We start from the raw sequence: 57,292 nt of genomic DNA, 5'->3' as shown, positions 1-57,292 counted from the left end.
CGGGCGTATCTGCTCCAGATGTGCGGCCTCGCGGTGACCCCGGTGGACGAACTGGGTGGCGACTACGAGCAGTTGCTGGAGATGTTCGAGACGAACGCCCAGCAGTCGCACCTCGTGTGGCACTACGACCACGCGGGCGCGTACGTCCCGGTCGACTTCCCGCACCCGCTCGCCAATGATGAACTCCTCGCCGGGGGCGGCCCTCTGGGCTCCTCCCAGACGCTGCTGCGCGAGCTGGAGTTCGTGGCCCCGTCGATCGGTATCGACCCGGCGAACCCGCCGGCCGCCCCGCAGCCGCCCATGGCTCCCACGGAGCTGGAGGAGCCGGCCGCGCCCGCCCCGTACGACGCGAGTCCGTTCGCGCGCGAGCGGCATGTGTGGCTCGGCCTGCACGCGGCGGCGACGCGCAGCCTCGCCCAGGGATCGATGATCATCTTCAGCTGAGGCGCACCCCGGCCGGACAGGGCCTGGGGGTGGGAGTGGGGGCCGTCGGCCGGGTGATCCGGTCGGCGGCCCCGCCTCGGAAGAAGAGGGCGCTACGGCTCAGAACACCGGCGTCCCGTCCTGTGTCAGCTTCCAGTTGGTGACCGCGAAGTCGGCCGGGTCGAGGGTGCCCTTGGCCGTGACGTAGTCGATCATCAGCTGGCGGATCTCGTTGGTGGAGCTGTACGCGATGTCGGCGGCCGCGATGTGCGGGTAGCCGCTGCCCCCGTTGGCGCGGTAGTTGTTGACGGCGACGACGAAGACCTGGTCGTCGGCGACCGCCGCGCCCTTGTAGGTGAGGTTCTTGATGCGGGAGCCCTCGGCCTGCGCGATGTCGATGTCGTACTCGACCCCGGCGGCGGTGTCGTACATGTAGTCCCAGAAGCTGTTGGCGTTGGTGAGGGTGGCCGTGTCCACCTTCGTGCCGGACGGGACCTTGTAGTAGTACTTCGCCGCGTACTCCAGGTAGTCCTTGAGCTGGGCGCCCGTGAGCTTCTTGCCGTACAGGGTGTTGTCGTAGATGTAGAGCCCGGCCACGTCGCGGATGGTGACGTGGCCCGCCGGGATGTCGGCGGTGCGGCTGAAGGGCGCGGCGACGGAGATCAGAGGGAGGGCGGCGTCGGCGGTGGACAGGCCGGAGGCCACCGTCGCCATCTGGACCTGGTGGATGAAGTCCATCACCGGGACGTCCTTCCAGCAGGCCTCGGCCGCGGAGAGGTCCGCGGTGCAGGTGCCGACCGGGGTGTTGACGTACTTCACGACCAGGTCGTGGTCGGCCTTGAGGAGCCTGGTGATCTCCGGGTCCTCCTCGACCGTGTTGCTGTTGAGGGTCTGCGCCTTGGTGCTCGTCACCTTCCACTGGCCGTGGTGGAGTTCGAGCTCGAAGTCGAAGACGGTCAGGCGCATGCCCCAGCAGTACGGCTCGGAGAGGACGACGTCCTTGCCGGTCTCCTCGTTCTTCACCGTGTACGACGAGACCTCGACGTGCGTGTGACCGACGAGGATCGCGTCGATGCCGGGGACCTGCTGGGCGACGAGGTTCGAGGCGTTCTCGACGTACGGCAGCTCACTGCCGTACGACGAACTGCCGTCCAGGCCCGAGTGGTCGGTGAGGAACACGACGTCGCACCCGAGGGCACGCATCCGCGGGACGTACTTCTTCGCCTGCTCGACGAGCCCGGTGAACGCCATCTTCCCGGAGACGTTGTCCTTGTCCCACAGGGCGATGCCCGGGTTGGTGAGGCCGAGGATGCCGACCTTGATGTCCGGGGCGCCGGGGACACAGATGCGCTTCACGGTGTACGGCTGGAAGGCCGGACGCAGCGTCTTGGCGTCCAGCGCGTTGGCGCCGAGCAGCGGGAAGTGACACTGCTGCTCGAACTTGCGCAGGGTCTCGATGCCGTAGTTGAACTCGTGGTTGCCGAGCGCGGCGGCGTCGTAGCGCATGGCGTTCATGGCGACGGCCATCGGGTGCTTGGGCCCGTGCTTGCCGGTGGCGGGGACGATCGGGTCCACGCGCGCGTAGTAGTACGCCAGCGAGGTGCCCTGGATGATGTCGCCGGCGTCGACGAGCAGGACGTGGTTCTCGCCCTTGGCGGCGCGCTGCTGCTTGATGAGGGTGGCGACGCGGGCGACGCCGACCGAGTTACCCGCCTTGTCCTTGTACGTGGCGTTCGTGTAGTAGTCCCAGTCGAAGACGTGACTGTGCAGGTCGGTGGTGCCCAGGATGGAGAAGGACCAGGTACGGGGCGCCTTCTCGGGCTTGTGGTCCGCGGCCTGGGCCGGGGTCGCGGCGACGGCCCCCGCGACCGTGACGGCCGCCCCGGTGACGGCCGACTTCTTCACGAACTCCCGGCGGTTCATGGGATTGACGGGCATACATGTCTCCTGGGACTGGCTGGGACTTGGCTGACGGGAGCAACTGCGCGAGTCGTGCGGGGACTTCGGGCACTACACGCGTAGATGGTTGTCGGGTCCCAGCCGGTCGGGAACCAGGAACAGGCCATGTCCAGGTCAAGGATGGGCATGGTGTAGCAGCAAATGGTGCCGGTGTACCCCGCGAACAAGTGCGGGGCACACCGGCGGCGGACCGGGCTCACCCGGTCATGGGTCACCGCTGCCGCGGCAGCCTGATGGTGCGCACGAGGGGCATGTCCGCGTACAGATCGGGGTCGGTGGTCACGACGTGGCGTCCGTTCGGCCAGTCCGCCGTCGGGCGGGACAGGTGGACCGCGTGACCGAGCCGCCACTCAACTCCGTCGCGCAGCAGCGCGCCAACGGTGGACGCGCCCGCGAAGTCGAGCTCGACGATCTCGGCCGCGGGCAGGGCGCCCACGTGCTCGGCCAGCCCCTTGCGCCGGCCGTCGGCGGCGGCCAGACAGAGCGCGGGCACGTACACGTGGCGGGTGGGCCCGTGCTCGGTGTTGGAGATGAACTGCGAGGCCAGCGAATTCCCCGACCCCAGCGCCAGCAGAGCCGACTCGTCGAAGACGACGGCCGTCGATCCCACCCTCATCCCGCTCACAGGCTGTCCACGGGCCGACCGGCCTCCAGGTCCTGCCAGACCTTCTCGGCCCTGTCGTGGTCCTCGTCCGTGAGCGTCACGCCGAAGTGCGTCTCGCAGTACGCCTTCGTCTCCTCGTACCGCTTCCGCAGCTCCTCCCGCGTGGGCGTCGCCCCGGCCAGCTCGGCGATCAGGTCGCGCATGGTCATCCCGCGCTCGCGGGCGAGCACCATGAGGCGGTCACGGACAGCGGGGTCGACCTTGACGGTGGTGTCAGCCATGACGAAAGTATACCGGTGGTATACCATCTCGGACCGCTCAAGCAATGTGGTCATAGCACCTTTCTCGGTTGGGGTGGCCCGGCTTCACAGGCATGCGGCCGGGAGTCTGCTCGGGCCCTACGCGGGCTCCGGGTGCCCGCTGAGCAGCGCGCGGACCAGTGCGCCGCCGCGCCGGGCGGCCTCCCGGTAGGCGGTTGCGCCGGGCCTGCGGAAATCGACGGTGCGGATCTCGACGGTTGTGGCCGGAGCGGCTGCCGGCCCGGCTGGCTCAGCGGGCCCCGCTGGCCCTGCCAGCCATGCTGACCCTGCCGGCCCAGTCGGCTCTGGGGCCGCTGGGCGCTTGCGGCGCAGGCGGTCCTCGATGAGGGCGCGGGACGAGTACACCGGGGAGGGCAGCCCCTGTGTCAGCGCAGACCGCACCTGTGCGCTCGTCGCACCCCGCTCCCACCACTCCTCCACCAGCGGCGCGAGCCGCAGCGCCTCGGCGCCGCCGAGGGCGAGCCGGGGTTCTGCGCGGCCTAGCGAGCCGAGCAGCTTCGCGGCGAGCGCCGTGCGCGCGGTCGGCGCGACCTCGCGCTCGCCCTTGCCCTTGCCCTCGGGCTCGGGCTCGGGCTCGGGTGGCGGGGAGGGAGGTTCTTGTTCCCGGGTCTTTTCTCCCGAAGGGAGAGCGCCCGCCCCGGCGACGTCCGACTCACCGGAGGCCAGGTTCTGGATTTTTTCGGGTTCACCCGCAGGGGGCTCGTTGTCGTACGGGGTATCGAACACCTCGTACACCGTGAAGAGTTGACCCGACTCCCCGTCCTTGCGGACCACCCGCCGCAGATACCGGGATTCCTCCAGCTCCCGCAAGGCGGCCGCGATCCGCGCCCGCCCCTCCTTGCGCTGCTCGGCGAGCGTGCGGATGGTGGCACGGGCGCCGTTCGGGAGGCTCAGGAGGTACGTCAGTACGCCAACCGCGCACCAGGAGAGGCTCCGGTCGCGGAGGAGGGCGTTGCTGAAGACTGAAAAGGCGCGCGTGGGCGTCGTACGATGAATACGCATCCGGAGGGTTTGCTCCTGGTGTCGAGCCCCCGGGTGTTGGCGCACCGCGGGGGCGTTTCGTTGGCGTGACTCTATGGGCACTCAGAGCGACCAACGCAAGCCGAACTCCCTTTTCCCCGGCAGACCTTCGCGTTCTTCACCCCTGGGAGTGAAGCGCCGAGCGCAGGAGCAGGGCGTGGACCAGGCCGCCGTCGGCGCGGGGGCGGTAGCGCCAGCTCAGGGGCCATGTCTGGCCGCCCAGGGCCGGTACGGGGACGTACGAGATGCGCTGTGGGCCCGCGGTGAGCCTGGTGACTCCGTCGGGCCAGGTGCGGTGCGAGGTGCTGCCGGCCGGGACCAGGAAGTACACCGCGCGGCACCCGTTCGCCTCCTCGACGACCGGGCCGGGATCACCTCCCGTCATCTTCGCGAGGGCGTCGGCGACTTGGCGACCGGTGTCGCCGTCCACGCGTACGGCGTCGAACTGGACGCCTGCCTTGCGGAGTTGGATGCCGGTGACGGGGATCCAGTCAGGGATGAATGGGGGTTCGGCGAGGTTTGTTTCGTGACTTTGTGTATCCATGGGGACAGTTTCGGCAGGCGGGGCTAGCGTTTCCATGACTCTGCGTTATCCCTCGATCACAGTCGGGTGCGGGTGGCGTCGGGTTGAGACCGGTTGGGATCAGTTGAGTTCGGGGGTGACCGCAATGGCGCGGGCGGAGAACAAGACGGAGGCGGGCGGGACGGCGCAGCTCGTAGCCGCCCTGGCGAGAGCCCTGCGGGAGCAACAGCAGCTGTCTCAGGAGCAGTTGGGCAAGAAGATCGGTTACACCGGCTCGGCGATCAGTGCCATGGAGACGTGCTCCCAGCCCGCGAGCGACCAGATGCTGGTCAAGCTGGAGGAGACGATCGGCGGCGGGCTCGGCGTCTTCGAGAAGGCCCGCACGTTCGTCCTGCTGGACAAGTACCCGCCACAGTTCAAGGACTTTTCCCTGATGGAGGCGGCGGCGGTGACGTTGTCCTCGTACGAGACCTTCGTGGTCGACGGGCTCTTCCAAACGCCCGAGTACGCGCGCGACTTGATCAGCGGCAGCTTTCCGAAGCCGTCCGAGGAGAAGGCGGAGGAACTGGTCGAGGCCCGTATGGCGCGCAAGGCGCTCTTCGACCGCGACCCGACCGCGATGATCGAGCTGATCCTCGACGAGTCCGTACTGCGGCGGCCGTTCGGGACATGGGGCGTGCATCGCGGGCAGCTGCGCTCGCTCGCCGAGGACGCCCGGCGGGACAATGTCAGTGTCCAAGTGGTGCCGCTGGAACGCGGGCTGCGTGGCGGCCACGCGGGCGATCGCGGCAGCATGAAACTGGTGGAGACCGAGGAACACCACCACGTGGCGTACCTGGAGATCGAGGACGAGAGCGTTCTCGTCAGCAATCCCGCCAAGGTGGCGCGGCTCTCCCACCGCTATGCGAAGATCCGGACACAGGCCCTGAGCCCGGACGACTCACTGAGCCTCATCGAGCGGCTGGCAGGAGAAGAGGGGAAATGAGCAGCGCACTGCGGTGGTTCAAGTCGAGCTACAGCGACGGCGGCGGCGGCAACTGCGTCGAAGTCGCCTACGCCTGGCGCAAGTCGTCGTACAGCAACGACAGCGGCGGCAACTGCGTCGAAGTCGCCGTCTGCCCCCACACCATCCACATCCGCGACTCCAAGACCCCCGGCGGCCCCTCCCTCACCGTCTCCGGCGAAGCCTGGGCCGCGTTCCTCTCAACTGCCTCCTGAGCGACGTGGCGGCGGCCCTGAGGGCCGCGGGGCGGAGCGGTCAGCCCTTGACGATCACGCTCTCGGCACCGGGAAACCCCTTGTCCCACCAGTGTCCGTAGCGCCGGTAGACGGCTGGATCGCGGTCGGCGAGCAGCGCGGACAGCTTCTCCGCCTCCTCGGTCAGACCTTGCCACGCAGCCTTGTCGAGTTTGCGGAAGGCGGTCAGTTCCAGCCCGCCGTCGGCTGCGCGCCACACGCCTGCGACCTGCCCGTCGACGAGCAGGCAGGGCAGCATGTCGCCGTTGCGCCGGACCACCAGCGGCCGGTACTCCTGGGGCACGACCCGGCCGGGGACGGCGTGGGCCAGCAGCGTGCTGTCCCACATCGGCAGCAGCCTCGGCGGCGCCGGGGTGTCCTCGGCAGGCACGGTTGCCCCTGCCAGGTCGAACAGGGCGGCGCGGCCCGGACCTGTCACCCGCACCACCTGGTCTCCGAGCTCGTGCAGCGCCTGGGTGATCACTGGGCGCCCCAGCAAGGTGAACCGGGCGAAGTCCTGGGCCGACGCGGGCCCGAACGCCCGCAGATAGGCGAGCAACAGCCGCTGCGCCCCGGCTGCCGCGTCCTGTGGCGCGGACCCGGGGGCCATGGGGGAGGCGAGGTAGGCGTTCGGCTGTGTGAACGACCACGGGCCGCCGGTCGGCACATGATGTATCGGCGCGTACGTCCGCAGCGCCCACCACACGCGGTGCGCGTGCCCGCCGAACCGCCTCGTGACCTCCTCCTCCACCTCGGCGCCGGTGCGGGGTCGCACCAAGAACCCAACAAGCTTTGGGAGCAGCGCGTCGGCGTCGGTGTGGGTCAGCTCTGTCGAGGTGAAGCGGCGGTCATAGAGCCGCGACGCCCGCAGAGTGCTCAGCATGGCGGCGTGGTAGGGCGCGTAGTCCTCGGCGTGGACGGCGTGCAGCGTGATCCGCATGAGGGTCGCCTTCACGATCCGGCGGTCCGCGAACGCCGCATCGAGATCCTCGGGCGCGAAATCCCGCAAGCGGTTCCACAGCGCCAGGTACGGCGACGCCGGTGTCTGTGCCTGCACAGCGCAGACCCGGCGAACCGCCTCTGCCACATCAAGGCACCGGCGTTCGAGCAGGAGCTGACGGTCCAAGGTGGAGAGCGCGAGCTGTCGCACAGTGAGGCTCATGGCCGGATTATGCCGCCCCCCGCAGTCGCGGGCGTCGGCCGCCGAAGCGAGCGATACCTGGTCGTACAGGGGGTCTCCGGCGAGGGCGCCGGCCGCATCGGCGCCCCGTCCCGCACGGGTTCCTGCCGCCTGATGGAAAACGGGGAGGGGCGCCCGGCCGGACGCCCCTCCCCGCACTGAACACGTGCGCCGCACGCGCACCACACCCGTACTAGATGAACGAGTTGATCTCGATCGTCTCGTCGCGGCCCGGGCCGACTCCGATCGCGGAGATCTGGGCGCCGGACATGTCCTCCAGCGCCTTGACGTACGCCTGGGCGTTCTTCGGCAGGTCGGAGAAGGACTTCGCCTTGGTGATGTCCTCGGACCAGCCCGGGAGGTTCTCGTAGATCGGCTTCGCGTGGTGGAAGTCGGTCTGGGAGTACGGGAGTTCCTCGACGCGCTTGCCGTCGATCTCGTACGCCACGCAGACCGGGATCTCCTCCCAGCCGGTCAGGACGTCCAGCTTGGTGAGGAAGAAGTCGGTCAGGCCGTTCACACGGGTCGCGTAGCGGGCGATGACCGCGTCGAACCAGCCGCAGCGGCGGTCACGGCCGGTGGTGACACCGCGCTCGCCACCGATGCGGCGCAGCGCTTCGCCGTCCTCATCCAGGAGCTCGGTCGGGAACGGGCCCGAGCCGACACGGGTCGTGTACGCCTTGAGGATGCCGATGACCCGGCTGATCTTCGTCGGGCCGACGCCCGAACCGGTGCAGGCACCGCCGGCCGTCGGGTTCGAGGACGTCACGAAGGGGTACGTGCCGTGGTCGATGTCGAGGAGCGTGCCCTGGCCGCCCTCGAAGAGCACGACCTTGTCCTGCTCCAGCGCCTGGTTCAGGATCAGGACCGTGTCCGCGACGTACGGCTTGAGCCGGTCCGCGTAGCCCAGCAGCTCCTCGACGACCTGCCCGGCCTCGATGGCGCGGCGGTTGTAGAGCTTGGTCAGCAGCTGGTTCTTGACCTCGAGGGCCGCCTCGACCTTCTGGGTCAGGATCGACTCGTCGTAGAGGTCCTGGATACGGATGCCGACGCGGTTGATCTTGTCCGCGTAGGTGGGCCCGATGCCACGCCCGGTCGTGCCGATCTTCCGCTTCCCGAGGAAGCGCTCCGTCACCTTGTCGACAGTGACGTTGTACGGCGTGATGATGTGAGCGTTTCCACTGATCAGAAGCTTGGAGGTGTCGACACCGCGCTCGTTCAGTCCGTTCAGCTCGGAGAACAGGACCGACGGGTCGACGACGACTCCGTTTCCGATCACCGGAGTGCACTCCGGCGTGAGGATTCCGGAAGGGAGGAGGTGGAGGGCGTACTTCTGATCACCCACGACTACCGTATGGCCGGCGTTGTTGCCGCCCTGGTAGCGCACCACATAGTCCACGGATCCACCGAGCAGGTCGGTGGCCTTTCCCTTGCCTTCGTCACCCCACTGAGCACCGAGCAGCACAAGTGCGGGCACAGGCGTACACCCCTTCCGGGCGGGGCATGTCCAAGGTCGGGGACGTACGCGGCTGGTTTTCGATACGGCTGCGTACGCCGGCGACCTCCTTTGGCCGCGACCGTCGGACCGGATGCCCCGGAATAGACGAAGCCCCTGGCGCAATAGCGCAAGGGGCTCTTGCACAAAGATGCTACCCGAGGAAGCGAGGCATGACCGAGGTGGCGGCTTCCGACCAGCTCCTTGTGGTCATCGACCCGGTCGCCCGCTGGACGGACGGCGAGTCTGTACGGATCGCAAAAGACGTGCTCAGCGCGGGTGCGGCGACGAAAGTATGCCTGCCGGAAGGGCCCGAGGAATTTGCCCGGGCGCTGGCCCGGAGAGGTTCCCGGCGACCGGTCGTGGTGGGCGACGATCGTGCCCTCTTGCGTGCTGTGTCCCTTTTGCACCGACAGCGGGAGCTGGCCGGATGTGGGGTGTCGTTGGTGCCGGTGGGGGGTGTGCTGTCGCTGGCGCGGGCGCTTGGGGTGCCCGTCGGGGCCGTCGCGGCGGCCCGGGCCGTGCTCGACGGGGTCGAGCGGCGGCTCGATCTGCTGGTCGACGAGAGTGACGGGGTGGTGTTGGGGGCGTTGCGGATTCCGCCGGTGGGGGCGGGTGGAGGGATGCGGGGAGCGGAGGAGGTCGACGGGGCCGACGTGGGTGGAGTCGGTGGAGTCGGCGGTTTCGGTGGGTCTGGGGGCTCTGGGAGTTCTGGTGGTTTCGGGGGTTCCGGGGGTTTCGGCGGTGGGGCTTCCGGGCTTGGGGGGCATGCCTGGCTGCGGACCTGTCAGTCGCTGGTCCGTACGCTCGCGGCGCGGCCCGCGCGTGTGGCGTCCGTGCCGGGGCCCGGGCCTTCGCGGCTGCGGGTCGAGGTCGACGGGGTCACCTTGGTCGATCTGGACCAGCCGGTGGAGGCGGTGTCCGTGACGCCCGGCGTTGCCGGGGGTGCGGAGGTGGAGGTTCGGCCGGTGTCCGTGGGGGCGGAGGCGTCGCCGTTGCGGGTGGTGGGGCGGCGGGTGACTGTGTCCGGGGCGGACTTTCGGTATCGGGCGGATTCTGTGGTGTCCGGGCCTGTGCGGACGAGGACGTGGACGGTTCGGGAGGGCGGGTGGGGGCTTACGCTGCCGGGCTGAGCCCCCGGGGAGTTTCTCGCCCCCGCCGCCCCTACCCGTCCCATCCTCAACCTGAGGGCTCCGCCCCCAGACCCCCGATCGGCCTGAACGGCCTCGTCCTCAAACGCCGGACGGGCTGAAGGACGCGGGCCGGGGTGGGTGGGGCATCGGCCTGCGCCCTCGCCCACAAACGCCGGACAAGCCGCGGATTTTTTGGGGGCGCGGGGAACTGCGCGACCAGCCCCTACCGGCCCGCAGTCGAACGAGTCCGGGCGGGTGGGGGATGCGGGGCGAAGCCCCGCCTCAGGGGCGCGGGGAACGGCGCGACCAGCCCCTTCGACCCCGCAGCCGACAAAACACGCCCCGGGGTCGAAGGGGCGGAGCCCCTGGGGGATGGGACGGGTAGGGGCGGCGGGGGCGAGGACTCCCGGGGCGGCCCGCGCGTTGCCGCTACGGCTGGGGCAGGGTCGGCGTGGGCTCGTCCTTCAGGGATACGCCGGTGCGGCCGAGGTCGCGTGCTCTGCGCATCAGTGTCGCCAGCTTCATCGCCGCCGCGGTGTGGGACAGGCCGAGGGGTGGGCGGATGTTGGAGAGGCAGTTGCGGTCGGCGTCGGTGGTGCGTCCCGGGCGCGGGCCGTACGTGAGGTACGCGCCGAGCGAGTCCGCGGCGGACATCCCGGGCCGCTCCCCGATGAGGACGACGGCCATCCCGGCCCCCAGCGCGTGCGCGATGTCGTCACCGAGAGCCACCCGCGCCTGCTCGGCGAGCACGACGGGAGCGACGCGCCAGTCGGAGGGCAGCCGCTGTGTCGTCGCGCGTACGACGGCCGCGGCATGCTCGTGCACCGCCCGGCTGGACAGCCCGTCGGCGACGACGAACACCACGTCCCAGCCGTCGCGGGGCAGGTGCGCCCGGTCCACGTCGTGGAGCCTGCGTCCGAGGTCGGGGCGCTGGAGATAGGTGAGCCGGTCGGGGGCGGCGCTGCGCACCCGTATCGTCGGCACACCCGTCAGCGCGGACGCCACCACGTCCGGGTCGAACGGCGAGTGCACCGCGTCCCGCGCGGCGGCGTGCGCGGCCTGCAGTTCGAGCCGGTGCCGCGTGGGCAACGCCGATCCGGCCCGCCCGAGCCCGATCCGGGCCTGGGTGTGCCGACGCAGGGAGTTCCAGAGGGCGGTGTCCGACTCCCGGTCCGCGACCGGAGCGACCGGAGCGGCCGAAGCGATCGCTGCGGTCGAAGCAGTCACTGCGGTCGAAGCAGTCGCTGAGGTCGAAGCAGTCGGGACGGTCACCGTGTCGCCCAAGTCGGCGTCCACAGAGCTCAGTCGACGTTCCGTCATGCCGCCAGCCCCCGCCCGATCGCCGTCAGCGGATGGCCCGTACCCGCCACGTCCCGTATCCCGCCGCCGTCGTCCAGCAGACCGATCCGCTCCAGCCACGTCTCGAACTCCGGTGCCGGGCGCAGCCCGAGCACCTCGCGCAGGTACAACGCGTCGTGGTACGAGGCCGACTGGTAGTTGAGCATGATGTCGTCGCCTCCGGGGGTGCAGATCACGAAGGAGGCGCCGGCGACACCGAGCATGGTGAGCATCGTGGCGATGTCGTCGTCATCGGCGTCGGCGTGGTTGGTGTAACAGATGTCGAGACCCATGGGCAGGCCGAGCAGTTTGCCGCAGAAGTGGTCCTCCAGGGCCGCGCGGAGGATCTGGCGGCCGTCGTAGAGGTACTCCGGGCCGATGAAGCCGACCACCGTGTTCACGAGCAGCGGGTCGTAGCGGCGGGCGACCGCGTACGCCCGCGCCTCCACCGTCTGCTGGTCCACCCCGTGGTGCGCGTCGGCGGAGAGCGCGCTGCCCTGCCCCGTCTCGAAGTACAGGGCGTTGGAGCCGACCGTGCCCCTGTCCAGTGAGCGCGCCGCCTCGTACGCCTCGTCCAGGAGCCCCAGCGTGACCCCGAACGAGGCGTTCGCGGCCTGCGTACCGGCGATGGACTGGAAGACGAGGTCCACCGGGGCGCCGCGTTCCATCAGGTCGATGCTGGTGGTCACGTGGCACAGGACGCAGGACTGGGTGGGGATGGAGTAGCGGTCGATCACTCCGTCCAGGAGGTCCAGCAGGTCCCGTACCGCCTTGGGGCTGTCCGTGGCCGGGTTGATGCCGATCACCGCGTCGCCGGAGCCGAGGAGCAGGCCGTCCAGCAGGGCCGCCGCCACGCCCGCGGGGTCGTCGGTGGGGTGGTTGGGCTGGAGGCGGGTGGCCAGGCGGCCCGGGAGGCCGATCGTGGAGCGGAAGGCGGTGACCACCCGGACCTTGCGGGCGACCGCCACCAGATCCGCGTTGCCCATCAGTTTCGACACCGCGGCGACCATCTCCGGGGTCAGGCCGGGGGCGAGTGCGGCGAGTGTCGGCGCGTCCGCCGCCTCCGACAGCAGCCATTCGCGCAGCTCCCCCACTGTGAGGCCACAGACGGGGGCGAAGGCCGCCGCGTCGTGGCTGTCCATGATGAGGCGGGTCACGTCGTCGGTCTCGTACGGGATCACCGGCTCGGCGAGGAACCGTGCGAGCGGGACCTCGGCCAGCGCCCACCGCGCGGCGACGCGCGCCTGCGCGGAGTCGGCGGCGAGCCCGGCGAGGCGGTCGCCTGACCGTTCGGGGCTCGCGGCGGCGAGCAGCCGCGCGAGGCCGGCGAAGGAGTGCGTCCGGCCGCCGAGGGTGGCGGAGTAGGTGCTCATGCCAGGGACCGTACGGAGGGGCGTCGGGCGCGGTCCACGGTCCGGCGGAGAGTTAACAAGGACGTTCGCTCCACCCGGACTTCTAAAGGTCTGGTTGACATATATTTAACGCCCCGACCCGTGACAGGACTCATTTCTCGTGCAGCATTCCGGTTCGTAATCCACTCCGCCGCACCGAGGGTGCGGACGGCGAGCGACACGGGAAGGGGCCACTCGATGGCAGTGCAAGAGGGCGTGGTCCCTGAGGCGGCGGGCACAGCGGAGGCCCCCGGAGGCACAGTTCACCGGCTCAAGCCGAACGCGATCGGGCTGCTGGGCGTGGTCTTCATGGCCGTCGCCACCGCCGCCCCGATCACCGCCATGACGGGCAACGTGCCCTTCATGGTCTCCGCCGGCAACGGCATCGGCGCCCCGGCGAGCTATCTCGTCGCAATGGTCGTCCTGGCGATCTTTGCGGTCGGCTTCACCTCGATGGCGAAGCACATCACCTCCACCGGTGCCTTCTACGGCTTCATCTCCTACGGTCTCGGCCGCACCGCGGGACTCGCCTCGGGACTTCTTGCGACCTTCGCGTACGTCGTCTTCGAGCCGGCCCTGATCGGTATCTTCTCGACCTTCGCCACCGGAACCCTCAAGGACCAGACGGGACTTGACGTGCCCTGGTGGGCGTTCGCGATCCTGATGCTCGCCGTCAACGCGACGGGCACGTGGTTCGGGGTGTCCGTCGCCGAGAAGCTGCTCGTCGTACTCCTGGCCACCGAGGTGACGGTCCTGGCGGCCATGGCCGTCTCCGTCGCCCTGCACGGCGGCGGCCCGCACGGCTTCACCTTCGGCCCGGTCAACCCGGTCAACGCCTTCAAGGGGACCTCGGCGGGCCTCGGCCTCTTCTTCGCCTTCTGGTCGTGGGTCGGCTTCGAGTCCACGGCGATGTACGGCGAGGAGTCCCGCGACCCGAAGAAGATCATCCCCAAGGCGACGATGATCTCCGTACTGGGCGTCGGCGTCTTCTACGTCTTCGTCTCCTGGATGGCCATCATCGGCAACGGCGAGAGCGAGGCCGTCACGGCCGCCTCCTCCTCGAACCCGCTCGCCCTGTTCTTCAACCCCACCGAGCACTACGTCGGTCACTGGGCCGTCGACGTCATGCAGTGGCTGATGATCACCGGCTCGCTGGCCTGCGGCATGGCCTTCCACAACTGCGCCGCCCGTTACATGTACGCGCTGGGCCGCGAGGGCGTCCTCCCCTCGCTCCAGCGCACGATCGGCCGCACCCATCCCCAGCACGGCTCCCCGCACATCGCGGGCCTCGTCCAGACGGTCGTCAGCGCCGTCCTCATCGCCGCGTTCTGGCTCGCCGGCAAGGACCCTTACACCGGTACGTACGTCCTGCTCGCCATCCTCGGCACGATGGCCATCCTGGTGGTGCAGGCGGTCTGCTCCTTCGCGGTGCTGGCGTACTTCCGCAAGAACCACCCCGAGAGCAGGCACTGGTTCAGGACCTTCACCGCCCCGCTCGTCGGCGGCCTCGCGATGCTCGGCGTGGTCGTCCTGCTGGTGTCCAACATGGGCGCCGCGGCCGGCACCGAGTCCGGCTCCCTCGTTCTGAAGGCGACCCCCTGGATCGTCGCCCTGATCGCGGCGGGCGGCGTGGCGTACGCGACGTACCTCAAGCGCCGCGCACCGCAGCGGTACGCCCTGCTCGGGCGGACGGTCCTGGAGGAGACCAAGGAGCGGTAGAGACCACCCGCGCGGCGGGAACGCCGCTTCACCCGTCTCTTCTCTCGGCGAGGGCTCTCAGCCCTCGCCGAAGTGCTGCTCCCGGTGGACCCGCCAGCGGTCCATCATCGACTCCAGCTCGCCCTCCATGAACTCGAAGAAGGCAAGGGTCTCCGCGAGCCGGCCGCCCGCCGGGGTGTCCGCGCCCAGGCTGGCGACGCCCTCGCGCAGCGCGTCCTCCCAGCGCTTGATGATCGCCTCACGATTGGTGAGCGCCTCGTACCACTGGTCGCTGTGCACGCGGTACCGCTCCCGGCGCGAACCGGGTTCCCGCTCGCGCGACACCATGTGCACCTGCGCCAGATAGCGCACCGCACCGGAGACCGCCGCGGGGCTGATCTGCAGTTGCTCGCCCAGTTCGACCGAGGTCAGAGCGCCGGTGTCCGAGGCGAGCAGCGCGCCGAAGACCCGGGACGGCATCCGGGGCATCCCGGCCTCCACGAGTTGCGCCGCGAAGTGCTCGACGAACCGCGAGACCGCCTCCGCGTCCCGACCCACCGCTCCCACCGCCTCCGGTCCCACCGTCTCCGGCTCTGCCATCCTTCGATTGTATCTGAGAGTTTATACAATTCGTTAACTTCACAAATTTCTGAAAGAAGCGTACGTTCTGGAGCATGACGAAGGGCACGGCCAAGGGCCTGGCGAAAGGCACGACGAAGGCGATCACCGTCTCCGGGCTGCACAAGTCGTTCGGCGCGACACACGCGCTGGACGGTCTCGACCTGGACGTGGAAGCCGGCGAGGTGCACGGCTTCCTCGGTCCGAACGGCTCCGGGAAGTCCACCACCATCCGGGTCCTGCTGGGCCTGCTGCGCGGCGACGCGGGCGCGGCGCGGGTGCTGGGCCAAGACCCCTGGGCGGACGCGGTGGAACTGCACCGCCGGGTCGCCTACGTACCCGGTGACGTCACCCTGTGGCGCAACCTCTCCGGCGGCGAGGTCATCGACCTGTACGGGCGGCTGCGCGGGGGGCTCGACCGGGCGCGGCGGGCGGAACTGATCGAACGCTTCGAACTCGACCCCACCAAGAAGGGACGCACCTACTCCAAGGGCAACCGGCAGAAGGTCGCCCTCGTCGCCGCCTTCGCCTCGGACGTCGACCTGCTGATCCTCGACGAGCCCACGTCGGGTCTCGACCCGCTGATGGAGGAGGTCTTCCAGCGGTGCGTCGAGGAGGAACGCGACCGCGGCCGGACCGTCCTGCTCTCCTCGCACATCCTCAGCGAGGTGGAGGAGCTGTGCGACCGCGTCAGCATCATCCGCAAGGGCCGCACCGTCGAGAGCGGCACCCTCGCCGACCTGCGCCATCTGACCCGTACCAGCGTCACCGCCGAACTCGCGGGACCGCCCAACGGGCTGGCACACCTGCCCGGTGTGCACGACCTGGACATCCAGGGCCACCGGGTCAGGCTCCAGGTCGAGACCGACAAGATCGACGCCGTACTGCGCTCGCTCACCGCCTCGGGCGTACGGTCGCTGACCTCGACGCCGCCGACCCTGGAGGAACTGTTCCTGCGGCACTACCAGGACGACGTCCGGGTGAACGGTGAAGGGGCGATGGCGCGATGACCGCCGCGACCACTGCCGTACGCGGCGGCACACGGGCCCGGGGTGCCCGCCACCTCGCCGGTACCGGCGCGCTGTTGAGGTTCTCCCTGCGCCGCGACCGGCTGATGATGCCGCTGTGGGTCGGCGTGATCGGCCTGCTGGTGCTGTCCATGCCGAACTCGCTGAAGTCCGTCTACGCCACCGCCGCCGAACGCGCCGACCTCGCCCGCCAGATGCTCACCAACACCTCCCTGCGCGCCACCTACGGGCCGGTGTTCGACGACTCGCTCGGCGGACTCACCGCCTGGCGCATCGGCGGCTACGCCGGTCTGTTCGCCGGGATCATGAGCCTGCTCGTCGTCGTACGGCACACCCGCGAGGAGGAGGAGAGCGGGCGCCAGGAACTCCTCTCGTCGGCGATGGTGGGGCGCCGGGCCCCGCTGACGGCGGCGCTGCTGGCCGCCCTCGTCGCCAACGGCGTACTCGCGCTGCTCATCGCGGGCGGGCTGGCAGGCCAGGGCGGTGCCGGGGCGCTGGCTCTCGGGCTCGGCGTCGGGGGCGTCGGCATGGTCTTCGCCACCATGGCGGCGATCGTCGCCCAGCTCACCGAGAGCGCGCGGCTCGCCAAGGGGCTGACGGGCGGGCTGCTCGGCGCGGCGTTCGTGCTGCGGGCGGCGGGCGACTCGTCGACGAACGACGGTTCGTCCGTGCTGACCTGGGTGTCGCCGCTGGGGTGGCTGGAGAACGAACGCCCCTTCGCGCAGGAACGGTGGTGGGTGCTGCCGCTGTTCGTCGCGGCCGTGGCGATCCAGGGCGCGGTCGCCTACGAACTCGCCGGGCGGCGCGATGTCGGGATGAGCTTCCTGCCGACCCGGCCGGGGCCCGCGCAGGGGCGGCTCGGATCGGCCGGGGCGCTGGCCTGGCGGCTGCAGCGGGGGGCCGTGCTGGGGTGGAGCCTCGGGTTCCTCGCCGCGGGGGCCGCGTTCGGCGCCATCACGAAGGGGGCCGCCGATCTGGTCGGGAGCAACGACAGGACCCGGCAGATCATCGAGCGGATGGGCGGGCAGTCCGGGATCACGGACGCGTTCCTCGCGGCCATGGTCGGCATGCTCGGGATGGTGGCCGCGCTCTACGTCGTCTCTTCGGTGCTGCGCCTGCACGGTGAGGAGACCTCGCAGCGGGCGGAACCGGTGCTGGCGAACGCCGTGGGGCGGCTGCGGTGGGCCGGCGGACACCTGGTCGTCGCCTTCGGTGGCGCGGCGCTCATCATGGCGCTGGGCGGGCTCGGCCTCGGACTCGGGTACGGCCATGAGCTCGGGCCGGTGCTCGGCGCCTGCCTCGTCCAGGTCGCGGCGGTCTGGACGCTGGGCGGGCTGGCGGTCCTTCTCTACGGGATCTCGCCCCAACTGGCCCCCGGCGCCTGGGGCGCGGCCGGGGTCGCCCTCCTGCTGGGCTGGATCGGCCCCGCCCTGAACGTCCCCCAGGCCGCCATGGACCTCTCCCCCTTCGGCCACCTCCCCAAGCTGCCGGGCGGGGAGATGGCATGGACGCCGGTACTGATCCTGACGGCGATCGCGGTGGCCCTGACCGCCGCGGGGCTGACCGCGTTGCGGCGGCGGGACATGAGCACCTGAGGGCGGGCGCACGCGGGCTCGGTGCGGTTGCGGGGCCGGGGCCGGAGGTCCGGGCGGGTCAGAGCACGACGCTGAGCCCCTCCAGCCCGCGGATCACGAAGTTGGGCTTGCGCTCCGGCTCCGCGGCGAGGGCGAGCGTCGGCGCCTTCTCCAGCAGAGCGCCCAAGGACGCCGCCAGTTCGAGACGGGCCAGCGGGGCGCCGATGCAGTAGTGGATGCCGGCGCTGAAGGAGATGTGGGGGTTGTCGGTGCGGGAGAGGTCCAGACTCTCCGGGGACGCGAACACCTTCGGGTCGTGGTTGGCGGAGCCGAAGAGCAGGGCGATCTCCGCACCCCGGGGAACGGTCGTGCCGTCGATCTCGATGTCGTCCAGAACCCACCGTTCGAAGAGCTGGAGCGGGGTGTCGTAGCGCATCAGCTCCTCCACCGCCGTGGGGATCAGCGAACGGTCGCCGCGCAGGGCCGCCAACTGGCCGGGGTTGCGGAACAGCGCCCACCACCCGTTCACCGTGGCGTTCACCGTCGCCTCGTGCCCCGCGTTCAGCAGCAGGACGCAGGTGGAGATCATCTCCTGCTCGGTCAGACGGTCGCCCTCGTCGTGCGCGGCGATGAGCCCCGAGATCAGGTCGTCGCCCGGCTCCTTGCGGCGCGCCGCGATCAGCTCCCGGAGGTACTCCGTGAACTCCACCGACGCCCGGACCGCCTTCGCCGCCGTCTCCTCGGAAGGGTTCAGCTCGTACATCCCGCAGATGTCCGCCGACCACGGCCTGAGCGGCGCCCGGTCCGACTCCGGGATGCCCAGCATCTCGGCGATCACGGCCACCGGGAGCGGCTCGGCGACATCGGTGAGCAGATCACCGCCGCCGGCCGCCACCAGACCGGCGACCAGCTCGTTCGCCAGCCGGTCCACATACGGCCTGAGCTGCTCGACCGTGCGTGGTGTGAACGCCTTGGAGACCAGCCGTCGGATCCGCGTGTGGTCCGGCGGCTCCAGGTCCAGCATTCCGTGGTCATTGAGGACGTGGAACGGCTCGTGCTCGGGCGGAGGTGCCGTCCGCCCGAAGTCCTCGTGCGTGTAACGGTGCTGGTAGGTCCGGCCCAGGCGCCGCTCCCGCAGCAGCGCCGACACGTCCGCGTGGTGCGGGACCAGCCACTGGTCGGTGGGCTCGTAGTAGTGCACCCGGCCGCGCTCGCGCAGCTCCGCGTACGCGGGGTACGGGTTCGCCACGAACTCCGGGTTCCAGGGATCGAAGGCCGACGGTGTCCGCGGAGACTGCGAGGGCTGCGGGGACTGCGGGGTGTGCGAGGCTGCCATGGGCGGACGCTAGCCCGACTCGGCCCCGCTGAACAGGGGTGTCTCGGCGGGGGGGGGGGGGGGGGGGGGGGGGGGGGGGGGGGGGGGGGGGGGGCCGCGCCCCCCCCCCCCCCCCCCCCCCCCCCGCCGCGCTCCCCCGGTCAGCAGGCACCCGGGTCGCCGGTCACCTCGGTCACCTCGGTGGCCTCGGTGGCCTCGGTGGCCTCGGTGGCCTCGGTCATGTGAGTCACCCGGTCACCTGGGTGTGATCAGCCGCGCCTCGTACGCGAACACCGCCGCCTGCGTGCGGTCCCGCAGGCCCAGCTTCACCAGGATCCGGCTCACATGGGTCTTGATCGTGGACTCGGCGACGAACAGCCGCGAGGCGATCTCCGCGTTCGACAGGCCCTGGGCGATCAGGACCAGCACCTCCGTCTCCCGCTCGGTCAGCTCGCCGTAGGCCGCCTGCGCCGTGGCCGAGAGCCGCGGGGCGTCCGAGAGCCTGGAGAACTCGGTGATCAGCCGCTTGGTCACGGACGGAGCGAGCAACGCCTCCCCGGCCGCCACCACCCGCACCCCGTCGGCGAGTTGACGCGCCGAGGCGTCCTTGAGCAGAAAGCCCGAGGCTCCCGCGCGCAGCGCCTGGTACACGTACTCGTCGAGGTCGAAGGTGGTCAGCACCAGCACCTTCGCGGCGCTGTCCGCGGCGACGATCTCCCGGGTCGCCTCGATGCCGTTCATCTCCGGCATGCGGATGTCCATCAGCACGACGTCCGGCCCGAGCTCACGGACCCGCTCGACCGCGTCCCGGCCGTTGACCGCCTCGCCGACCACCTCGATGTCCGGCATCGCGCCGAGCAGCACCGAGAAGCCCTCTCGGACCATCACCTGGTCGTCGGCTATCAGGACGCGGATGGTGCCGTTCGTCATCCGGATTCCTCCGCCGCCCGCTGCGGCACCGGCAGGAAGACCGTCACCTCGTATCCCCCGTCGTCCGTCTCGGCCGTCGTCATCTCGCCGTCCAGCATCGTGACCCGCTCGCGCATCCCGGTGATGCCGTGCCCCGCGCCGTGGGTGGACTTCACCAGGGTCGTCGTCCGCGCGGGGCCGTTGACTATGCGCAGGCCGAGCCCGCCGAGAACGTAGCCGATCTCGACGCGGGCCGTCGCGCCCGGCGCGTGCCGCAGGGTGTTGCTCAGCGCCTCCTGGACGATGCGGTACGCCGACAGCTCCACGCCCTGCGGGAGTTCGCGCACCGCGCCCGTGACCGTCTTCTCCACGCTCAGGCCCGCCTCCCGCACATTGGCGAGGAGCGCGCCGAGGTCGGCGAGGGTGGGCTGCGGGGCGTCCGGAGCCTCGTAGTCCGCGGCCCGTACGACACCGAGGACACGGCGCAGCTCGGTGAGCGCCGCCACCGCGTTCTCCCGGATCGTGACGAAGGCCTGCTCCAGCTCAGGCGGTGGATTCTCCACCCGGTAGGGCGCGGCCTCCGCCTGGATGGCGACCACCGACATGTGGTGGGCGACCACGTCGTGCAGCTCGCGGGCGATCGTGGTGCGCTCCTCCAGGAGGGTGCGCCTGGAGCGCTCCTGCGCCGTCTCCGACTGGTGGGCCGTCACCTCCTGCTCGGCCGTGCGGCGTACGTGCAGGACCGTGACGACCAGGAGGGCCAGGGCGGAGAGGAACAGCAGCGGCGCCGTGTTGGTCCCGATGTGCCCGGCGACGAGGGACTCGGACATGAATCCGTACCACGCGGTCAGCACCCACATCCAGGCGGCGGTGCGCGGCCGCGTCCGCAGCGCCACGACCGTCAGCACCACCAGGTGGGTGATGAAGGCGCCCTCCGGCCAGGGCCATTCGCCCCAGCTGCCGCTGAACACGGCCACGAACGGTGTCGCCGCCATGGAGAACCAGAAGGCTCCGACCGGCCGGACGAGCGTCAGCAGTACCGGGAGCAGCGCGAGGAGGCTGGGCACCAGACTCGCGATGCCGGGGCCGCCTTGGTTCGCGGTGCTCGCGACGGCCATCGCGAGCAGTCCGCACGCCGTGATCACGGCGTGCGGAGTCCAGGCCGCGTACTCCCTGACACGCTCGGGGAGGCGTCGGGTGAGCGGACCGTCCACCCGCATCCGCGGCAGCGGGCGGTAGGCGAAGGCGTCGTGGAACAGGTCCTGCCGCAGCCCGCGCAGGGCGTCCGCGGCCAGCCGGAACTCCGGGCTGCGGGGCTTGGCCCCGCCCGGCGGCTTCATCTGCGTCTGGGTCGTCTCGGTCACGTTCAAAACGGTAGGCCGCCTGCCGGGTCGCGGTCGTCACCAGTGAGAAGGGTCCTGCGGGGTCCGTCTCAGGTACTACGGGTATCCCCCGGGTGTCCCCCTGGAGGGATCCGGGGGGACACCCGGGGGATGGGGTGGGCGCGGAAGTCCGCGGGCTCAGTAGCCGGACGGGCGTACCAGGCCCGACTCGTAGGCGAAGACCGCGGCCTGGGTGCGGTCGCGCAGGCCCAGTTTCACCAGGATGCGGCCCACATGGGTCTTCACGGTCTGCTCGGCGACGACCAGGCGCTCGGCGATCTCCGCGTTCGACAGGCCCTGCGCGATGAGGGCCAGCACCTCCGTCTCCCGCTCGGTCAGCTCGCCCACGCGCTGCTTGAGCGGGGCGCGCGGTGTGGAGTCCAGGCGGGAGAACTCGGCGATGAGACGGCGGGTGATCCCGGGGGCGAGCAGCGCGTCGCCCGCCGCCACCACCCGTACCGCCTCGGCCAGTTGGTCGGCGGACGCGTCCTTGAGCAGGAACCCGGAGGCGCCGGCACGCAGCGCCTCGTACACGTACTCGTCGAGGTCGAAGGTGGTGAGCACCAGCACCTTGATGTGCGGGGTCTCGCCGGTGATGCGTCTGGTCGCGTCGATGCCGCCGAGTTCGGGCATACGGATGTCCATCAGCACGACGTCCGGGGCGAGTTCGGCGACCTTGGCGATCGCGTCCAGGCCGTCGACCGCCTGGCCGACCACCTCGATGTCGGGCTGGGTGTTGAGCAGCACGGTGAAACCCTGGCGGACCATCTGCTGGTCGTCGGCGATCAGTACGCGGATGGTGCTGCTCGTCATCGGCTCTTGTCTCCTGTGCGGCCTGGGCGATCGACGTCGGTGGATGGGGAGGTGGCGGGGGAAGGGGCAGGGGCAGGGGCGGACGAAGGGTCGGTGGAAGGGGGAGGGGAAGGGTCGGTGGAGGGGGCGTCGCCCGTGACCGCGCCGTCGCGGGGCAGGAAGGCCGCCACCACGAAACCGCCGTGCGCGGTCTCGGAGGTCACAAGGGTGCCGCCCAGCATCGCGGCGCGCTCCCGCATGCCGAGCAGCCCGTGCCCCGCGCCCGGGGACGGCGGGGCGGGACGCTCGGGTCTGGAGTTGATCACCCGCACCTGTAGCCCGCGCGGGAAGTGCCACAGCTCGACGCGGACCACCGAACCGGGCGCGTGCCGCAGCGCGTTGCTCAGTGCCTCCTGGATGATCCGGTACGCCGACAGCTCCACGCCGGGCGGCAGCGGGAGCTGCTCGCCGGTGATCTCCGTGGTGACCTGGAGACCGGCGGCGCGGGTGTTCTCGACGAGGGCGTCGAGGCGGTCGAGCGTGGGCTGCGGGGAGTTGGGGGCGGCACCGGTGCCGGCACCGAGGCCGTACGGGTCTTCGGGGTTCTCGGAGCGCAGCACACCGAGGACGCGGCGCAGCTCGGTGAGCGCCTCCAGGGCGTTCTGCCGGATGCCCTCGAGGTTCTCCCTCAGTTCCTCGGAGGGGTTCTCGACCAGGTGCGGGGCGACCTGGGCCTGGATGGAGATCACCGACATGTGGTGGGCGACCACGTCGTGCAGCTCGCGCGCGATCCGGCTGCGCTCCTCCAGGAGGGTGCGGCGAGCACGCTCCTCCTCGGTCTGCGAGGCCTGTTCGACGAGCTGGGTGCGGGCCTCGCGGCGGCCGCGCAGGGCGATGCCGAGGAGGACCACCGCGGCGAAGACGACGACCGCCAGGAACCCCGTCGAGTGGTACAGCTGTCCGCCGACCATGCCCTGCATGACGTACGTCAGCAGGGCGGTCACGGACAGCGCGCCGATGGCGACCCGTGTGGGCAGCCGCAGCGCCAGCAGGAAGAGCACGAAGGCCTGCGCGACCAGCGCGGGCGAACTCCACGGCCAGTCGGGGCGCGGCGCACGGATGTCCGCCATCATGTGCGACCTGGCCCCGGCGGCGGCCAGGAGCGTGGCGCCCAGCGACAGCCACCAGGCCGGCACGGGCCGCCGCAGGGCGAGGGCGATCGCGACGCCCTGCGCGGCCCCGGTCACCTCACCCAGCGGGACGCCGAGTCGGTAGGTGTCGTTCAGCTCGGCCACGCCCGCGAGTGCGAGCCCGAGCCCGATCAGGCACAGCACCACGTGCGGCAGCCAGCGCAGCCAACGGGGCCGGGACAGCGGGGGCAGCGGGGCCGCCGACGGTGAGGTGAGGTCGGTGAGGACTTCTCGCAGGAGCGCTCGGGTCGGCTCGCTTCTCGGCTCGCTTCTCGGCTCGCTTCTCGACTCGCTTCTCGACTCGCCGCTCGGGGGCCTCGGTTCGGCGCTGGTCACGTGATCAACCCTAGGCACGGCGGGCCGTTCGTGACCCCGCCGGGCCGCCACGACGGTGGACGCGGACGACCCTGGAGGGGCGGCCGGAACGGCGGCGCGGACCCTGTTCGTAGGAGCGAAAGGCGACCCAGCAGACGCCGAGCGCGAAGGCGAAGACCGGAAGCCAGGCGAGGCGGGCAGCCACCCAGCCCAAACCGTCGGGAACCATGTGCAGACCGGGCAGCCTTCCCGCCGACAGGCCCACGGCGGTGACCGCCATCATGGACGTCTGGTGCCAGAGGAATATCGTCATCGCCGACAGATTGACCAGGGCCACCGCAGCCCACGCCAGGGGTCGCCGCATCCACCGGCGCAACGACTCGCGCAGCAGAAGAGCGAGGCCGCACTGAGCCATGCCGAAGGTGACCGCGGCCAGCGTCGGCGGGTTCAGGTTCGAGACCGCCGCGCCCGGGACGCCGACCATCGACGCCGGGTAGCCGGCCCACATCACCAGCGCCGCGGTCGCCGCCGCGCCGCACAGGAGCAGCACCCAGCCCGCACGCCGCCGGTCCAACTCGCCGCGCGTCCAGGCCGCGCCCAGCGTGTACGGGACAATCCAGCCCGCCGCCACGTTCACCCAGCCGAGCCAGGACGGGCCGCCGAGTCCGAAACGCATCAGGTCCACGTGGAGAACGACGGCCAGCGGCCACAGCGGGTTGAGCCGGGTGAGCAGGGGCGTCGCGGCCGTCAGTCCCGCGAAGACCAGGAGGAACCACAGCGGGGACAGGGCGAGTTTGACGAGCGTGTGGACCGTGCCGACTCCGGTGCCCGACGCGAGCAGGCAGACGGTGGCCACCGTCCAGAGCGTCAGTACCGCCGCCACGGGTTTGAAGAGGCGCGTGAGGCGGGCGCGCAGCCACTGTCCGTACGTCGTGCCACGCGCCCGCGCCGACGCGTGGCTCTTCGTCGCCACATGGCCGCCCACCAGGAAGAACACCGCGAGTGTCTGGAAGACCCAGGAGATGGGGGCCAGCCACGGCATGTGCTGCAACGGGCTCGCCGTGTGCAGCGCGCCGCCGTCCGCGACCAGGGCCGTCACCAGCCAGTGGCCCAGGACCACACCGAGGATCGCGAAGGCGCGCAGGGCGTCGACCGCGCGGTCCCGCTCCGCGGGGGTGGCGGCGTCGATACGGCGGGCGCCGTCTCCTATCGCGTGGGTGGCGGTGCGCAGGGCGACCGTGCGCGTGGGAGCGGAGGGGCGTGTGCGGCGCTTCGGTGCGGTCGGTGCGTTCTGTGCGTTCTGTGCGTTCTGTGCGGTCGTTCGGCGGGCGGCTGCCTGTTCATGAACCATCGGCTTACGAACCATCGACTCACGCACGGGTTACCTCCGAGGTGTCTCCGAGGACGATCCGGGCGAGGTTGTCCAAGGACACGGAGCCCGGTTTGAAGTAGTCGCTGTGGCCGCCGGTGCCCGCCGCGAAGACGTGGGCGCCGAAGGCCGGGGACACCGGGTCGGCGCCGAAGCCGACGGTGGTGCCGAAGAGGTCTGCGTGGACGTGCGGCACGTTCACGATCCAGTCGTCGGCGCCTCGGGCCGCCCAGATCCGAGCGGAGGTACTCAGTGCCGCCACGGAGTCCGCGCCGGTGCCCGGGCTGCCGATGAGGGCGATGTCGCCCGCGTCCAGCCCGTGCGCCGCGCGGCCGCAGACGACCGTGCCGTACGAGTGGCACAGCAGGGAGACGTGCGCCTTCTCGCCGACGACGCCCCGCAGTTCGCGTATGAACCGCTTCAGCTGCGGGGCCGCGTCCTCGGCACGGCCGGTCGTCAGGACCGTGGTGCTGACCGTGCCCGGTGTCTCGTAGCCGAGCCAGGCGATGACCGCCGTATGCGGACGTGCGGTGGATACGTGGAATCCGTGGAATCCGTGGCGACGGTCGAGGCTGTCGAGGCTGCTGAGGCGGTCTTGGAGGGTTGCCGCTCCTGCTCGGAAGCGTCCGTAGGTCTCCAAGGTCGTGTCGGAACCCGGGACCAGGACCGCGACGCGGTCCGCGTGGGCGAGGTCGCCGAGGACCTCGACGGCCAGGCCCTGGCCGCGGCCGTCGAAGGAGAGGAAGTGGCGGGAGGGGGCTGCCATGGCGCGGTCCGCGGCTGCGCGGGTGCGGTCGCCGTGGGCGGCGGCCATGCGGGACGCCTCCGCGGCGTTCGCCCGGTTCGCCGTGTACGCCTCGTCCAGCGTCGCTGTCGTCGGCGGGGCGAGGGCGGCGGGGGCCGGGGCGGGGATCCGGGGGCGCGCCGCGGCGGAGACGGGGACGACCACGGCGGCCGTGACCAGGGCGGCGAGCAGGGTGCGGCTCAGGCGCCGGAGGAACCGGATACGGGGGGTGGAGGGCGGGGGCTCCGCCGGAGGGGCCGGTTGAGCCGACGAGGCCGGCCGTACCGGCCGTACCGGCTCGGATGACTCCGTCGGCTCGGGTGGTGGACTGGACGATTCAAGAGGAGGTGCCGTCTGGGTGGCTTGTGTCGCCCTTCCCGACGCGGTCGGCTTCCCCCGGAGCTCCATGGCGTCCTTCCCGTCCGGTCCGCCCGCTCATCGGGCGCCTCTGGATGGGAAGTTACGGATCGTGAAGTGTCGTTCGCGTCCCGCCAGGGAGCTCATCTTGGAGGTAGCTCTCAGGTACTACGGGTATGACCGGGGGACGCTACCAAGCCAGTTGGGCGATCTCCTCGGCCACCACCGCGCACGCGTCCGCCGCCGGGTCGATCAGCGGGAAGTGGCCCACGTCCTCCAGGAGCGTCAGACCCACCACCTCGCCCGCCCTCGCCGCCGCCTCCGCGTACGACTCGGCGACCGCTTCCGGGACGACGACGTCGGTGCGGCCCTGCACGAGGGTCGTGGCGATGCCGGTGGGGAGCAGGAACGCCGGGTCGGCGTACGGCTGCCGCTCCGCGAACCTGGCCTCGCCGCCGAGGAGTTGGCGGGAGGCTCCGGAGCAGACGTTCAGTTTCTCGGCGACCGCGAAGTCCGCGATCGGGGCGAGGGCCACGACACCGCGCAGCGGGGCGGGGCGGTCGGTGCGCCAAGGAGCGTCGGCGGGCAGGACGTGGCGGGCGGCGGCCCACAGGGCGAGGTGACCGCCGGCCGAGTGGCCGGTGATCACCGTGCGGCGGAGGTCCGCCCGCGGCAGGTGCTCGCGGGCGAGCGCCGGCAGCGCGTCGAGTGCGGCCGCGATGTCGTCGAAGGTGTCCGGCCAGCGGCCCGCGACCGGGCCCTCGCCGCCCTGCGCGGGGATCGCGGCGCCCCGGCGGTACTCCACGTTGGCCACGGCGAAGCCCCGGCGGGCCAGGTAGTCCGCGAACGGGGTGATGTGGCGACGGTCGTACGGGGCGCGCCAGGCGCCACCGTGCAGGACGATCACCAGCGGGGCGGGAACCTCGGGGTCGGGTTCGCGCGGGGTGTAGAAGTCGATCACCTGGTCGGGATGGTCGCCGTACGTGGCGGTGACGTCGGGGTCGACCGGCGGGTGGGAGAAGGCCGAGGCCTCCTCGGCGGCGTCCCGTGCTGCGGCGTCGTCCGGCATGCTCCAACCTCTCAGCGGTGAAACGGATTTGGCGGACCAGGAGTGAATTCGGCCGTTGGCGGGGACGGTATCAGGCCCGTGACGTGCGTCTACACCCGGATGTCACGCTCGGTGAGGGGTAAACGGATCTGGTGTTTCGTTACGCTGGGTGGGTCACGCGAATGGCATTGCTAAGGAGTCCGTCATGTCCGCCGAGTCCGGCACCGTAGGTCCGGGCGAGCCCGGCCTCGTAGGTCGTGGCGAGCCCGGCCTCGTAGGTCCTGGTGTACCCGGCGCCGTACATCCTGGTGTACCCGGCACCGTACGTCCTGGTGGGCGTACCGCCCGGGTTCGTGCGGCCGTGTTGCGTGCCGCGGGGGATGTACTCGCCGAGGAGGGGTTCGCGCATCTCGATCTCGCCGATGTGGCACGGCGGGCGGAGGTCGGGAAGACGACGGTGTACCGGCGGTGGGGGTCGGTGACGGGGCTCGTCGCCGATCTGCTGAGTGACATGGCGGAGCAGTCGTCGCCGCGTACGGAGACCGGGTCCGTACGTGGTGATCTGCGGGCCAACGCCGTTTTGGTGCGGCGGACGTTGGCCGATCCTCGGCAGGGGGCGTTGTTTCGGGCCGTGATCGCCGCGGCGACGTGCGATGTGCGTACGGCGGAGGCGTTGCGGCGGTTCTATGACGTGCGGGTGAGTGAGTGGGTGCCGTGTGTCGAGGAGGGGGTGGCTCGGGGGGAGCTGCCGGTGGGGACCGATGCGGCGATGGTCGTACGGGCGGTGTCCGCGCCGCTCTATTACTCGTTGCTGACTGTTGGGGTGGTGCCGGACGAGGGGGCTGCCGTGCGGGCGGCGGAGGGGGCGTTTGCTGCGGCGGTGGCGGGGGTGTACGTCGTCGGGAAGTGAACCGGCGTGGGGGCCGGCCGGGGGTTGATCGCCCCCGCCGCCCCTACCCGACCCACCCCCAGGGGCTCCGCCCCTTCAACCCCACCAGGGGCTACGCCCCCGGACCCTCGCGGGGCTCCGCCCCCGGACCCCTCGCGGGGCTCCGCCCCCGGACCCCTCGCGGGGCTCCGCCCCCGCACCCCGCCGGGGGCTCCGCCCCCAGGACCCCACCAGGGGCTCCGCCCCCGCACCCCATCGGGGGCTGCGCCCCAGAACCCAGCAGGGTTTCGCCCCAGCCCCCCGAGGCTGCGGCCCAGCCCCCGCAGAACTCCGCCCCCAAACCCCCACAGGGCTGCGGCCCAAACCCTCGCAGAACCCCGCCCCAAACCCCACAGGGCTGCGGCCCAAACCCTCGCAGGACTCCGGCCCGAACCCCCCGCGGGGCTGCGGCCCGGACCCCGCAGGGCTGCGCCCCAGAACCCCGTCAGGGGCCACGCCCCCGCACCCCCGTATCGGGCTGAACGGCCTCGGCCTCAAACGCCGGACCGGCTGACGATGAGGGCTGGCCGGGATGGGTGGCGTGCGGGCTCGCCCCTCGGGCACCGGGGGGCCCGAGGGTTTCAGGGGCGCGGGGAACTGCGCGACCGGCCCCCACCGGCCCGCACCCGAACGACTGCGGCCGGGCGGGGATCCGGGGCGCAGCCCCGGTCCCAGGGGCACGGGGGCGCAGGGGCGCGGGGGCGCAGGGGCGCAGCGGCGCAGGGGCGCGGGGAACTGCGTGATCAGCCCCCCAACCCATCCGCAGCCGAACAAGACACCGAGCTACATCCCCTGGCTCACCGTCTCCCCTAGTACCCGCGCCGCCCGTTCCACGTCTCCGAAGCCCACGTACAGGGGGGTGAAGCCGAAGCGGAGGACGTCGGGGTGGCGGAAGTCGCCTACGACGCCCTGTTCGATCAAGCGCTTCATCACCTCGCCCGCGTCCGCGCAGCGCAGGGCGACCTGGCTGCCGCGTTCGGCGTGGGTGGAGGGGGTCAGGGACTCGACGCGGCCCCCGGGGACGTACGCCTCGACGCATTCCAGGAAGAAGTCGGTCAGGGCGAGGGACTTGGTGCGGACGGAGTCGATCGAGACGCCCTCCCACACCTCCAGCGCGGCCTCCAGGGCCAGCATGGAGAGGATGTCCGGGGTGCCGACGCGGCCCCGCAGTGCGCCCGGGGCCGGTTCGTAGGCGGGGCTCATGCCGAAGGGGTCCGCGTGGGAGTTCCAGCCGGGGAGCGGGGAGTCGAAGCGGGGCTGGAGGTCGGCACGGACGTAGAGGTACGCCGGGGAGCCCGGGCCTCCGTTCAGGTACTTGTACGTGCAGCCGACCGCGAGGTCGACCCCGTGGCGGTCGAGGTCCACCGGCAGGGCCCCGGCGCTGTGGCACAGGTCCCAGACCGCCAGGGCACCCGCGTCGTGGATCGCGGACGTGAGGGCCGGGAGGTCGTGCAGGCGGCCGGTGCGGTAGTCGACGTGGTTCAGGAGGACCGCCGCTGTGCGGGGGCCCAGTGCGGAGGGGACTTCCGCCGGTTCCAGGGGGCGCAGTTCGCAGCCTGTCAGGCGGGCCGCGGACGCCGCGATGTAGCCGTCCGTCGGGAACGTCGTCGCGTCGACGATGATCTCGTCACGCCCGGCGGAGGACAGGGCGGCCAGACGGACCGCTCCCACCAGGGCCTTGAAGACGTTCACGCTCGTGGAGTCGCCCACCACGATCTGGCCGGGGGCCGCCCCGACCAGCGGCGCGATCCGGTCGCCGATCCGTTCCGGCGCCGTCCACCAGCCGCTCTCCTCCCAGGAGCGGATGCGCAGTTCACCCCACTGGCGACGTACGACGTCGTCGATCCGGCCGGGGACCGACGCCGGGAGCGCGCCGAGTGAGTTCCCGTCGAGGTACACCACCTCGTCCAGGACGAACTGCGCACGCAGTTTGGCGAGTTCGTCGGAGGCGTCCAGTTCAACGGCCCTGGCATACAGGTCGGACCGCTCGGAGACACGCAGTTCAGACCGCTCGGAGACACGCAGTTCAGACCGCTCGGAGACACCCAGTTCAGACTGCTCAGACCACTCAGACCGTTCAGACATGAGACCTCGCCGTCCACAGCTCGGGGAACACGTTCTTCTGCGCCCGCTTCTCCAGCCAGGCCACCCCGGCGGAGCCGCCCGTGCCCGTCTTCGCGCCCATCGCGCGGCGCGTCGCGACGAGATGGTCGTTGCGCCATCGCCACACCAGTTCGGCGACGTCCGTCAACGCCTCACCGAGGCGGGCGAGTTCGTCGTGCTCGTCGCCCGCGTACAGGGCCGTCCACACCGCTTCCACCTCCGGCGAGGACTCGTAGCGCTGGGACACGTCCCGGTCCAGCACGGACTTCGGGACCGCGTGGCCGCTTCGCGCGAGCAGCCTCAGGACCTCGTCGTAGAGGCTCGGTTCGTGCAGTGCCTTCTCCAGCTCGGCGTGCACGCGCGGCGCGCCCCGGTGCGGGACCAGCATGGACGCGGACTTCTCGCCGAGCAGGAACTCCATCCGGCGGTACATCGCGGACTGGAAGCCGGAGCCCTCGCCGAGGGCCGAGCGGTACGAGTTGAACTGGGCGGGGGTGAGCTGGGCGAGGGGCCGCCAGGAGGCGTTCAGCGCCTCCAGCTCCCGTACGGACCGCTTCAGCGCGGCCACCGCGACCGGCACCCGGTCCTCGCGGAGCGCGTTCGCCGCGGTCTCCCACTCGTGGACGATGACCGTGAACCACAGCTCCATGACCTGGGTGGTGACCAGGAAGACCATCTCTCCGGGGTCGTCGGAGAGGGTGTGCTGGAGGTGGGTCAGAACGTCCGCCTGGACATAGTCCTCGTACGGGGTCGTTCCTTGGAAGTCGAGATGCGGGGTCTCGGGCTCCTGAGCCTCGACGGGCTGAGCCTGCTGGGACGACATCGCTGTCTCCTGATGCGTACTCCGGGTAGCGGTCCGCCCCTGCCGTTTTCGACACGGGGGCCCCGGTCCCCACCGGGCATCCTCCACAATCGTCACCCGAAACCGCAAGGTCCGCCCGGTCACATCGACCAGGCGGACCCGTACGACCTGCGAGTACACCCGGACGGCTACACGACGGGTACACCCTGGGAGGACTCAGCCCAGCGTCTGCGCCGCCGTCGGCGAGGAGTCCTTCAGGAACTGGCTGCAGCGCTCGTACTCCTCCTGCTCGCCGATCGCCTGCGCGGCGCGGGCGAGGGCGTGCAGGGCGCGCAGGAAGCCGCGGTTCGGCTCGTGCTCCCAGGGCACCGGGCCGTGGCCCTTCCAGCCGCCCCGGCGCAGGGAGTCCAGGCCGCGGTGGTAGCCCGTACGGGCATAGGCGTACGACTCGACGACACTGCCTCGCTCGAACGCGTCGTCGGCCAGCTGGGCCCAGGCGAGCGAGGAGGTGGGGTACTTGGCGGCGACATCCGCGGGCGCCGTGCCGTTCGCGAGGAGCTCGCGCGGCTCCGGGTCGTCGGGGAGGTGAGTCGGGGGCGGGCCCCCGAGGAGGTTCTCGTGAATCGTCATACGTTCCAGTCTGCGGCACCCTCCGGGGGTTGTGCCGAACGGGGTACCCGGCGCCCGAGCAGCCGCCCCGGAGCCACGACAGACGGCCTCCGCCCCCCGGTCCTACTCGGGCTTGGGCGGTCGCGGGCGCGAAGGCTCCAGTGGTGGGGCCGTCACACAGCCGTGCGTGCGGCACTGGGGGCGTCGGCAGTCGGGGGCCGGGCGGCGTACGGTCGTGAAGGCCAGCACCGCCCCGACGACCAGCACCCCGGCGCACAGTGGCATCGCACGCCGGAAGGCGGCGTTGAAGGCGTCCGCCGAGCGGTACGCCTCCGGGCCCATCCCGGCCAGCAGCGGCAGCGCGGCCACCGCGATCAGTCCGGCCGCCCGGGCCGCCGCGTTGTTGATCCCGCTGGCCAGGCCCGCCCGCCCGGCGTCCACGGAGGCGAGGACGGTCGCGGTCAGGGGCGCTACCAGGGTCACCATGCCCGCGCCCATCACCACCAGCGCGGGAAGCACATCGCCGAGGTACGAGGCGTGCGGGCCCACCCGCAGCATGAGCAGCATGCCCGTCGCGCACAGCAGCGGGCCGACGGTGAGCGGGATGCGCGGGCCGATGCGCTGGGCGAGCTCGCCGGAGCGGGCGGAGAAGAGCAGCATCAGGACGGTCGTGGGCAGCAGTGCCGTACCGGCGCCCAGGGCCGAGTAGCCCGCCACGACCTGGAGCTGGAGCGCGGTCAGGAAGAAGAAGCCGCCGAAGGCCGCGTACACGCACAGCGTGACGAGGTTGACGGCCGTGAACTGCCGCGACGAGAAGATGTCCGGCGGCATCATCGGGTCGGGTCGGCGCCGCTCGACGTACACGAAGGCCACGCCGGCCGCCACGCCCCCGACCGCCGACACCCAGACCAGTACGGAACCGCTCGTGGCCTCGATCAGGGCGTACGTCACCAGGGCGAGCGCCAGGGCACCCAGGACGGCGCCCAGGACGTCGAAGCCCCGGCCGTGCGCACGGCCGTCGGACGACTCCGGGACGTGGCGCACGGCGATGGGGGCGCAGACCAGCGCCACCGGAACGTTGATCAGGAAGACCCAGCGCCAGCCGGGACCGTCCACCAGCCAGCCGCCCAGGAACGGGCCGACCGCCGCGCCGACGCCGCCGAAGCCCGACCACAGGCCGACGGCCCTGGCCCGGTCGTCCGGGTGGAAGGACGCCTGGATGATCGCGAGCGAACCGGGGGTGAGCAGGGCGCCGCCGATTCCCTGCAGGGCGCGGGCCGCGATCAGTACGCCCCCGGTCGGCGCGAGGCCGCACAGCAGCGAGGCGGAGGCGAACCACACCACGCCGAGGACGAAGATCTTGCGCCGTCCGAAGCGGTCGCCGAGTGACCCGCCGAGCAGGATCAGGCCCGCGAGGGTCAGCATGTACGCGTTCACGGTCCACTGGAGTGCCGCGAGGCCCGTGCCCAGGTCACGGCCGATCGTGGGCAGCGCGACGTTGACGACCGTCGAGTCCAGCATGGCCATGCTGGAGCCGAGGACGGTGGTCAGCAGGATCCACTTGCCGGTGGGGCTGGAGATCCGCACATGGGGACCCCGTCCCGCTCCCTCGCCCGATGTCTTCTGCAGAGGCGCAGCCATACTTCGGAGCATACGGAAGGGCCCGGCACCGTGGGGTGCCGAGCCCTTTCTCGTATGGTCCGAACCGGGGGAACCCGGGTGACCGACCGGGGAGAGAACCCGGGTGACTACTTGAGCTTGTTGCCCGCGGAGCGCAGCATCTCGCACGCCTCGGTGACGCGCCCCGCCATGCCCGCCTCGGCGAGCTTGCCCCAGGTGCGCGGGTCGTAGGTCTTCTTGGAGCCGACCTCGCCGTCGACCTTCAGGACACCGTCGTAGTTCTTGAACATGTGGTCCGCGACGGGGCGCGTGAAGGCGTACTGGGTGTCGGTGTCGAGGTTCATCTTCACGACGCCGTTCTCCAGCGCGGTGGCGATCTCCTCGGCCGTGGAGCCGGAGCCGCCGTGGAAGACGAAGTCGAACGGGGACGGCTTGCCGTACTTGGCGGCGACGCCGTCGTTCAGCTCCTTCAGGAGGTCGGGGCGCAGGACGACGTTGCCCGGCTTGTAGACGCCGTGCACGTTGCCGAAGGACGCGGCCAGCAGGTAGCGGCCCTTCTCGCCCAGGCCGAGGGCCTCGGCGGTGCGCAGCGCGTCGTCGACGGTGGTGTAGAGGGAGTCGTTGATCTCGTGGCTGACGCCGTCCTCCTCACCGCCGGTCGGGGTGATCTCGACCTCGAGGATGATCTTCGCGGCGGCGGCCTTGGCGAGCAGCTCCTGGGCGATGGCCAGGTTGTCGGCGAGGGTCTCGGCGGAGCCGTCCCACATGTGCGACTGGAACAGCGGGTTCTCGCCCTTGGCGACGCGCTCGGCGGAGATGTCGAGGAGCGGACGGACGTACGTGTCCAGCTTGTCCTTGGGACAGTGGTCCGTGTGCAGCGCGACGGTGATGTCGTACTTGGCGGCGACGATGTGCGCGAACTCGGCGAGCGCGACGGCGCCGGTCACCATGTCCTTCTTGTGCTGGCCGCCGAGGAACTCCGCACCACCGGTGGACATCTGGATGATGCCGTCGCTCTCCGCCTCCGCGAAGCCGCGCAGTGCAGCGTGCAGCGTCTGGGAGGAGGTCACGTTGATGGCCGGGTAGGCGAACTTGCCTGCCTTCGCCCGGTCGAGCATCTCGTTGTAGACCTCGGGGGTTGCGATGGGCATCTGTCCGCTCCTTGTATGTGCGGGTCTGCGTACCGCTGCTGCGGCACGACGGGACTGGTGCTTACGGCCCTGACCTAGGGGGGCGACGTCATCGTCGGCCCCATCTTTCCAGACTTGGCCGGATGCTCCAGACACCCTGTCCGGGATACGGGACCCCGAGTTCTGCGGGGTCCCGTGCCGGGCTCCTAGTCCAGGCCGAGATCCGTCTTGGAGTAGGCGAAGAGGTACGGCACTCCGGCCTGCTCGGCGACGGCCTCGGCGGCACCGGTGTCCCGGTCCACGATCGTGGCCACGGCGACGACCTCGGCACCGGCTTCGCGTAGCGCCTCCACCGCGGTCAGCACCGAGCCACCGGTGGTGGAGGTGTCCTCGACCGCCAGGACACGGCGCCCCTTGACCTCGGCACCCTCGATGCGACGCTGGAGGCCGTGGGCCTTGCCGGCCTTGCGCACGACAAAGGCGTCCAGCGTCTTCCCGCGCGCGGCGGAGGCGTGCAGCATCGAGGTCGCGACCGGGTCCGCTCCGAGGGTCAGACCGCCGACGGCCTCGTAGTCGAGTTCGTCGGTCAGGTCGAGCATGACCTGACCGACGAGCGGCGCGGCCACACCGTCGAGCGTGATCCGGCGAAGGTCGATGTAGTAGTCGGCTTCCTTGCCCGACGAGAGGGTCACCTTGCCGTGCACCACGGCCTTGTCCTTGATCTGCTGCAGCAGCGCGCCGCGTACGTCACTCATGTCCGCCAGCTTAGAGGCGCCGCCAGCTCCAGGTCATGGTCGCCTCCAGGGGGTCGATGGGGGTGACCAGGCGCGGGTGGGTGTTCAGCCCGTTGGGCGGGCCGGTCTGCGGTTCGACGCAGACGGCGGCCTCCTGCTCGTCGTACACCACCACCCACTCCTCCCGGCCGGCCACCTTCAGCTCCAGCTGCCCCGGCCAGGTGAGCGTGACGTCGACGCCGTCGGGCATGCCGAAGCAGTCGTCCCAGGGGCTGGGCTTCGGCTCGATGCGGTGGCCGGTGGGCAGGTGGTCCTCGCCGCGTTCCTCCTGCCAGGCCGGGGTGAAGTCGACCTGGACGTCTTCCTGGCCCAGGTTCCTGTTGAACCACGGGTGCCAGCCGACCTGGGCGGGGAACGAGTCCTCGTACGTCTCCACGGACATCGTGACCGTGAAGGCGTCCTCGGTCAGGGTGAAGAGCTGGGTGACGCGGCCGGGGTGGGGCCAGGGGGCCACGAGGTCGTACGTGATCACGGCCTCGGACTTGCTGGTGCGGGCGGTGCGCCAGGCGCCGTCCCGGGCAGTGCCGTGGATGGCGTGCGGCGGGGCGTTGAGCGGCATCTGCTGGACCGTGGCGCCGTCCAGGAAGCGGCCGTCGCGGATTCTCCCGCACCACGGGACCATCGGGAAGCAGCCGAACTTCTGTCCCTGCCGCAGTAGTTCGGCGTCGCCGATTCGTAGACTGCCGATCCGTCCGCCGTTGCCGGGTGTGACGGTCACTTCCGCGTCGCCCGCGGTCAGCGTGATGTCTTCGTTACTCACGGAGTTGACCCTACTGGGCCGGATTCCCCACTCGGTCCCCACGGCCACTACCCGCCCCATGCGGCTGCGGGTGGGCGGGGGCTGGTGCTGTGGTCAGCGGCGTTTGCGCAGGGCTCGGGTGACGGCGATGGCCGAGGCCAGGGCGACGGCCGCGGCGGGGGCCGCCCAGCGGAGCGTGGCGCGGCCGACGGCGGTCTCCGGCGCCGGGACGGGGGCGTAGCGGCCACGCGGCGGGGCGTGGTCCACCTCCTCCGCGCTGCGGCCGATCATCGTCCGTCGCGCATGCGCCGCCTCTGCCACGGCATCCTCCCTGTTCACACGGCTCGGGGTGGGCGGGGCCGGTTCCTCCTCCTCGAAGAGGGCGGAGGGCTCGGCCTCCGGGGCGGGCTCGGCCTCCGGGGCGGGCTCGATCTCCGCTTCCGGCTCGACCTCCGGCTCCGGCTTCTCCGGCTCAGTCTCCCCTTCCGGCTCCCGTTCGGAGGTGCCCGGTGGCGTCTGCGTCACCTCCGCCAAGTTCTCGACGAACCGGTTCAGCAGGCGGCCCGTGGTCGCGGACACCGCGTCCGGGGGGAGATCCGCCACGCGGCCGTCCGCTGTGGTGGTTCCGGTGATGGTGACGGTCGTGCCGCCGTCGGAGGGGGAGAGGGTGAGCACGAGGGCGAGTTTCACGGTGCCGGGGCCGCGCGCCTCGGTGGCGTCGCCCTCGACGGCGTACGAACCGTCTTCCCGGGCGGTGACCCGGGCCGTCCCCCGGTAGGTGATGGTGTGGCCGCCGACGCGGACTTTCAGGCGCCCGGAGACGGGCGGCGTCCCGGCGTCCTGCTGGAGTCCGGGGACCGCCCGGGCCACCCGTACGGGATCGGCCAGCGCCTCCCTCAGCCGCTCGGCCTGAACCGGAACGAACACCTCATGCTCCATGTCGGCCGAGCCTACCCAGGACGGCCCGCACCGCACCCTCGTATCCGGGGATTCGTCCGTCCGCCGTTTCAGTCGGCGTAGCGCGGATGGACCAGTGTGGAGGGCGCCAGGCCGGGTACGCGGGTACGCCACGCGGCGTAGGCGTCGGCGGTGAGGGACGGCTGTGTGAGCGTACGCGGGCGTGGGCCGTGCGGGTCGAGGCGCAGGGGCGTGCCCGTGACGGAGGCCAGGATGAAGCCCCAGTCGCGAGGGGCGCTCGACGCGCCCGCCGTGCGGTCGGGACCGGCCGCGAAACCGGAGTCCCGGCCGCCGACGCAGTAGGGGGTGGTGCGCAGGCCGGCCGCCCGAAGTGTGGACTCGACCGTCCAGAAGACGCGGGGGCGGGAGGAGACGGGGCCGGCGTGGACGGCCAGGCGGCCGCCGGGGGCGAGGACGCGGCGCGCCAAGCCGTAGAACTCCTGCGAGTACAGCTTGGTGCTCGCCGTGATCCCGGGGTCGGGCAGGTCCGAGATGACCACGTCGTACGTCGACTCGGCCCCGCGCAGCCAACCGAAGGCGTCGGCGGTGAACACGTGCACGCGCCGGTCGCCGAACGCGTGAGCGTTGAGCGCCGACAGGGCCGGGTCGGTACGCGCCAACCGCACCACCCCCGGGTCGAGTTCGACCACGTCGACGCGGCGCACGCCCGGGTAGCGCAGCACCTCGCGGGTGGCGAGTCCGTCGCCGCCGCCGAGGACGAGCACACGCGCGCGGGGACCGTTCATCGCGGGGTGGACCAGCGCCTCGTGGTAGCGGTGCTCGTCGCGGCCGCTGACCCGCAGGCGTCCGTCGAGGAAGAGGTCGAGCGGGCGGCCGTGCGTGCCACCGGTGAGCACGACCTCCTGCACGCCGGTCTGCAGGGCGACCCGTACGTCCTTGCCGTACACGGCGCGCCGGGCCGCGCGTTCGAAGTCGTCGACGTGGGCGGCGGCCGCGGCGAGCAGAGCGAGGACCAGGACGTTGGCGATGAGCAGGAACCAGCGTCCGCGTCGGCTCAGGTCCCCGCGGAACAGGCCCAGCACGAGGGCTCCGCCGGCCAGCGCGTTCACGGTTCCGGTGAGCAGCGCGCCCTCCAGTTGCCCGAGGAGGGGGAGCAGGAGGAAGGGAAAGGCGAGGCCGCCGACGAGGGCGCCGACGTAGTCCGCCGCGAAGAGGTCCGCCACCGCACCGCCCGGGTCCTGGCGGCGGATGCGCTGTATCAGCTCCATGAGGAGGGGGACTTCGGCGCCGATGAGGAGGCCGATGGCGAGGGAGAAGGCCGCCAGGAGACAGCGCGAGCCGCTCGTCCAGATCCCGCCCCAGTCGCCGGTCCACGCGAACATCGCGTACAGGGCCATCGCACTGCAGCCGCCGACCAGGGCGAGCGCCGCCTCGACCGCGCCGAAGCCGGCCGCGGCGCGGGGGCGCAGGCGTTTCGCGGCGAGGGAGCCGATGCCCATGGCGAAGACCATCACGGAGAGGACCACGGAGGCCTGGGTGACCGAGTCGCCGATCAGGTACGAGGCGAGGGCGACGAGTTCGAGTTCGTACACGAGTCCACAGGCCGCGCAGACGAACACGCCCGCGAGGACCAGGAACCGCCCGATGCCCGGGCGGACGGGCAGCCGCGCCTGGCCCTGGACGCCCCAGGGCGGCGGCGCGCCGGGGGGAGCAGGCGCGTGCGGTTCGATCACGCGTGGAACGCTACGTCACGCCACCACGACGCTTCGTCACCCACACGTGTGGAAGTGCCGTCCCGATGTGTGGCGTCCGGCGCTGATGACGAGTTCGTCGGCAGCCGAAGGGGCAGCCAAAACGGCAGCCGAAACACCACCCCTCACACCACCCCCGCCGTCACCCGTACCCCCACCCTCGTGCGCGTCGCCACCAGCTGGCCGTCCTGCGGGTAGGCGTGCCACGTACGCCAGTGGACCTGCCCCTCGTGGCGCTGGGCGAGCAGCGCGGTGAAGGCGTGCGGGCTGCCGGGGAAGACGCCGGCGAGTCCGTTGGGGTGGTCGGAGACCAGGGCCAGTAACTCCTGCGCCCGCCCCGCGAAGGACCCGCAGGAGAGCGTCTCGACGCGCGCCGCGAACTCGTACTCCCAGTCGCCGACCCGCTTGGCCACCCCGAGCGGAAGCGGCGTGCTGCTGCCGGCGATGCACGCGACGGTTTCCGAACAGCTGCCGCGCTCCTCCTCCAGGAGGACCTGGTGGGACGCGCCGAGGAGCCGCAACTGCAGTCTCGCCCCGTCGAGTTCGAGGTCGAGAGTGGCGAGCGCGGGGAGCGGTTCGCGCCCCAGGGCCCAAGCCAGGTCGGCCGCGCGCGTGTCGGTGTACGAGGTGTTCAGGGTCGTGAGCATGGGTCGGCTCCGCTAGCACGCAAAAAGGGAGGTGGGGATCCGGCGCACCCGGTCGGTACCTCGGTACCGGGGGATCGGCCCGGTCAGCCCGGTCTGCCCTGTGGGGAAGGGACGATCCGAGGGCTGCTTTGGTGGTTTAGAGGGAATCATGAACTGTGGCGCCGTCACAGCGTTTTTACCCAACTTCGTAGGGTTTCCATCCCCCCGAGGGCTCCACAGTTCAACTGTTCAACCACGGCGTGCGCCGGGGCGCGCGGAACGAAGCGCCCCGGCGCACCGTAAAGGGCGCGGGGCGGTGACATCTGCGGCCCCGCCGCGCGGGCGCGACCAGCCCCACCGGCCCGCAGCAGAAGCCCCTCCCCCGACCCCGCGCCCCACACCCCCGGCGAAGCTCAGCTGCCTCCGCCGCACCCCCCGCCACCCCCGCACGACGACCCGCCTCCGCAGGACGAGCCGCCCCCGCACGACGAGTGCCCGCCGCACGAGTGACCCCCGTGGTGCCCGCCGGACGAACCGCTGCCGCAGGACGACACGGCTCCCCCGGCCCCGCCGGCCCACCAGCTGCCGGAGCTGTCCGAGGACCGGCCCCGGGAGCGGCGGCCCCGCGCCGAACCCGACGAGCTCTTCGAGAGCCCGACCTTCTTCCGGCCGCGGGCGGCGGCACGCAACGACACGACGAACAGGATGAAGACGACCGCCAGGATGAAGCCGATGAACATGGCGTCACCCTCCTTTCGTTCCCCCGAAGCGACCCCCCGTGGGCGCCTCGCTTCTTGCGTGCCAGGGGGATGCCCTCGCGCCTCACCAGCCAAAGCAGAGTTGAGGAAGTTCAGAGCTTCGGCGCAGGATGACCGGCATGACCTCCAACGGCCGACGCCCCCTCCTCAACCGCCGACTCGCCGAGTTCGGCACGACGATCTTCGCCGAGATGTCGGCCCTGGCCCTGAGTACCGGGTCGATCAATCTGGGCCAGGGCTTCCCCGACACGGACGGGCCCGAGGAGATCAGGGAGGCGGCCGTGCGGGCGCTGCGCGACGGGCGCGGCAACCAGTACCCGCCGGGCCCCGGCGTGCCCGAGCTGCGTACGGCGATCGCCGAACACCAGAAGCACCGGTACGGACTGGCGTACGACCCGGACCGCGAGGTGCTCGTCACGGCCGGTGCCACGGAGGCCATCGCGGCGTCGCTGCTCGCGCTGGTCGAGCCCGGTGACGAGGTCATCGCCCTGGAGCCGTACTACGACTCGTACGCGGCCAGCATCGCGATGGCGGGCGGGACCAGGATCCCGGTCACCCTGCGCCCGCACGAGGAGACCCGCGACTCAGTCACCCACCGGCGCTTCAGGCTCGACCTCGACGAGCTGCGCGACGCGGTCACCGACAACACCCGGCTGCTGCTCGTCAACACCCCGCACAACCCGACCGGTACCGTCCTGACCCGCGAGGAGCTCGGGGAGATCGCGAAGCTCGCCGTCGAGCGGGATCTCCTCGTCATCACGGACGAGGTGTACGAGCACCTGGTGTTCGACGAGGCCGAGCACCTGCCGCTGGCCTCCTTCCCGGGGATGCGGGAGCGGACGGTCACCATCGGCAGCGCGGGGAAGACCTTCTCCTTCACGGGGTGGAAGGTGGGCTGGGTCAAGGATTTTTCACCTACCTATTTGCTGGCGAGCTGAGGGTGAACGGGCTGATGCCCGCGAGGGTCGCCGTCTTCATCGGCTGAGAATCGCCCCAGCTCCGAACTTCCAGGCAAGATCGTTCCTTCCTAGATCGCCCGCTAGCCGGACAGGAGGCCTTTTTCGGGCGTACGGTTTCCGTCAACCGTGGAGGGAGGCCAGCCATCTCCGAGTTCGAAGAGCTTCATGACCTGGGCTACCTGGGGCGTGAAGGACTGAGCTTGGTCTACAAGCTTCTGAAAGAGGAGGCGCGACGGTTCCCCGTGCTCGCCCCTGTAGCGGGGTGGCAGCCGGCAGACTGGGAGGATCTGCTCGGCGACTTCCTCGAAGAACGGGCCGAGGCTGTCACTTCCAACCTGCAGAGCCTTGCGACCGACGATGCGTCCATGGGTCGGCTCCTGCGCAGGTCGATTCGGAACTGGTTGATCGACAGAGCACGTCAAACAGGCCCGGGCGCGTTGCGGCGGCGCCTGGAGGAGGTGCTCTCCGCCGAGCCAGAGTTCGAGCAGGTCCCCGAAGGGCAGCCCGGAGCCAATCGATGGAGGCTGCCGGGCAGCGGCTGGGCTCCATGGTCCGGCGACAGTGGCAAGCTGGTGGAGGCCGCTCAGGCCGTCTCGGCTGTGCGGATCCCGAAGTGGTCCAGCACCACGCGTCGGGCGCCGATTGCGGACCGGGCGTCGATCGTGGCTGTGGCCAGCGCAGTCCTGAGCGTAGCGGGTGGCTCCCTGGAGATCGCGCAGTTAGTCGAGGTCTTCGTTGCGCGGTTCCCGATCGTGCTGGACCCGGTGATCGTGAGCACGGACGAGGGTTCCGACGGTACCTACCGAGACACGGCGTTGACACCCGAGGAGGCCGTAGTGGCCGCCGAGGAGGAGCTCGATGCAGCAGTGACCGCCGCGGAGATCGTGGGCATGCTCTCCCCGGAAGAGCGCCGCATCGTGCCTATCGCGGACCAGCAGGTTAAGGTCCGGGAGCTGTTGGGATGCGGCCGGAGCCAAGCGTCCTTGAAGGTGAAGCGCCTCCGAGAGCGGCTGAGGCAGCTGGTCGGAGATCACGACGTTCACGGTGTAGGGCTGGAGGTGATCAGGCTGTGCAGCGAAACTCAGCAGAAGGAGTGACGCGCGGGCGGTCGGACGCCACGGCGGTTGTGACGTCAGACATGGATGGACCCGTTCAGCCATGTCACCCGGGAGGACTCCATGAGTGAACCAGTGGTGCCCCAGCGTTTCCTTGATCTGGCCGCTGCGGTCCGGGCTCCGAAGGAGCTGTCGGCTGAAGGCTTGCGAGCAAGGTTCGGCGACCCGGCAGAGGTACATCTCGCGGTTGGCCAGGTGTGGCGTGCACGATGGGAGGAGACCAGTCTCCTCGTACTGGTCCTGGCCATTGCTGACCGCGAAGTGAACGCCGTCCCCGTGACGATCGATCCTCCAGGGGAAGACGCAGCCAGCCTGGTGGTAGACGGCACCCGGACCGCCTTCGGCGTGGAGTCGACCGTGTGGGCAGGACTGGCTGGCCCGGTCCCTCAGCGTGTCCTCGACCGCATGGTGGACCTTTGGGGGCCTGACCTCGTCGCTTGGGCTGCCGAGATGGCGGACGGGGGGGCGCCGTCCGTACCAGCAGGAGCTCGACAGGGCACCGTGCCCGCGTCGGTTTTCGACGCTTCCGAAGAGGTGCGAGCCGAGCTCGAAGACGACCTCGACGCCCTGCGGGCAGCGCCTGGCCTGCCTGAAGCGAAAGGAACGGAAAAGGTCGTCTCGCTGGGAGCACTGTTGAAGGGTCTCCCCGATCTGCCGATGTTGGGCACAGCACTGGGGGTCCCCCAACCGGAGGTGATGAGGATCTTGCGGGGCTCAGTTCCTCTGAAGCCGGGACAGGTGGAAGCGGTCGCGAGTGCGACGGGACTTTCTGTTGATGCCGTTGCCAAGACCGTGCGCCCCCTTCCCGCAGCTCTGGTGGCAGCGGCAGAGCATCCCCGTTGGCGAGAGACGTGGATTCGTAGGGCGAAGCGGTTGGGAGTTAGCGAAGGGGAAGCTCGCCTTTCAGGCGGTTATGGGACGCTCGCCCTTGCTGCACGCGAAACCGGCGGTGCGGAACCGGACTGGGAAGGGCGACTCCGGCAGTTTCTGCGTGGTGAGGACCTCGCCGGATCGGATGCGTGATGCGGCGGCGTTTCGTGGAGGAAGCGCCTCGGCAGGCGCAGGCCATGCTCGGCGTCATCGAACGGATTCACCCAGGTTGTCTCGCAGCGCTGCGCGATGACCCCCTGGGTGAGCTGGGCCGCTGGCCGGATGTTCAGGTGGTGATGGAACCCGAGGTCGGCGAAGGACGGTGCTCTGTCGCCGGAAGTTACAGGGACAGGACCGATCCGCCAACGCTTGTGGTTGGCGCTTCCCGGTCGTACCGTCGCCGCGGGTTCACTGGCCTGCACGAGCTGGGGCATCACCTGCAGCAGACGGACCCTGGCCTGGGTCAGGCACTTTTTGCTACGCAGGACTCGGAAGCCTTCGAGGACGCGGCATGCGACGCTTTCGCCGCCCGGGTGCTGCTTCCGGATGGGGAGATTCCCGAGAACGCGCGCCTGCGGGGACCATCCGCTACGGACGTGGTCGAGCTGTTCCAGCGCTCCCAGGCGTCGCGCGAAGCCTGCTGCGTCCGGGCAGCGGAATACCTTGCAGGCGGCGCGGTCGTCCTACTCGACCGTGCTGGTACCGCGATCTTCAGTTCCTCCCGAAGCCTGATCCCGCCGGCGCGTGGTTCCGACCAGTCCAGAACCCCCTTGATCGAGAGGGCACTGCGAACCGGAGCCATGGCACAGCACGACAAGACATACGTCGAGTACCGCTCCGGCAAGGCGGGGGATGTCCTGTACGGGCAGGCCGCATGGTGCGACGAGCAGTACCTGGTCGCGGTCCTCGTCCCGGACAATGCCCCCTGGCTCAGGTACTCGGTACCACGGCCGGGGACCGGTGGTACCTGGTACGGCAGCCAGTCAGTCTGCGAGACATGCGGCGAGGCGTTCGAGGTCAGTTCCCCACCATGTGAGCAGTGCGGCGACGCTACCTGCCCCGAAGGGCATTGTGCCTGCACAAGCGCCCGCATGAGCAGGGATCGAGCCTGCGACCGGTGCTTCCTAGTACTGGCACCTAGCCGGTTCGACGGCACCAGTCGCATCTGCCGCGACTGCGCTTGAGCACTCTCTCGGGATGCCGGTGCCCCCTCGGCCCGGACGATTCCCGCGGTGTGACGTCAGGTACTGGTGAGCAGCTACAGGGCTGCTCGGCCCGCTGTGGCGGGCCTGACAGCCGGGCTCTGACGCCCCACAAGAGGAATCGAGAAACAGATGGGATACACCCACGACGTCTTGGACGACATCCGCTCCCAGATCGACGCCCACGCCGAGCCGTTGGCAGAAGCCCGCAACCGGTTGACCTTGGTCCGCTCCGCAGCCAAGGCATTCCCCGGATCCCTGCGAACCTACGCGAGTGGATCACTGGCCCAGCACACCTTCATTCACCCGGTCGGCGACGGAGACGGCGGCCTGGTCCTCGACCGCCGCGTCTACCCTCGGCTCGGACCCGACGGTGGCGGTGAGACTCCTGCCGACATCGCGGCAGAACTCTGCGGGTTGTTGGGGCCCGCGGTTCGCGAGGTGTACCCGAACGCCCGTTGCGGGACCTCCAAGCGCGGACCAAAGCTGACGTTTGGCCAGCCGACGGACGGTCAGGACCCCACCGTGGACCTGGTCGTCGCGTTGACCCGTAAGGACGCACCGGGCCTGTGGATTCCCAACCTCAAGAACGACACATGGGAGGCTTCCGACCCCGAGCGCCACGTCGAGTTGTTCACCTCCGGGAGTCTTTCCTTGCAGCGCACCCGGCGTCGGGTCGTACGCCTGCTAAAGGCGTGGAACAAGCAGTACAGCGTCCCAGGCTTCTCCTCCCACAACCTGACCGTCTGGGCTTGGGAGTTCATCGAGCCCGGCATGGGAATGGCGACCGCGCTGAGCACAGTACTGACGAAGGCGGCCGGACGGGTCGACTCCGGGAACGCCGCAGTTGACCCCGCCGGAGTATCGCCGAACGTGCGGCTGCTCGCCCCGCGCGACACCGCGTCCCGCAGGCTGCATACGGCGGCTGCCGGGCTGGATGAAGCACTCGCCCACGATGACGATCGTGACGCCGTTCTCGCTGCACTGTCGCGGGTCTTCTACAAGTACATCGACGACCCGTCTTCTCGCAGCCTCGCGCAGAAGATCGGGGCGCTGCGGCAACCGGGCCCAGTCTCAAGCGCCCTCCTGGGGCTGAGCGGCCCACCCGTAGCGATCCCCGCAGTCCGCTCGTACGGCACCCCGGCCGACAGCCGGTGAGTCGGCCCGTGGCGTGGCGAGAGCCGGCCTGGTTCACCAGGCCGGCTCTCCGCTTCGCCTTCCAGCGCGGCATCGAAGCCTGCGGCCCGACGGCAAGGATCGTAAGACCTCCCCGCCGGTACCCGGGCGGCTTCGCGCTGGCCGTGCACCTTGACCTGCCCGACATCCCCGAGCAGACCGTCACTATCGTCTTCGGCCAATACTCCCCCCATACACCACACATCTACAGTGACCGCCCAAGCGAATCACCGCACCGCTACGCCGAGGGCGCCCTGTGCATCTGGTACCCGTACGACCCGGCCGAGCAGCAGTGGACACGCCGTAAGGAAGAGTGGTGGCGCCTCACCGGCGAGTGGCCCGGGCAAGAGGCTCCGCACCACACACCCGAGCCCCAGAGCTAGCCGAATCAGGGAGGGCAGCATGACTACGCCACCGCCAGCCCTTCCCTCGCCCAGCATGATCACGGCGACGACACCGTCCACCCCGACTCCAGCTTCCACATCCCCGACCACCGGACCCGAGGCACTGACGTCGGCGCTAGTCTCCGGGGCCGTCCTCGCAGCCGCCATCGCCGCAACCATCAACCTCTGGCTGGCCCGGAGTAGGTCCCGTGAAGAAGAGCGCGGACGCCTCCGCGCAGCCTTCGCGGAAGCCTTCGTTGCCTACACCAACTACAAGGAGATGCCGTACGCCATCCGTCGCCGCCACGCTGATCAAGCCGCAGAAGAACGCGTCCGTCTCTCGGAGATCCTCCGCGAGACCCAAGCCCAACTCGCTTACCATCTCGCCTGGACCGCCCTGGAGTCACCCGCCGTCGGCGATGCCTACAAGAACCTCGTTCAACACCTCCGCCGGACGGCTGGCGCTGGAATGCACGAGGCATGGGAAGCTCCCGCCATCACCAGCGACACTCAGATGAACATCCCACCGGCCGTCATCGACCTCAGCGAACTCGTCCAATACGAGACCGCATACCTCGATGCCGTCCGCGCCCACCTTCACGAACTCCTACCGTGGTGGAAACGCCTGCGCTCCTGACCCTCATGAGGCTTCCACGCGTGGTGAGATCCGGTGGATCATCGTCTCGAATCCCAAACGACGTGCACTCGCCGACAGTGCCTGAACTCCGGGCGCGCGCCTAGAGAAATCCCAAACGGCGTGCACCCAGCAGCGTGCGGCCTACGTCTTCTACTGTCCTTCCTGAAGCCAGGGATCACTGGCTCACTCGTCCGCTGGGAGATCCCCCGACCTCAGGAAGGAACCACGTCGTGCAGCTGAGGCTGATGTACGTGATCATCGCGGTCCTCGCGGCGCTTGTCGCCGCTCTGGCAGGCAGCGTCTTGACCGTCGTCGAGGGAGGGCGTCCCACTGCGGCCTTCAAGACTGGAGCATTGACCTTCGCCGGCTCCCTGACGCTCCTCATCGTGGTCATGGGCGCCCTGGGTGTGGTGGGCTCGTGAGCGACATGAGTGTCCTTGGAGGACACGTGCAGGCCGAGAGTGCCTCCTCGCTCGACGAGGTGCTCGCGAAGGTCCGCCGACACCGCGTGCATCTCTCGCGGCTGATGAACGCTCACGACGCGACCCGCCTCGTCCTCGGGCTGCTTTACCTGAGCCGGAAGGCGCATGCCACTCCCGGCACCGGCGTACCGACATGGTCGTGGTTGCTGGGCCAGCCAGCAGGGCGCGATTCGAGAATCCGCGCTGCCGTGAGCGAGTGTCTGAGCCACTGGCTTCCCGTAGCCGACGAGCAGGACGCAGACGTGGGCACGGGGAGCCTGATGCCCGTTCCGCCCTCCGGTTCCGAAGGATCACTGCACGCTCTCATCCAGGCCATCGGCTCCACCCAGCGGGTCGGGCCCCTGCTCGACCAGTGCCTCCGTGACCTCTCGGCGGACCAGGCCCAAGCTGACGGCAGCCACTACTTCACGCCGGGAGACACGGCGCGTCTCATGGTCGGTGCGGCCGTCCCCCGCGACAGGCACAGAGTGCTGGACCCGGTCTGCGGTTCAGGGGGACTACTCGTCGAGAGTCACCGCTACGTGCGCGAACGCGTCGAGCTGGACCCGACCATGTCCTTGCAGGGGAAGGAACAACACGCCCACACCTCACAGGTGGCCCGGATGAACTTCGCAGTGCGGGGGATGACGGCCCACGTCTTCCCACCCGCAGACAGCCTTGCCGAGCCCGAACCCGAGCCGTACGACATCATCCTGGCCAACCTTCCCTTCAACCAGCGTGACTGGGCACCGGAGGACAAAGCGGAGCAGGGCGCCCGCCGGGCGGGTCCCCCGGTGCCTGTCGATCCCCGGTGGCCGGAGGAACCACCGTCCCGTGGGTCCGCCAACTCCGCGTGGATTCAGCACATCGCGCACGCGCTGGCTCCGGCCGGACGCGCCGTCTTCCTGATGGCCGACAGCGTGGCCAACGGCAGACAGCCCGTCATCCGAAGGCTCCGCGAACGCCTCCTGCGTGACGACCTTGTCGAGTGCGTGATCGCTCTGCCGCCTCGCGTATTTGGTCACTCCAAAGCCCCCGCCTGTCTGTGGGTGCTCAACAGGGACAAGAGCGCGCGCCCCGGCTGGGGTGTCCGGGACCGTCGCCAGCAGGTGCTGTTCGTCAACGCGCGGCGAGCCTTCGAACCGGTCCCGGATTCGAGAGCACGGAGGCTGGGCGACAAGAACACGGCATTGATCCTGGCCACCCTGGCGGCCTGGCGTGGCCTCTCCGAGAACGGTGCCACGGCAACGCCGTACAACGACGCAGCTGGCTGGTCCCGAAGCTGCTCCACCAAGGAGATCGCCGACCGCGAGTCCAGCCTGATGCCGACTTCGTACGCCATGGAGCCTCCCAGCCCCGAACGGGACACGCGAAGCCGGGTTGAGCAGCTCAAGCTCGAACTGGCCGATCAGTTCGACCAGATGCGCGACTTGGAACTCCGACTGCTGGACGTCTTGGAGGAGATCTGATGGAAGCCAATACCGACCAGGTCGCCTCGGGTAGAGCGGCTTGGCAGACGACCTCCATCAAAATCGAGCGGATCCGCAGGCGCATCTACACCACTTCCGGTTTCCTCGACGACGCGGCTGCCGATCAGGCTGCAGGAGTCGTCAGCTCGACGTTCGTCCAGGACGGCAGGATCCTCTCGCGCAGAGCCAACGAGTGTCGGCCGGGCGAATCACCGCCCAACCGGGCAACCCTCAGGGAGGGCGACCTGGCCGTCGTACTCGTCCGACGGGTGGGCGATTCCGCACTGGTCACCGCCGAGCACGCGGGATGTACAGCGACCAGGTCGATCGGCATCATCCGCGCTGAGCCGCACATAGTGCGGTGGCTGCGTATCTGGCTACAGACACCCACGGCGAAGGCCCGCATCGACGAGGACGTGACGGCGCATGTCGAGCCCACCATCAGCCTCGACACCCTCCACCGCATGCTGTTTCCGCTGCCTCCGCCAGACGTCATCAACGCATACCACCTGGCCTTCGGCCTCATCGAGGAGATGACCGCCCTCTACCAGGAGACCGCCCGCAAGGCGGTGGAACTGACCGACGCCCTCCATGACGACTGGGCGTCGACGATGCCGCCCTGGGAGACACGACCGCTTGCGAAGGTCGCCAAACCGAAGACGGGCAAAGGTTCCGAACGCTCGCTTCCCCCGTTGCCCACAGAACCCACCACCGATGTAACCGATGTAGTCGCCCCTAAAGATCTCTACGACCTCCCCGTGCCCCACGTCCAGAGGTTCCGTCTGAGCAGTACAGCGAACGACGGCGAGGCGCATCCGCCCGGCACCTTGATGCTGAGCACCCGTTCCGACGGCGCACACATCGCTGTGCCGAGCCGACGAGCAACCCCTCTCAGAGGCGTCGTGGCTGTACGACCTAATGAGGACGAAGACGGTTGGTGGCTGCTCCACGAACTCAGGAGTAGGAGCAGCGACATCACGCGACTGGCGCAAGGCCAGAACGGCCGGGAAATCTCCGCCGGCGCCCTCAAGCGCCTGGAGGTCACCTGGCCGGACCGGTTCACGCGCACCGACTTCCACGCGATGGCCGAGCCCCTGCACGCCGTAGCGCGACTCCTGCTCGCCAAGATCACGACGCTGCACACCCTGCGGGACGCACTCCTGCGAGACATCTCAGCGAAGGCTGGCGTCCTCCGAGAACCGACACCCGAGCCGGAAGAGCAGGGCGCTCCTGCTCCTCACCCCACCGCGGCCCCCTCACCACGGGGGTATGACCGGCAATGAGTCAGGATGGTCCCCGGAGAACCGACAAGCACCCGCGTGAGAACGGTGGAGACATGAACGCCAGGCCGCTGCTGAACCGAAGGCTAGACGGACTCGGGACGACGATCTTCGCGGAGATGTCGGCACTGGCGACCGCGACGGGCTCGATCAACCTGGGCCAGGGCTTCCCGGACACCGACGGGCCCGAGGAGATCCGGGAGGCCGCCGTCCGCGCCCTGCGGGAAGGGAAGGGCAACCAGTACCCGCCCGGCCCGGGCATTCCTGAACTGCGCGCCGCGATCTCCGCACACCAACAGCGCTTCTACAACGTCTCCTTCGACCCCGACACCGAGGTCCTGGTCACCGCCGGCGCGACCGAGGCCATCGCCGCCACCATGCTGGCGCTGCTGGAGCCGGACGACGAGGTCATCGCCTTCGAGCCCTTCTACGACTCCTACGCGGCCTGCATCGCGATGGCCGGCGCAAAGCGCGTACCTCTCACCCTGCGAGCTCCGTCCTTCCGCCCGGACCTCGACGAGTTGCGCGCCAAGGTCACCCCGCGGACCCGTCTGCTGCTCCTCAACACCCCGCACAACCCGACCGGGATGGTTCTCACCGCCGACGAACAGAGCGCCATCGCCGCACTCGCCATCGAGCACGACCTGCTGGTCGTCACCGACGAGGTGTACGAGCACCTGGTCTTTGAGGGCACCCACCGCCCCATCACGGCCCTGCCCGGCATGCGCGAGCGCACGGTCACCATCGGCTCGGCAGGCAAGACCTTCTCCTTCACCGGATGGAAGGTTGGCTGGGTCACGGCGAACGGCCCGCTCGTCTCCGCCGTCCGGACGGCAAAGCAGTACCTGACGTACGTCAGCGCGGGCCCGTTCCAGTACGCGATCGCCGAGGCGCTGCGCCTGCCGGAGTCGTACTTCGAGAGCTTCCGTGCCGACCTCCGCCGCAAGCGCGACCTGCTCGGCAACGGCCTGCGCGCGGCCGGGTTCGAGGTCTACCAGCCCCAGGGCACGTACTTCATCACCACCGACATCACTCCGTTCGGCGAGAAGGACGCCTATGCCTTCTGCCGCGCTCTCCCCGAACGCTGCGGCGTCGTCGCCATCCCCAATTCTGTCTTCTACGACGACCCCGACGCTGGCCGCAGCCAGGTGCGCTTCACGTTCTGCAAGAGGGACGACGTTCTCGACGAGGCTGCCAGTCGACTGCATCACTTGGCGTCCTGAACACGCCCCCTTTAGGCCGCGCCGCGCAGGGCGTGTTCTCCGGCCTGGGCGAGCCATCGGGGGCGGCACCGTCCGCTGCACGTCAGGGAGAGGCTGGATCTCGCCAACGGTGAGGACAGCCGCGATCAGCGGCACTACTCTCCGTGTGGTGACAGGTGCGCAGGGGATGACAGAAGACGAGACGTGCCGGGCATTGGTAATACCTGCCCTCGCGGATTCCGGGTGGACCAGTGATCAGATTCGCCCGCAGTTCCGCATTAACGACGGGCGGCTCACACCGACGCCGAAGCGGCACGTCTACGGCGACCCTCTGGTTGCCGACTATGTGCTGGAGTACGCGCCGGACGTCCCCATCGGGGTTGTCGAGGCCAAGCGCTACCGCGTCGATGCCAACGACGGTGTGGAGCAGGCTCGTCGGTACGCCGCGAAGCTCGGGCTGTCCTTCGCCTACGCCACCAACGGCAGGCAGATCGTGGAGATCGACTACAGCGGTGCTGCTCCCACAATCCGGGAGATTGACCATTTCCCCACGCCCGAGGAGCTGTGGAGCCGCTATCTGGCCGATCAGCAGGCGGACTCTAGCGTCGGGCGCGAACTCCTGGCCGCCCCCTACGATCACACGCTGCGAAATTCGGACAACACCGCCAAGCGGCCCCGCTACTACCAGCGCGTCGCGGTGGCCCGCACCCTCGCGGCCATCGCCGCAGGGCAGAAGCGGATCCTCCTCGTGCTGGCCACCGGTACGGGGAAGACCATGGTGGCCCTTCAGACGGTCGCCAAGCTCTACAGGTCCCAGTGGATCTCGGGCCGCAAGCCCAGGGTTCTGTACCTGTCGGACCGCTCGATGCTTGTCGACGACCCCAAGGACAAGTACTTCCTCCCCGTCTTCGGCCAGGACGACGTCCACAAGATCAGCGGCGAGCCCGTCCGGGGTCGGAAGATCTACTTCGCCCTCTACCAGGCGCTGGAGAAGGGCGATGAGGAAGAACTTTTCCGTCGCTACGAACCCGACTACTTCGACCTGATCATCGTGGACGAGTGCCATCGGGGCAGCGCCCGGGATAATTCGCAGTGGCGCCGTGTGCTGGAGCACTTCTCTCCTGCGACCCAGCTCGGGCTGACCGCCACCCCGATCAGCAAGAAGGAGGCCGACACCTTCGACTACTTCGGCGAGCCCGTCTACACCTACTCGCTGGCCGACGGCATCGAGGACGGCTTTCTGGCCCCGTACCGGGTGCGCCGGGTCCGACTCAACGTGGACATGGAGGGTTACCAGACGGAACCCGGGCAACGAGACAAGTACGGCAACGAGATCCCGGAGGGCGTCTACGGCCCGAAGGACTTCGAGCGGGTCATGGTGATCCTGGAGCGCACGGAGGCGGCGGCGCAGTACGTCATCGACTACCTGCGCTCCACCGCGGAGGACGGCAAGCACGGCAAGACCATCGTGTTCTGCGAGGACAATAACCACGCCGCACGCATGCGCACGGCCCTCTTCAACGCGGCCTCGGCGGAGGTGCAGGCGCACCACGACTATGTCGTGCGGATCACCGACGCCGACGGCCCCCATGGCCGGGCTCTACTGGATGACTTCCGCAAGGACGACTCCGACGAACCAGTGATCGCCGTGACGTCGAAGCTGCTCAACACCGGTATCGACCTGCCAGCCGTACGCAACATCGTCCTGTTTCGGCGCATCGGCTCCATGCCTGAGTTCAAGCAGACCATCGGTCGGGGCACCCGTCTGTGCCCGGAGATCGGCAAGGGGTCCTTCGACATCATCGACTTCGTCGAGGCCACCCGGCTCTTCAACGACCCTGGGTTCGACGGTCCTCCGCTCCGCGTCGTGCGCGATACGGCCGACGAGCAAGGGCATGTGGTCGGGAGCGCGCCGGAGACCCCCGAGGGCGATGAGATCGACCCGGAGAGCGTGGCCGAGCCCGAGGCCGCGTACGACCAGACGGACGGCGGCAGTTTCGACGAGCCCCGTGCCGTTGACAGGGTGGACGACCCCGAAGAGGTGGATCGCATCCGGTCCCGCGGCAGGCGTTACGTGGTCAACGGAGTACACGTCTACAAGTGGGGCGAGCGGCGGTACCAGCTCGACACGGACGGCCGGACGATGAGGCTGGTGACCATCCAGCAGTGGGTACACGACCGCGTACTCGAACTCGACCTCGCACCGGACAAGCTGCGCTCCCAGTGGGCCGTCGCCAAGAGCCGGCGCGAGCTCATGACCATTCTGCACACCGCCGACGTCGAGGCAGAGGAACTGCCTGCGGAGTTCGGCAGCCCGGATGTCGATCCGGTCGACCTGCTCCTCAACGTCGCCTGGGGGCTGCCGCTGGTCAGCCGGGAGGAACGGCTGTACCGGTTCCTGCACGAGCACCGGGACTTCCTGGAGTCCTTCCAGCCCCAAGCCCGACAGGTTCTGGAGGAGATGTTGCTGAAGTTCGCCGAGCACGGCTCGCCCCAGCTCAAGCCGGAAACCCTCGGGGTGCGCCCCTTCACGGAGATGGGTTCGGTGGTCGAGCTGACGAACCGCTTCGGCGGCGCTAAGCCTCTGCACGAGGCTATTGACGAGCTGAGCAAGCGACTACTGGAAGCTTCGTAAGTAAAATAAAACTTTAGTTTGATGTTGATGACACTCGCTAAACTAAAGGTGACTGTTAGGTATTTGCGACTGGTAGGCTGGAAAGGTGCTTAGGGACCGTACGGACACCAGGGCTGCCCTCTGGCGCATCGCCGGCGGGCAGCGCGGTTACTTCACAGCAGCTCAGGCACTGGAGGCTGGGTACACGTATCAAGCCCAGCGATATCACGCCCAGCGTGGCAACTGGACGGCCGTCGACCGTGGTATCTACCGCTTCCGCGAGTTCGACGTCCTGCCCGGCGGTGAGGACGACCATCTGGTCCGCTGGTCCTTGTGGAGCAAGGGGCGCGCGATCGTTTCCCACACCACCGCCCTGTCTGTCCACGACCTGGGGACCGCCAACCCCTCACAGATCCATCTCACAGTCCCTCCCGGCTTTCGGCAGAAAGACGATGCCGTGATCCTTCACCGGGCCGAACTCGCCCAGGACGAGATCGAGGAGCGTGACGGCTACCGCGTGACGACACCGGTACGGGCGATTATCGAGTGCGCGGCCGCGCAGGTGGACCAGGACGTAGTGGACTCTGCCGTCGCCGAGGCCCTGGAACGGGGGCTGACCGCCCGGCGACGCCTCCTGCACACGGCCCAGCGGCTGGGCGCGCGAGCGGAGCTCGGTATCGAGCGGGCGCTTCAGGAGACGCAGTGACCGATCGCTATCGTGACGCCACCGCGCTCCGGCGGGCCCTTGAGGTCCGACTCAAGCAACAGGCAGCCGATACGGGTACAGACATAGCTAGGCGGCGCCGTCTCGTCGTCTTCGACCGAGTCGCAGCCCGTCTCTCCGCTGATCCGGCAGTGGGCTGGGTCCTCAAGGGCGGGGCAGTGATGGAGTTCCGTCTGCGTGGCAGAGCGCGCACAACCAAGGACATGGACCTCGCTGCCCGCCCGGACAGCGAACCAGGACTTGACGGCCCAGCAGTGCGTGAACTCCTCATCGACGTACTCGCCGTGGACGAGGACAAGGATGGTTTCCTGTTCCAGGTGTCCCCTCCCATCGAGCTCAAGGCGGACACAGCAGGGCGGGGCGGCTGGCGTTTCTCCGTCGAGTCCCGACTAGCGGGCAGGACCTTCGCGACCGTACTCATCGATGTCGTCGCACGGGGAGAGGAGATCGCCCTGACCGAGAGGCTTCCGCTCCCCAACACCCTGGGCTTCGCCGGAACTCCGCCCCGGGACATCGAGGCTGTGGATCGCCGCCAGCACTTTGCCGAGAAGCTACACGCCTTCACCCGCGACTACGGCGACCGACCCAACACCAGAGTCAAGGACCTGGTGGACCTGGTACTACTCATCGAGAGCGGCGTGGTCCCGGACACATCCGTAGTCGATGCCGTACGGCATGTATTCGCCGTACGGGCGACACATGAGGTGCCGGCGGTGCTCCCGGAACCACCGCCGAGCTGGGCCCAGATCTACCCCGAACTGGCCGAGGGCCTCACCGATACTCCCCCTCGACTCGACGCCGCGCTCGACCTGGTGCGCGGATTCTGGTGCGAGGCATCTGACAACGGCGAAGCCGAACCGAAGCAGAAAGACTGAGATGGCGTCCACCAAGAAGAAGGCGGCTGCGGCCACCACGTCAAGGGCGCGACTCGCGTCCGTCATCAAGTCGGCACGCGACACCATGCGCAAGGACGCCGGTCTTAATGGTGACCTCGACCGCCTCCCCCAGCTCTCCTGGCTGCTGTTCCTCAAGGCGTTCGACCAGCGTGTCGAGCAGGTAGGGCCGCTGCTTGACCCCGACTACCGTCCGGCGATTGAGAAGCCGTACCGATGGGAGGACTGGGCGACGAAGCCGGACTTCAGTGGCAACGAACTGAAGACCTTCGTCAACGACGAACTCATCCCGCATCTTGCCGGACTGAAGGGCGCCGACGGCGACGCCGAGGACCCGCGGAACGTTCTGTCGACCATCTTCAAGGACGTCAACAACCGCATGCAGTCCGGGACCCTTCTACGGGACCTGGTGAATCTGGTGGACGAGATCCACTTCGACTCATCGGACGACATCCACACGATGGCGTTCCTATACGAGTCGATCCTCAAGGAGATGCGAGACGCAGCTGGCGACTCCGGCGAGTTCTACACCCCTCGCCCCGTCAACCGCTTCATGGTGCAGCAGTCCTTCCTCGAACTCGGGGAGTCGATCCTCGACCCTGCCTGCGGTACCGGTGGCTTCCTTGTCCAGGCATACGAGGACCTGGTGCAGCGGGTGGAGACCGACACCCAGCGCAGGCAGTTGCACGACGACATCCGCGGCATCGAGAAGAAGTCTCTCCCGTACCTCCTGGCCAGCATGAACCTGCTGCTGCACGGTATCGGCGCGCCGCGGTTGGTCCGGGAGAACGCCTTGCTGCAGATGCGGGACGCTACAGCCGCGGACCGGGTGGACGTGGTGTTGACGAATCCGCCGTTCGGCGCTGAGGAAGAGCGGTCGGTGGTCGAGAAGTTCCCGAAGGGCTACCAGACCCAGGAGACGTCCTGGCTCTTCCTGCACGCCATTCTTGACCAGCTGAAGAAGGGTGGGCGCTGCGCGATCGTCCTGCCAAACCCAAGCCTCTCCGATGGTGGTGTCGGTGCACGTATCAAGCAGAAGCTGATGAAGGAGTGCGACCTGCACACCATCGTCCGCCTGCCTCAGGGGGTCTTCGCGCCGTACACCCTGATCCCGTCAAACCTGCTGTTCTTTGAGAAGGGCAAGCCGACTGAGGAAGTCTGGTTCTACGAGGTCTCGCTGCCGGAAGGACGCCGCGGCTATACCAAGACGAAGCCGATGCGGGTCGAGGAATTCGAGCCGTGCGTGGAGTGGTGGGGCGGCGAGAAACGGGTGGGCCGCGAAGAGGGCAGTAATGCGTGGAAGGTTTCGGCTACCGCAATCGAGGACGCGGGATTCGACCTGGACATCCCGAACCCCCATGTTAGCGAGGACTTGGCGCACCGCTCGCCGGAGGAACTTGTAGACGAACTCCTCAAGGCGGAGCGCGAGGTTCTGGGGCTACTGGAGGAGCTTTGCCAAGAGCTTAGGGGGCAGGCGTGACTAATTACCCTGAACGCCCTCTGTCCTATGTCCTGATCCCGACCAGTAATACCGTGAAGGTTTTTGAGGGCGAGCAGTACGATACCGCAGGTATCTACAGCTATGCTCGGGGTCTTTTCCGTAAGCCCGCGATCGACGGAACCGAAACGAAGTACAGGCAGTTCAACACGCTTCGGCAAGGTCAGATCGTTTACAGTAAACTCTTCGGATGGGAGGGGGCAATCGCCTATGTCACGTCCGAGTTCGATGGGCTTCATGTCTCTCACGAATTCCCAACCTATGAAATTGACGAAGATCGCGCTGACCCTCGCTACATGAGGCATGTCATTGCTTGGCCAACCTTCCATGCATCGCTGAACAAAGAGGCTTCAGGGATGGGGTCGCGGCGACAACGAGTGAACCCCGAAAGGTTCCTCGGCTCTAAAATTCCACTGCCCAGCTTGGGGGAGCAGCGCCGCGTCGCCAAAAAACTCGACGCCATCATGTCTCTAATCACGCAGGTCGCTACCTTGCGAGATAATTCTAGTCGGCTCGCCCATCAGTACATGAATTCGCTGCTTCGGCCCATCGAAGACCAGGAGCCGCTTTCCGTAGCACTGCACCCAAGTAGTGACTTCGTGGACGTAGAACCCGACGAAAATTATCGGACTGCGGGTATTCTCAACCGTGGACGCGGCCTCTTCCATCGTCCAGTAATCTCAGGAAGCGACACCAAGTACGCTCGGTACAACAGGCTACGCACCGGTCAGTTCGTTTACAGCAAACTCTTTGGCTGGGAGGGCTCGCTTGCCGTCGTTCCGACGGAGTTCGAAGGTGTCCACGTCTCGCACGAGTTCCCTACGTTCGACATCGACACGTCCGTCGCCGACATCGAGTACATGACTCACCTTGCTCGGTGGTCTGGGCTGCATGACGCCCTCAAGGGCAAGGGAACAGGTATGGGGTCCAGGCGGCAACGTGTGAATGTCGACCGACTTCTTGCTACCACGGTCCCGCTTCCCGGCCTCCCCGAGCAACGGCGTATCGCACGGCAGCTAACCGTGGTTCG

51 protein-coding genes and 1 pseudogene (2 of these 52 only partly in view) are annotated in these 57,292 nt (G+C 69.6%); 24 read left to right on the top strand and 28 right to left on the bottom strand.

Annotated features, from left to right (window positions below):
- Positions 1–444 carry the 3' portion of a hypothetical protein gene (locus ACFZDJ_RS09950; RefSeq protein WP_054231368.1) on the top strand. The gene continues 207 nt to the left of window position 1, outside the view, so only the last 444 of its 651 coding nucleotides appear in the window; the start codon falls outside the window, past its left edge; its stop codon occupies positions 442–444.
- Positions 445–543: 99 nt separating this feature from the next.
- Here the strand turns inward: ACFZDJ_RS09950 and ACFZDJ_RS09945 are convergent, their stop codons facing one another.
- From ACFZDJ_RS09945 to ACFZDJ_RS09925, 5 genes are all read right to left on the bottom strand, one after another.
- A complete protein-coding gene (locus ACFZDJ_RS09945; protein ID WP_390934191.1) occupies positions 544–2,361 on the bottom strand; it encodes a 5'-nucleotidase C-terminal domain-containing protein in 1,818 nt (605 codons plus the stop codon).
- A gap of 232 nt (positions 2,362–2,593) precedes the next feature.
- Entirely contained in the window at positions 2,594–2,998 is a 405-nt protein-coding gene (locus tag ACFZDJ_RS09940) for a hypothetical protein (protein WP_391057864.1), read from the bottom strand.
- 5 nt (positions 2,999–3,003) lie between these two features.
- Entirely contained in the window at positions 3,004–3,267 is a 264-nt protein-coding gene (locus ACFZDJ_RS09935; RefSeq protein WP_257016653.1) for a hypothetical protein, read from the bottom strand.
- A 117-nt stretch (positions 3,268–3,384) separates the two neighbouring features.
- Positions 3,385–4,308, bottom strand: a complete 924-nt coding sequence (locus ACFZDJ_RS09930) for a hypothetical protein (protein WP_391057560.1) — start codon at positions 4,306–4,308, stop codon at positions 3,385–3,387.
- Positions 4,309–4,444: 136 nt separating this feature from the next.
- On the bottom strand, positions 4,445–4,870 hold the full coding sequence (locus ACFZDJ_RS09925; protein ID WP_391057558.1) for a hypothetical protein: 426 nt from the start codon (positions 4,868–4,870) through the stop codon (positions 4,445–4,447).
- 115 nt (positions 4,871–4,985) lie between these two features.
- On the opposite strand from ACFZDJ_RS09925, the gene ACFZDJ_RS09920 reads away from it, so the two are divergent.
- Both ACFZDJ_RS09920 and ACFZDJ_RS09915 read left to right on the top strand, forming a co-directional pair.
- Complete coding sequence (locus ACFZDJ_RS09920; RefSeq protein ID WP_391057555.1) at positions 4,986–5,834, top strand: Scr1 family TA system antitoxin-like transcriptional regulator; 849 nt, start codon at positions 4,986–4,988, stop codon at positions 5,832–5,834.
- A complete protein-coding gene (locus ACFZDJ_RS09915; protein ID WP_391057553.1) occupies positions 5,831–6,067 on the top strand; it encodes a DUF397 domain-containing protein in 237 nt (78 codons plus the stop codon). Before ACFZDJ_RS09920 ends, ACFZDJ_RS09915 begins: the two co-directional genes overlap by 4 nt.
- Positions 6,068–6,107: 40 nt before the next feature.
- Here the strand turns inward: ACFZDJ_RS09915 and ACFZDJ_RS09910 are convergent, their stop codons facing one another.
- Both ACFZDJ_RS09910 and ACFZDJ_RS09905 read right to left on the bottom strand, forming a co-directional pair.
- Positions 6,108–7,247 (bottom strand): DNA glycosylase AlkZ-like family protein, encoded by a 1,140-nt coding sequence (locus tag ACFZDJ_RS09910; protein ID WP_391057551.1) that lies wholly within the window; start codon positions 7,245–7,247, stop codon positions 6,108–6,110.
- A gap of 211 nt (positions 7,248–7,458) precedes the next feature.
- The gene (locus ACFZDJ_RS09905; RefSeq protein WP_054231366.1) at positions 7,459–8,742 is read right to left on the bottom strand and encodes an adenylosuccinate synthase; all 1,284 of its coding nucleotides are present in this window, start codon (positions 8,740–8,742) and stop codon (positions 7,459–7,461) included.
- 191 nt (positions 8,743–8,933) lie between these two features.
- Here ACFZDJ_RS09905 and ACFZDJ_RS09900 point away from each other — a divergent pair, with 191 nt between their 5' ends.
- Positions 8,934–9,893 (top strand): diacylglycerol kinase, encoded by a 960-nt coding sequence (locus tag ACFZDJ_RS09900; protein ID WP_391057548.1) that lies wholly within the window; start codon positions 8,934–8,936, stop codon positions 9,891–9,893.
- Positions 9,894–10,322: 429 nt separating this feature from the next.
- On the opposite strand, the gene eutC is transcribed toward ACFZDJ_RS09900, so the two are convergent.
- Together eutC and ACFZDJ_RS09890 are read right to left on the bottom strand one after the other, a co-directional pair.
- Positions 10,323–11,099: an ethanolamine ammonia-lyase subunit EutC gene (eutC, locus tag ACFZDJ_RS09895; protein WP_390934349.1), complete on the bottom strand. Its 777-nt coding sequence runs from the start codon at positions 11,097–11,099 to the stop codon at positions 10,323–10,325.
- Between the two features lie 110 nt (positions 11,100–11,209).
- Entirely contained in the window at positions 11,210–12,604 is a 1,395-nt protein-coding gene (locus ACFZDJ_RS09890) for an ethanolamine ammonia-lyase subunit EutB (RefSeq protein ID WP_384908782.1), read from the bottom strand.
- A 216-nt stretch (positions 12,605–12,820) separates the two neighbouring features.
- Between ACFZDJ_RS09890 and ACFZDJ_RS09885 the strand changes: the two genes are divergently transcribed.
- The gene (locus tag ACFZDJ_RS09885) at positions 12,821–14,341 is read left to right on the top strand and encodes an APC family permease (protein ID WP_168509863.1); all 1,521 of its coding nucleotides are present in this window, start codon (positions 12,821–12,823) and stop codon (positions 14,339–14,341) included.
- 57 nt (positions 14,342–14,398) lie between these two features.
- Here the strand turns inward: ACFZDJ_RS09885 and ACFZDJ_RS09880 are convergent, their stop codons facing one another.
- Entirely contained in the window at positions 14,399–14,920 is a 522-nt protein-coding gene (locus tag ACFZDJ_RS09880; protein ID WP_390934181.1) for a MarR family transcriptional regulator, read from the bottom strand.
- A gap of 74 nt (positions 14,921–14,994) precedes the next feature.
- On the opposite strand from ACFZDJ_RS09880, the gene ACFZDJ_RS09875 reads away from it, so the two are divergent.
- Together ACFZDJ_RS09875 and ACFZDJ_RS09870 are read left to right on the top strand one after the other, a co-directional pair.
- Positions 14,995–15,948 carry an ATP-binding cassette domain-containing protein gene (locus tag ACFZDJ_RS09875; protein WP_391057544.1) on the top strand — a complete coding sequence of 318 codons (954 nt, stop codon included), beginning with the start codon at positions 14,995–14,997 and terminating at the stop codon, positions 15,946–15,948.
- The gene (locus ACFZDJ_RS09870; protein WP_391057541.1) at positions 15,945–17,561 is read left to right on the top strand and encodes an ABC transporter permease; all 1,617 of its coding nucleotides are present in this window, start codon (positions 15,945–15,947) and stop codon (positions 17,559–17,561) included. Before ACFZDJ_RS09875 ends, ACFZDJ_RS09870 begins: the two co-directional genes overlap by 4 nt.
- Before the next feature lie 58 nt (positions 17,562–17,619).
- Here the strand turns inward: ACFZDJ_RS09870 and ACFZDJ_RS09865 are convergent, their stop codons facing one another.
- From ACFZDJ_RS09865 to ACFZDJ_RS09830, 8 genes are all read right to left on the bottom strand, one after another.
- Positions 17,620–18,876 (bottom strand): cytochrome P450, encoded by a 1,257-nt coding sequence (locus ACFZDJ_RS09865; RefSeq protein ID WP_168509859.1) that lies wholly within the window; start codon positions 18,874–18,876, stop codon positions 17,620–17,622.
- 234 nt (positions 18,877–19,110) lie between these two features.
- Positions 19,111–19,785: a response regulator transcription factor gene (locus ACFZDJ_RS09860; RefSeq protein ID WP_099942568.1), complete on the bottom strand. Its 675-nt coding sequence runs from the start codon at positions 19,783–19,785 to the stop codon at positions 19,111–19,113.
- Positions 19,782–21,128 (bottom strand): histidine kinase, encoded by a 1,347-nt coding sequence (locus ACFZDJ_RS09855; RefSeq protein ID WP_391057538.1) that lies wholly within the window; start codon positions 21,126–21,128, stop codon positions 19,782–19,784. Before ACFZDJ_RS09855 ends, ACFZDJ_RS09860 begins: the two co-directional genes overlap by 4 nt.
- A gap of 156 nt (positions 21,129–21,284) precedes the next feature.
- Positions 21,285–21,959 (bottom strand): response regulator transcription factor, encoded by a 675-nt coding sequence (locus ACFZDJ_RS09850; protein ID WP_054231356.1) that lies wholly within the window; start codon positions 21,957–21,959, stop codon positions 21,285–21,287.
- On the bottom strand, positions 21,956–23,464 hold the full coding sequence (locus tag ACFZDJ_RS09845) for a histidine kinase (RefSeq protein ID WP_391057536.1): 1,509 nt from the start codon (positions 23,462–23,464) through the stop codon (positions 21,956–21,958). The genes ACFZDJ_RS09850 and ACFZDJ_RS09845 overlap by 4 nt, the downstream gene beginning before the upstream one ends.
- Before the next feature lie 10 nt (positions 23,465–23,474).
- On the bottom strand, positions 23,475–24,653 hold the full coding sequence (locus tag ACFZDJ_RS09840; RefSeq protein WP_391057861.1) for an acyltransferase family protein: 1,179 nt from the start codon (positions 24,651–24,653) through the stop codon (positions 23,475–23,477).
- Between the two features lie 160 nt (positions 24,654–24,813).
- A complete protein-coding gene (locus ACFZDJ_RS09835) occupies positions 24,814–26,004 on the bottom strand; it encodes an alpha/beta hydrolase (RefSeq protein ID WP_391057534.1) in 1,191 nt (396 codons plus the stop codon).
- A gap of 139 nt (positions 26,005–26,143) precedes the next feature.
- Complete coding sequence (locus tag ACFZDJ_RS09830) at positions 26,144–27,022, bottom strand: alpha/beta hydrolase (RefSeq protein WP_384908769.1); 879 nt, start codon at positions 27,020–27,022, stop codon at positions 26,144–26,146.
- 184 nt (positions 27,023–27,206) lie between these two features.
- On the opposite strand from ACFZDJ_RS09830, the gene ACFZDJ_RS09825 reads away from it, so the two are divergent.
- The gene (locus ACFZDJ_RS09825; protein WP_391057531.1) at positions 27,207–27,911 is read left to right on the top strand and encodes a TetR/AcrR family transcriptional regulator C-terminal ligand-binding domain-containing protein; all 705 of its coding nucleotides are present in this window, start codon (positions 27,207–27,209) and stop codon (positions 27,909–27,911) included.
- Between the two features lie 801 nt (positions 27,912–28,712).
- Here the strand turns inward: ACFZDJ_RS09825 and kynU are convergent.
- From kynU to ACFZDJ_RS09775, 10 genes are all read right to left on the bottom strand, one after another.
- Positions 28,713–30,014 (bottom strand): kynureninase, encoded by a 1,302-nt coding sequence (kynU, locus tag ACFZDJ_RS09820; RefSeq protein ID WP_391057528.1) that lies wholly within the window; start codon positions 30,012–30,014, stop codon positions 28,713–28,715.
- Positions 30,007–30,855 (bottom strand): tryptophan 2,3-dioxygenase family protein, encoded by an 849-nt coding sequence (locus tag ACFZDJ_RS09815; protein ID WP_101399512.1) that lies wholly within the window; start codon positions 30,853–30,855, stop codon positions 30,007–30,009. The genes kynU and ACFZDJ_RS09815 overlap by 8 nt, the downstream gene beginning before the upstream one ends.
- Positions 30,856–31,050: 195 nt before the next feature.
- Positions 31,051–31,464 (bottom strand): DUF3151 domain-containing protein, encoded by a 414-nt coding sequence (locus tag ACFZDJ_RS09810; RefSeq protein WP_054231350.1) that lies wholly within the window; start codon positions 31,462–31,464, stop codon positions 31,051–31,053.
- Positions 31,465–31,566: 102 nt separating this feature from the next.
- A complete protein-coding gene (locus ACFZDJ_RS09805; protein WP_391057525.1) occupies positions 31,567–33,084 on the bottom strand; it encodes a DHA2 family efflux MFS transporter permease subunit in 1,518 nt (505 codons plus the stop codon).
- A 107-nt stretch (positions 33,085–33,191) separates the two neighbouring features.
- A complete protein-coding gene (fbaA, locus tag ACFZDJ_RS09800) occupies positions 33,192–34,214 on the bottom strand; it encodes a class II fructose-bisphosphate aldolase (RefSeq protein ID WP_060901612.1) in 1,023 nt (340 codons plus the stop codon).
- 185 nt (positions 34,215–34,399) lie between these two features.
- Positions 34,400–34,948, bottom strand: a complete 549-nt coding sequence (gene pyrE, locus ACFZDJ_RS09795; RefSeq protein WP_390933036.1) for an orotate phosphoribosyltransferase — start codon at positions 34,946–34,948, stop codon at positions 34,400–34,402.
- A 10-nt stretch (positions 34,949–34,958) separates the two neighbouring features.
- Positions 34,959–35,747: an aldose 1-epimerase gene (locus ACFZDJ_RS09790; protein WP_384908760.1), complete on the bottom strand. Its 789-nt coding sequence runs from the start codon at positions 35,745–35,747 to the stop codon at positions 34,959–34,961.
- A gap of 93 nt (positions 35,748–35,840) precedes the next feature.
- Positions 35,841–36,665, bottom strand: a complete 825-nt coding sequence (locus tag ACFZDJ_RS09785; RefSeq protein WP_391057522.1) for an SRPBCC family protein — start codon at positions 36,663–36,665, stop codon at positions 35,841–35,843.
- A 68-nt stretch (positions 36,666–36,733) separates the two neighbouring features.
- The gene (locus ACFZDJ_RS09780) at positions 36,734–38,377 is read right to left on the bottom strand and encodes a polyamine aminopropyltransferase (RefSeq protein ID WP_390933034.1); all 1,644 of its coding nucleotides are present in this window, start codon (positions 38,375–38,377) and stop codon (positions 36,734–36,736) included.
- Positions 38,378–38,520: 143 nt separating this feature from the next.
- Positions 38,521–39,042: a DUF2617 family protein gene (locus tag ACFZDJ_RS09775; protein WP_168509849.1), complete on the bottom strand. Its 522-nt coding sequence runs from the start codon at positions 39,040–39,042 to the stop codon at positions 38,521–38,523.
- An 847-nt stretch (positions 39,043–39,889) separates the two neighbouring features.
- On the opposite strand from ACFZDJ_RS09775, the pseudogene ACFZDJ_RS09770 reads away from it, so the two are divergent.
- The 16 genes and pseudogenes from ACFZDJ_RS09770 to ACFZDJ_RS09695 form a co-directional block, all read left to right on the top strand.
- A pseudogene (locus ACFZDJ_RS09770) lies at positions 39,890–40,681 on the top strand (aminotransferase class I/II-fold pyridoxal phosphate-dependent enzyme); the annotation flags it as partial.
- A gap of 257 nt (positions 40,682–40,938) precedes the next feature.
- Positions 40,939–41,835 (top strand): hypothetical protein, encoded by an 897-nt coding sequence (locus ACFZDJ_RS09765; RefSeq protein WP_391057520.1) that lies wholly within the window; start codon positions 40,939–40,941, stop codon positions 41,833–41,835.
- 81 nt (positions 41,836–41,916) lie between these two features.
- The gene (locus tag ACFZDJ_RS09760; RefSeq protein ID WP_391057517.1) at positions 41,917–42,876 is read left to right on the top strand and encodes a hypothetical protein; all 960 of its coding nucleotides are present in this window, start codon (positions 41,917–41,919) and stop codon (positions 42,874–42,876) included.
- 44 nt (positions 42,877–42,920) lie between these two features.
- On the top strand, positions 42,921–43,907 hold the full coding sequence (locus ACFZDJ_RS09755) for an ImmA/IrrE family metallo-endopeptidase (protein WP_391057515.1): 987 nt from the start codon (positions 42,921–42,923) through the stop codon (positions 43,905–43,907).
- Positions 43,908–44,057: 150 nt separating this feature from the next.
- On the top strand, positions 44,058–45,083 hold the full coding sequence (locus tag ACFZDJ_RS09750; protein ID WP_391057512.1) for a hypothetical protein: 1,026 nt from the start codon (positions 44,058–44,060) through the stop codon (positions 45,081–45,083).
- An 8-nt stretch (positions 45,084–45,091) separates the two neighbouring features.
- Entirely contained in the window at positions 45,092–45,484 is a 393-nt protein-coding gene (locus ACFZDJ_RS09745; protein WP_391057509.1) for a hypothetical protein, read from the top strand.
- 19 nt (positions 45,485–45,503) lie between these two features.
- Complete coding sequence (locus ACFZDJ_RS09740; RefSeq protein ID WP_391057506.1) at positions 45,504–46,121, top strand: hypothetical protein; 618 nt, start codon at positions 45,504–45,506, stop codon at positions 46,119–46,121.
- A gap of 230 nt (positions 46,122–46,351) precedes the next feature.
- Positions 46,352–46,543 carry a hypothetical protein gene (locus ACFZDJ_RS09735; RefSeq protein ID WP_391057503.1) on the top strand — a complete coding sequence of 64 codons (192 nt, stop codon included), beginning with the start codon at positions 46,352–46,354 and terminating at the stop codon, positions 46,541–46,543.
- A 26-nt stretch (positions 46,544–46,569) separates the two neighbouring features.
- Positions 46,570–48,051, top strand: a complete 1,482-nt coding sequence (locus tag ACFZDJ_RS09730; RefSeq protein ID WP_391057500.1) for an N-6 DNA methylase — start codon at positions 46,570–46,572, stop codon at positions 48,049–48,051.
- Positions 48,051–49,334, top strand: coding sequence for a hypothetical protein (locus ACFZDJ_RS09725; RefSeq protein WP_391057498.1), 1,284 nt, complete (start codon positions 48,051–48,053; stop codon positions 49,332–49,334). The genes ACFZDJ_RS09730 and ACFZDJ_RS09725 overlap by 1 nt, the downstream gene beginning before the upstream one ends.
- 53 nt (positions 49,335–49,387) lie before the next feature.
- Positions 49,388–50,554, top strand: coding sequence for a pyridoxal phosphate-dependent aminotransferase (locus ACFZDJ_RS09720; RefSeq protein WP_391057495.1), 1,167 nt, complete (start codon positions 49,388–49,390; stop codon positions 50,552–50,554).
- A gap of 166 nt (positions 50,555–50,720) precedes the next feature.
- A complete protein-coding gene (gene hsdR, locus ACFZDJ_RS09715; RefSeq protein WP_391057492.1) occupies positions 50,721–53,168 on the top strand; it encodes an EcoAI/FtnUII family type I restriction enzme subunit R in 2,448 nt (815 codons plus the stop codon).
- 85 nt (positions 53,169–53,253) lie between these two features.
- A complete protein-coding gene (locus ACFZDJ_RS09710) occupies positions 53,254–53,853 on the top strand; it encodes a hypothetical protein (protein WP_391057489.1) in 600 nt (199 codons plus the stop codon).
- Positions 53,850–54,746, top strand: coding sequence for a nucleotidyl transferase AbiEii/AbiGii toxin family protein (locus tag ACFZDJ_RS09705; protein WP_391057486.1), 897 nt, complete (start codon positions 53,850–53,852; stop codon positions 54,744–54,746). The genes ACFZDJ_RS09710 and ACFZDJ_RS09705 overlap by 4 nt, the downstream gene beginning before the upstream one ends.
- 1 nt (position 54,747) lies before the next feature.
- On the top strand, positions 54,748–56,244 hold the full coding sequence (locus tag ACFZDJ_RS09700; protein ID WP_391057483.1) for an N-6 DNA methylase: 1,497 nt from the start codon (positions 54,748–54,750) through the stop codon (positions 56,242–56,244).
- A protein-coding gene (locus ACFZDJ_RS09695; protein WP_391057481.1) for a restriction endonuclease subunit S crosses the window boundary here: on the top strand, positions 56,241–57,292 show its 5' portion. The gene runs 91 nt beyond the window's last position; only the first 1,052 of its 1,143 coding nucleotides appear in the window; the start codon lies at positions 56,241–56,243; the stop codon falls past the right edge of the window. The genes ACFZDJ_RS09700 and ACFZDJ_RS09695 overlap by 4 nt, the downstream gene beginning before the upstream one ends.

Origin of the sequence: Streptomyces sp. NPDC007896, assembly GCF_042959425.1 — a bacterium.
Classification (GTDB): domain Bacteria; phylum Actinomycetota; class Actinomycetes; order Streptomycetales; family Streptomycetaceae; genus Streptomyces.
This window is presented reverse-complemented; position numbering and strand designations above follow the sequence as displayed.

Coding starts and splice junctions, on each gene's coding strand:
- ACFZDJ_RS09945 (WP_390934191.1), bottom strand. CDS start 2,361: ATGCCCGTCAATCCCATGAACCGCCGGGAGTTCGTGAAGAAGTCGGCC.
- ACFZDJ_RS09940 (WP_391057864.1), bottom strand. CDS start 2,998: ATGAGGGTGGGATCGACGGCCGTCGTCTTCGACGAGTCGGCTCTGCTG.
- ACFZDJ_RS09935 (WP_257016653.1), bottom strand. CDS start 3,267: ATGGCTGACACCACCGTCAAGGTCGACCCCGCTGTCCGTGACCGCCTC.
- ACFZDJ_RS09930 (WP_391057560.1), bottom strand. CDS start 4,308: ATGCGTATTCATCGTACGACGCCCACGCGCGCCTTTTCAGTCTTCAGC.
- ACFZDJ_RS09925 (WP_391057558.1), bottom strand. CDS start 4,870: ATGGATACACAAAGTCACGAAACAAACCTCGCCGAACCCCCATTCATC.
- ACFZDJ_RS09915 (WP_391057553.1), top strand. CDS start 5,831: ATGAGCAGCGCACTGCGGTGGTTCAAGTCGAGCTACAGCGACGGCGGC.
- ACFZDJ_RS09910 (WP_391057551.1), bottom strand. CDS start 7,247: ATGAGCCTCACTGTGCGACAGCTCGCGCTCTCCACCTTGGACCGTCAG.
- ACFZDJ_RS09900 (WP_391057548.1), top strand. CDS start 8,934: ATGACCGAGGTGGCGGCTTCCGACCAGCTCCTTGTGGTCATCGACCCG.
- ACFZDJ_RS09890 (WP_384908782.1), bottom strand. CDS start 12,604: ATGAGCACCTACTCCGCCACCCTCGGCGGCCGGACGCACTCCTTCGCC.
- ACFZDJ_RS09885 (WP_168509863.1), top strand. CDS start 12,821: ATGGCAGTGCAAGAGGGCGTGGTCCCTGAGGCGGCGGGCACAGCGGAG.
- ACFZDJ_RS09880 (WP_390934181.1), bottom strand. CDS start 14,920: ATGGCAGAGCCGGAGACGGTGGGACCGGAGGCGGTGGGAGCGGTGGGT.
- ACFZDJ_RS09875 (WP_391057544.1), top strand. CDS start 14,995: ATGACGAAGGGCACGGCCAAGGGCCTGGCGAAAGGCACGACGAAGGCG.
- ACFZDJ_RS09870 (WP_391057541.1), top strand. CDS start 15,945: ATGACCGCCGCGACCACTGCCGTACGCGGCGGCACACGGGCCCGGGGT.
- ACFZDJ_RS09865 (WP_168509859.1), bottom strand. CDS start 18,876: ATGGCAGCCTCGCACACCCCGCAGTCCCCGCAGCCCTCGCAGTCTCCG.
- ACFZDJ_RS09860 (WP_099942568.1), bottom strand. CDS start 19,785: ATGACGAACGGCACCATCCGCGTCCTGATAGCCGACGACCAGGTGATG.
- ACFZDJ_RS09850 (WP_054231356.1), bottom strand. CDS start 21,959: ATGACGAGCAGCACCATCCGCGTACTGATCGCCGACGACCAGCAGATG.
- ACFZDJ_RS09835 (WP_391057534.1), bottom strand. CDS start 26,004: ATGGAGCTCCGGGGGAAGCCGACCGCGTCGGGAAGGGCGACACAAGCC.
- ACFZDJ_RS09830 (WP_384908769.1), bottom strand. CDS start 27,022: ATGCCGGACGACGCCGCAGCACGGGACGCCGCCGAGGAGGCCTCGGCC.
- ACFZDJ_RS09825 (WP_391057531.1), top strand. CDS start 27,207: ATGTCCGCCGAGTCCGGCACCGTAGGTCCGGGCGAGCCCGGCCTCGTA.
- kynU (WP_391057528.1), bottom strand. CDS start 30,014: ATGTCTGAACGGTCTGAGTGGTCTGAGCAGTCTGAACTGGGTGTCTCC.
- ACFZDJ_RS09815 (WP_101399512.1), bottom strand. CDS start 30,855: ATGTCGTCCCAGCAGGCTCAGCCCGTCGAGGCTCAGGAGCCCGAGACC.
- ACFZDJ_RS09810 (WP_054231350.1), bottom strand. CDS start 31,464: ATGACGATTCACGAGAACCTCCTCGGGGGCCCGCCCCCGACTCACCTC.
- ACFZDJ_RS09805 (WP_391057525.1), bottom strand. CDS start 33,084: ATGGCTGCGCCTCTGCAGAAGACATCGGGCGAGGGAGCGGGACGGGGT.
- fbaA (WP_060901612.1), bottom strand. CDS start 34,214: ATGCCCATCGCAACCCCCGAGGTCTACAACGAGATGCTCGACCGGGCG.
- pyrE (WP_390933036.1), bottom strand. CDS start 34,948: ATGAGTGACGTACGCGGCGCGCTGCTGCAGCAGATCAAGGACAAGGCC.
- ACFZDJ_RS09785 (WP_391057522.1), bottom strand. CDS start 36,665: ATGGAGCATGAGGTGTTCGTTCCGGTTCAGGCCGAGCGGCTGAGGGAG.
- ACFZDJ_RS09775 (WP_168509849.1), bottom strand. CDS start 39,042: ATGCTCACGACCCTGAACACCTCGTACACCGACACGCGCGCGGCCGAC.
- ACFZDJ_RS09760 (WP_391057517.1), top strand. CDS start 41,917: ATGAGTGAACCAGTGGTGCCCCAGCGTTTCCTTGATCTGGCCGCTGCG.
- ACFZDJ_RS09755 (WP_391057515.1), top strand. CDS start 42,921: ATGCTCGGCGTCATCGAACGGATTCACCCAGGTTGTCTCGCAGCGCTG.
- ACFZDJ_RS09750 (WP_391057512.1), top strand. CDS start 44,058: ATGGGATACACCCACGACGTCTTGGACGACATCCGCTCCCAGATCGAC.
- ACFZDJ_RS09740 (WP_391057506.1), top strand. CDS start 45,504: ATGACTACGCCACCGCCAGCCCTTCCCTCGCCCAGCATGATCACGGCG.
- ACFZDJ_RS09725 (WP_391057498.1), top strand. CDS start 48,051: ATGGAAGCCAATACCGACCAGGTCGCCTCGGGTAGAGCGGCTTGGCAG.
- ACFZDJ_RS09720 (WP_391057495.1), top strand. CDS start 49,388: ATGAACGCCAGGCCGCTGCTGAACCGAAGGCTAGACGGACTCGGGACG.
- hsdR (WP_391057492.1), top strand. CDS start 50,721: ATGACAGAAGACGAGACGTGCCGGGCATTGGTAATACCTGCCCTCGCG.
- ACFZDJ_RS09700 (WP_391057483.1), top strand. CDS start 54,748: ATGGCGTCCACCAAGAAGAAGGCGGCTGCGGCCACCACGTCAAGGGCG.